The organism is Wolbachia endosymbiont (group A) of Sphaerophoria taeniata, from assembly GCF_947250735.1.
GTDB lineage: Bacteria > Pseudomonadota > Alphaproteobacteria > Rickettsiales > Anaplasmataceae > Wolbachia.
On the sequence record NZ_OX366344.1, the window covers coordinates 1,211,102 to 1,268,772 of the forward strand.

The following is a 57,671-nucleotide window of genomic DNA, read 5'->3' on the forward strand; positions in this document are numbered from 1 at the left end:
TGAACTCAAGCATCACATTTTCTGTTTTCATTAAAGCTATGTACTGCTTTAACAAACTAGATTCTGGTTCCTTTAATATTCTTATTAAATCCTCTTGAGTAAGTGCCTTAAGTTCTACCCTGATCGGTAATCTGCCCTGTAATTCCGGTAAGAGGTCAGATGGTTTAGACTGATGAAAAGCACCAGATGCAATAAATAATATATAGTCTGTTTTTACATGGCCATACTTAGTTGTAACAGTTGTTCCTTCAAGTAGTGGTAACAGATCGCGTTGCACTCCTTCTCTGTTTACTTCACCTTTTACTTCTGTACGCGCTGCAATTTTGTCTATTTCATCCAAAAATACTATACCGTCATTACTAACAAGATCAATGGCTTCTTTGATTATCTTATCTTCATCGATTAGCCTTTCACTTTCTTCATTAATTAATATTTCACGCGCTTCTTTTACCTTCACCGTAATAGTTTTTGTTTTTTTGCTCCCGTTAAACATCTTGCCCACTATTTCTGTTACATTCATCACACCAACTTGCCCACCTGGCATGCCTGGTATATCGAAAGTAGGTAACATACTCTTGCTCTCTCTGACGTTAATAGAAACTTCTCCGTCCTCAAACTCTTTATTCCTCAACCTTTCTCTAAAAATTTTTTTACTCTCTTCGGTTGCATTTTCGCCTACCATAGAGTTTACTATTGTTTTCTCAGCTAAAATTAAAGCCTTGTTAGCTAAGGCTTTACGGGCTTTCTCTTTAACTAAAACTATTGCTGCATCAACTAAATCGCGTATTATCGAATCAACGTCACGTCCAACGTATCCTATTTCAGTAAACTTCGTTGCCTCAATTTTTATGAACGGTGCACCGGCAAGTTTTGCTAAGCGGCGAGCTATTTCAGTTTTACCAACCCCTGTATGACCGATCATCAATATATTCTTAGGTATGATTTCATCACGCAATGGAAATGGAACCTGATTGCGACGCCAACGATTTCTGAGCGCAATAGCAACAGCACGCTTTGCATCATCCTGTCCGATTATGAATCTATCTAATTCTTTAACTATCTTCTGTGGTGGCAGGTCATCTAACAAAACTTGAGTACTGTCATTAACTTGAATATCGCTGTCATTTGAATCAAAACCACTCTTAGTATCTTTATAGAGGTCATTTTTTTCATCATAGTTGTCACTACTACAAGGCCGCCCTTCTGAAAGGGTTATAGGCTGATTGGAAAAATTAGTGCACAAAGTTTTTTGCTTGGAAGACATATCACTCCTCTATCTTTTCAATAACTACATTATGATTTGTATAAACACATATATCGCCAGCTATCTTCATAGCCTTTTTTGCAATCTCTTCTATTGATATTCCTTTAATGTCAATTAAAGCTCTTGCTGCAGATAGAGCAAAATTTCCCCCAGAGCCAATAGCTGCGATTCCATCTTCAGGTTCAAGAACATCACCTGTTCCCGTAATTACTAATGAAATAGATTTATCTGCAACAATCATCATAGCCTCTAATTTTCTTAGATATTTATCCATTCTCCAGTCTTTTGCAAGTTCAACACATGCTCTCATTAATTGCCCTGGGTGCTTGTCAAGTTTAGATTCTAGTCTTTCAAAGAGAGTAAATGCATCGGCTGTTGCTCCAGCAAAACCGGCAATTACAGAATCACCAGAAAGACGCCTAACTTTTTTTGCTCCGGATTTTATAACAGTGTGGCCCAGTGAAACCTGTCCATCACCTATTACTACTACGCTTTTATCTTTTCTAATTGACAGTATAGTAGTTCCATACATTTTATTGTTATCGTGTTGAATCATTTTTCTATTACTTTAAATAAGAATCTCATTATACTTTAATCTTTAGTCAAATTTGCTAAATATGTTTAATTATAGCTTATAATATAATACCTTCCTTATAACATTTAAAGTGTAGATGCAAAACATAATTCACCCAGATTTGGAAAAAAGTATAAATAATTGGTTTGAGGCAAAATTTAACGGCCTTACATTGCCATTTTATAGCTCTATAGATCTTAGAAACTCCAGCTACAAAATTGCCCCAGTGGACGCTAATTTATTTCCTGCAGGGTTCAACAATCTAAGTGAGACATCAAGAGCAACAGCAGCAAAACTAATAAAAAGTTATTTTGAAACAAAACAATATAAAAAGACTCTTATAATACCGGAGAATTACACACGAAATAAAATGTATATAGAAAACGTATTTGTTATAGAGAAAGTACTGCAGCTCGCAGGTTTTGAAACTAGAATTGGCCTCTTTCACAACGAAGCATATAATTTAATAGAACCATATGAAACTATCGTGAAAGAAAACTCTCTGCTAAAGACAACTTCAGGATTTGTGCCTGATGTTATTATACTGAATCGTGATATGACGAGCCACATTCCAGACACGCTAAAAGACGTAAAGCAAGATATAGTACCAAGCCCACTATACGGTTGGCATAGCAGACAGAAATTTAAGTATTTTGAAATCTATCAAGAATTAGCGTCCGAATTTTGTAGCGAATTTAAAATGGACCCATGGCTTATTTCTGTGCTTACAGAAAGCTGTAATGGAGTTGACTTTAATGATGATTCATCACTAGGAGCAGTAGCGACTAAAGTTGACCAAATATTATCTCTAGTGCAAAAAAAATATGAGGAATATGAAATAAAAACACAACCTTACGTTTTTATCAAAGCAAGCAATGGCACATATGGGATGGGCATTATAACAGCAACAAGTGGAGAGGAAATATTAAATCTCAATAAAAAAAAGCGTCATAAAATGAAAAAGATAAAAGAAGGAATAGCAATCAATAGCGTTATTATACAAGAAGGTGTACCAACCATTGACATATTTAAAAGCAGTTCTGCAGAACCGCTGATATACTATATAGGAGATACTCCAACATGTTACTTATACCGATCTAATAGCAGGAAAGATGTATATTCTAGCTTGAATGCCACTGACTGTGAGTTTCATGATGTTAGCCAGGTTGTGGAAGGTAAAATTCTGTCACTTTGGAGTATTGTTGGCAAATTAGCAGTACTAGCGTTGGCAGTAGAAATAAAATCTTTTCACCTCTAACCCTTACATTCCCACAGCGTTGCCATCGGGCAGATCATTATCATCATTACCGGGCTGAATATGGTTATGGCCAGCATTATCAAGTTCAGTGGAAGGATCATCATTGACAGGTTGTTGAAACAATTTGTCAAGCTGAACTGCCAGAAATACTGCACTATATATTATGCTAACTGTTACGCTTAAGTTGAAATTATAGATTATACCATTACCTAAGTTTATTGGTATGGTTGCAGTCTCCATTCTTTTTAATATGAAGTTTAACAAACCTAATGACAAAGTTAATGTGCTGATAATAAGGTCCTTCTTACACTTAGCAGACTTTTCAGGATCCTTATTATCTAAGTATTTTCTCCATGAATAATAGTAGCTTATAGGTTCCGAAATAAACAGAAATAGGATCGTTGATGTTAAGTGAATGTGACTTATTACGTCTGCATTACCCCTAGTAAAAAAATGGATGACTTTCAACATCATCAATGCTTCTATGATGCTGCTTGCAAGATTAGCCGATTTACCCACAACTTTTGCCAGCTCTTTTTTACTCTCAGGGTTTCTGTAATCCTTAATTAGATCCTGTAGAGTAAATGCAGAATGGGCAATATATAGAATAGATGTCGGAAACTTTACTAGTCGAGCAACATTCCGTATAAGAAAGATATTGGATCTATTATTGTCAATGAACTCGCAGCAAAATTGCAGTGAAATCTTACACAATAGGGCTGTTAAACCTGTTGTGATGCAGATTACCTTCCTGAAATCATGATCATAAATATCATGCACCTTTTGTGCGAGTATGTTAGATTTCTTTTTTAGCTTGTTTGGCATGAAATAGTTAACAAAATAATAACTCCCTTTTATTCTATCACATAAAAGCCTTGAAGAAAAGCTCTATAAATCAGGACTTTAAGGGTGATTTATGCATAAATCGGCTAAGCATTTTATAAACAAGGAATCAATACTGAGAGTTGGTACGCGAAAATAATATCCATCCTTGATAATTGCTTTATATTCTATATCAAGTTCAACTAGAGTTTCTGAATGCTCAGAAACAAAAGATATAGGTGATAAAACTACAGGTACACCATCAGCTTTTGTACGTGATAGCTCACTTTCAGTGCTTGGCTCTAGCCATTTTACAGGACCAATCTTACTCTGATAACATATTGACCAATCTAAGTTATTGATAGCTAACTTTTCTACTATTAACTCTACGCTTCTTTCTACCTGTGAAGCGTAAGGGTCGCCTTTTTTAATAACGCTAAGGGGCAAGCTATGAGCTGAAAATAGGACTCTTGGCTTACCAATCCTGCTGGCTAATTTGTAGTACTTGGCTATCAAGTTAGTATGAGCCTCAATAAAGTTTTCATTGTCATAATAATGATGAATTATTTTTGTATTGCATTTTAGGCCATGCTTTTTAGCATTTTTTTGCCAATTTTCGATGGATGACAAAGTTGTGGTAGTTGAATATTGAGGGTATAGTGGCAGCAAAATTACTTCATCAGGATCAAACTGTTTTACACTTTTAACAACTTCGTCAGCAAATGGATGCCAATAGCGCATGCAAATGAATACCTTGTGTACATGGTTTCTATCTTCATTTAATTTTAGTTCTAAAGCATTAGCTTGCATTTTTGTATTCTCCAGAATTGGCGATTTACCTCCGATTTCCTCGTATATTTTTCGTGCAGTATTTTCTCGTTTCGCAGATATAAACTTTGCTAAAAGAAACCGAAAGGGATTCGGTAGATTGATTATTCTCCTGTCATAAAAAAGGTTGAATAAAAAAGGACGGACCGCATTTAGTGAATCAGGCCCGCCAAGATTAAATAAGATAACTGCCTTTTTCACCTACGCACTACTACAACAAGTTACTTCTGGGGTGCCTATAAAATTAGCTACACACTCATCAAATTTAGTTATAGGCACTAAATTTCTTACACTGGCATACAATAAGTGGCCTGATCTCTTCAGGTTACTCTTGGTGGATGTGAAGTTCCAATCGAAAAATGTATCGACAAAAAGACTTGGTACCGTTTCAAGAAGTTCAACAGCAGCTAAAGATAGCATTATACAACTTTGCATGACATTCAGAAGAACCTTGAGGGGAAAAAGTAAACTTTAACGAAAAGAGAGGTGCTACTTGTTTCATCCAGTAGTCGCCCTGAGTTAGGCGAATTATACTCGGTGTGTTTTCTATTTTGATCAAAGATAGGAAATTTTATAGTATCTTTCTTAAATTCCTCGTCTATTTCTTTTCTAATATGGTTAGTGATTTTTTTCATTAACTTCTCACGCAGATGAAAAGTTCTGACAATAAAACATGTGGCAATCATTAAGGCAGCACATAAAAGTGCGCATTGCATGAGGCTCATACTGCCTACCATAGCTGGCAGCGCAAAACAAACAAATGGCACTATGATAGCCATTTCAAGCAATGGAATAGTATTCCTTTTCATTGCAAAGGCAGCACCTTTTTTTAATTCTGTATTATGATGTAAGCTATATTCCAAAAAGCTTAAAAATGCCAAATTAAAAGTCAAAAATCCTTTTGTTCCACAAAAAATTGATGACTTAAGATTATTTGCTAGTTTTTTACGACAGTAACCCATACAATACCTCCTTGATGGTTTATTCTTAACTATAAATAAAAAACTGCTTTTATCAAATCAAAATTTACAATAAAATAAATCTATAAATATACTATTTTATATAAGGAAATAATATGGCAATTGAGAGAACACTTTCGATATTAAAACCTGATGCAGTAAAAAATAATATTACAGGCAAGATAAATTCATACATTGAAAGCTCTGGGCTCAAAATTATAGCACAAAAAATGATGTTACTGACAAAAAAACAAGCAGAGCTGTTTTATGAAATTCATAAAGATAGGTCTTTTTTTGGGGAATTGGTAGAGTTTATGACTTCTGGTCCTGTGATAGTTCAAGTTTTAGTTGGTGAAAATGCAGTAAGTAAATACAGACAAATCATGGGAGCTACCGATCCAAAGCAGGCAGATAAAGGTACAATCAGGGGTGATTTTGCTGATGACATTAGTGAAAATAGAGTTCACGGCTCGGATAGTCTAGAAAATGCTCGTAAGGAGATAGCTTTCTTTTTTGCTGAACGTGAGTTGGTGTAGTCAAATCAGATTTTCCTATATATAACTAAATTTTCTGGATCCTATGTCAAGCATACATCTGTACGAACGTTGTAATTAACAGGTGGCAAATCCAAGTAGCTGACAACATAGAAACGAAAAAATTCCTTGACAAACTCCGCCAGCCCTCTTATCATGGTACTGAAGGTATTCAGTTATCTTCATCTGTGCAGATTAAACAGCAAAAAAAACAACGTACTTGGCGTCTTATTTTTAATTTTTCGCACTATGTGCACCTTATGTCTTCACAACATTTCTAGCTATATAAGCCGAAACGCGCTTACAAAGCGTTTAAGACAGTAGAGAACGCCAATTTGCAGGATTAGAAAGTGACAACTAGCTAACACGGGATTTCTTTTGCCTTTTTTTCTGCTTAGTAAATTTCTTAAATATTTAAACTAAGGTGAGTTGCATTTAAAAGCAGCTAAATTGCAGTGTTTAAGACTTAAAAAACGCCAATACTGAAAATAGACAATGACTAGGGCTTCTTTTGCCTTTTTTTTCGTTTGGTAAATTTCTTAAATATTTATAGCTAAACGACAACCGTCATCCCGCTACTTGTTAGCGGCTGAGATACCGCGGCGGTATGACGGTTCGAGGCAGCATGACGACAAATTCGTCATTCCGCTGCTTGTTAGCGGCTAAGAGATACCGCGAATGAATCGCGGTATGACGGTTCGCGGTGGCATCTCGTCATCCCGCTACTTGTTAGCGGGATCTAGAGATACCGCGGCGTTATGACGTAGAAGCTATACTTTTATACTCACCAACTCAGTTTGCTTGCTTACAAGTAAACTGCAACCCTAAATGTTGGAGCACTGTCGTACACTAAGCGCTGTAATGACAATTTTAGTCGCTTCATACAATACTATAAATAATCAAAGTCATTTTCCCATCGGTCAGTTAATGCTCACATATCATCAAAGTTAGTTATTCTCCATAGCGAAGTCTCTAGCTAGGAACAATGAGCCACAGATTAGTATGGTTTTGATGTTTTGGATAGAGGCTTTTAATATGTGATTTGATATTGCATCGCCAATTGATTCACATTCAACTGCTTTTATTCCTATGTTATTGGCTTTTTCCCTAATCAAATTTGTATTTGTTGCTTTAGGTTCAGACTTAACACAAACCGCACATAGTAGCTTGATATATGGCTTTAAGTGCTCTAAGAACTCTGCCACATTTCTGTTACGAGTAACACCAAAAATTATATAGATACCTTCAGCAAAATTATCTTTTACCCACTGAGATAGCACTCTAGCACCGTCATTATTGTGCGCAACATCTAAAAATAATTGCCAATCTTTCGGTAGTAGGGAAATTAAATTACCCTCTTTTATTAGCTCTAGTCGTGCAGGCCAGTAGGTACGCTGTAAACCTGAAGTGATATCCTCTTCTCCAATATCAAATCCATATTTTCCACTTAAAATACTACATGCTGCAATGGCGTTTCCTGCATTGATTATTTGGTGTTCACCCTTCAGAGATGGCAAAGGAAATTCTATTGATTGAATAGCTGATTGGAAAACCATTTTGTTGTTCTTTTTTTTGCAATTCCATTCAAGACCTCCTCTATATAGAGGAGATTTCTTATTTATTGCATGGAATTCTAGTGTACTCATCACAGACTTTTCTTGTGGTGCTATTACGCAAGGAACATTAGGTTTCATTATTCCAGCCTTTTCACCTGCTATAATTTCTACAGTAGGGCCAAGATATTCTGTATGATCAAGTGCAATGGAAGTAATTATTGTTAAAATCGGACTATCTATAACATTTGTTGCATCAAGTCTTCCGCCCATACCTACTTCAACTAAAGTAATATCGGCTTTATGACGAGAAAAAGCTAAAAAAGCTGCAATAGTTGCAGCTTCAAACAGAGTGATAGGTTGTTCTGCAATCACGGCACGGCATTCTTCTAATAAGCTATATAATTCATTATCGTCGATATAACTGCCTGCAATAACTATTCTTTCATTAAAATTCACCAAATGTGGAGAAGTGTATGCATGGACCTTATACCCTGCTGCTTGCATTATATATCTTATAAATGCTAGTGTTGAGCCTTTCCCGTTAGTCCCAGCTATATGAATTACGGGAGGCATTTTTTTCTCAGGATTGTCCAATTTATTTAGAAAGCTTTTTATGCGATCAAGAGAAAAATCCTTTGGTCTACTACCAAGCGGTTTAGGCCAATGAGGCATATATATCATGGATTGTTATTGCATTTTAATTCAGCTATAACGCTTGCTATGCCATGCGTGTCGATTTTTTCACTAAATTGAGAACGTTGATTAATAGCAATACTTATTCCACTCATTACAACATCACTTATCAAGAAAGAACTGTTATTTTTAGTAACTTTAAAATCAATATTTGTAAATTCTTCATCACCGTAAGAAAATCTTGTACCAATTAAGCAAGTTTCATCGTCAACTGCTTTTGTACTCATTATGATCATTTCACTATCATGCATGTATTTATATAAAATTTTAACGCACAAACGCGTAAGATACACTTCATACTCTCTTAAAAAATCTTCTTTTTCTTTTTGTTTAACTAAAGCCCAATGTTTTCCTATAACGAATTGCGATATTCCTTTGAGGTTAACATTATTCTGAATGACCTCCTGAAGCTTTTCGTGTACATGCCCTAGGTTTTTTCTATTTCCTTTTGTAGATATACCATCCACTTGTTGCTTCATAGTATGCACAAAAATTTTGTGATCTGTACAACTAGTGTAAGCTCTTGAAGAAATTGCAATAAAAACAATAATGATTAAAACTTTAGTAATGTTCATAAGATAAACTATAATACTTAAAATGCAAAATTTAATAAAGATTAAATAATAATCGCTGACTTTAATATACCTATAGACATGCCCTGTGTAAATCATCTATAATTCAAGTAAGGGTCTGTGCTATGCGTTATGAGTTAAGTTAAATTTCCCGAGCGATAATTTCTAGAGAAGGGAATTGCCTCTGCTGGTTTCGTTGAAACTAATATGCGATGCCCACCTTAACTTCAGGTCTCAGGAATCTACTAAGGCTGACGGTAGATACGGATCCTTTTTTGATTGGTACTAAATTTATGCTTCATCAATGCAGAGAACAAGGTACCTTCCTATGTTCGCCTAATGAAGTATTCCAAATTGTAATTGATGTTGAAAGGTATCCTGATTTTGTTCCTTGGTGCAAAGCCGTTTATATAAAAGAAAAAATTGACAACCAAATGGTTGTGGATCTTCTCGCAGTTTTTCATGGAATTAAAGGAAAGTACACATCAGAAGTAACCTTTCTTTCTCCAAGTGGAACAAATGAAGGTTGGATAAAAGCTGTATCATCAAATGGAATATTTAAACATCTATACAATGAATGGCAATTCATTCCCATAGATGAAAATAAAACTATGGTAAAGTTTTATATAGAGTTTAAGTTTAAGTCCAACTCATTTTCCACTTTATTAAACTCAGTATATAAATATACACAGAGTAAAATAATTGCTGCATTTAAAGATAGGGCTGAAAGCCTTGCTAAACAAAAGTTATCTTGACATTATTAATATAAATATGTAATTTTTTTAGTAAGTTAAGTGTTTGTATTGTAATGATTTTCAGACTATTGTTTTTACTAATTCTTATGAGTGTTAATTCTTATGCAGTTGTTAAATCCAGTAACCAACATATTCAAAAAGAAACTAATGAAATAACATCAAAGGAGTTACTATCACTATTACCTGATGATAAATTATTAGGAGATCCAAAAGCACCAATTCTAATGATAGAATATGCTTCATTAACTTGCTATCACTGCTCTCTTTTTCATAAGAATGTTTTTCCTAAAATTAAAGAGAAATATATAGACACAGGTAAGATGTTATATATATTTCGTCATTTTCCTTTGGATTACAGAGGGCTAAAGGCTGCAATGCTAAGTCATTGCTACGAAAAACAAGAAGACTACTTTAATTTTAACAAAGCTGTTTTTAACTCAATAGATTCGTGGAATTACTACAATTTAAGTGATTTGACTTTACTACAAAGAATTGCTGCACTAAGCAACTTAAAGCAAGATGCATTTAACCAATGCATTAATGATAAGAAAATTATGGATAAAATCGTAAATGATAAATCACTGGCAATCAATAAACTTGGTATCACAGCCACTCCAATATTTTTCATCAAGCTTAACGATGATGGTAAGTCATATATAGAGCATAATAAAGTTAAACATGAAGGGTATAAAGAGCTGAAATATCTTACTGATGTGATAGATAAATTATATGGAAAAGCTATAGTGAAGTAATACCACTGTAGCTTACCATATAAAAGACTCTATGCTGAGTCATTGTTTTTCACTACTGTTTGTTGTTTTTTACGCTCAAACTCTCTTTTTTTACTGTGCCAAGTGTAGTAATACATAGCGATTTTATTCTCTATTAATACTATTGTCCCATCATAAAACTGAACCATATCCATAACTTTTCTCTGAGCTTCATTAAAACGTTCTTTATACTTTTCACGATAAGCTGGATTATGTAGTAACATAACCCCTTCATTCTTGTTAGATTTTTTGTTTAACGTTTCAACTTCACTAGCAATAGTATAAGACATATAACCCCCTCTAATTGATTATAAAAATTATATTTTAAAAAGAGAAATGCGCATAAACAATCCCTTTAATTCTAGTATAATAATCGATTGTTTATTATACTAGTTAACCATAGTACGATATATAATAATTTTTGTCACTTAAAATTTTATACTATGAAATAATAACTTAAAATAAATGTTTTTATTATTTTAAACTATATTATTATATTTATAAACTGTGTATGAATTAAGCTTCCCTAATTTATAATATAAAACGTAATGCGTAATAATTTTAGTATAAAATTATCATATATAAGAAATCTATTTGCAAAAGAATATAAAAAAATAGAAGAATATTGTATTCTTGAAAAAAAGCAACATATTCAGATTGGCCCTGAAGAAGGAAAGCTATTAAGTTTATTTATAAAAATCCATAAAATCAAAAGTATTGTTGAGATTGGCACGTTATACGGTTATTCGTCGATTTGCATGGCAAAAGCTCTACTGAAAGAAGGTCATATATATACAATAGAAAATAATCCTCAACACTCAAGAATAGCAAAAAAAAATTTTAGTGCTTTTAATCTAAGTGATAAAATTACTCTAATAGAAGGTGATGCACTGGAAAAAATTAATGAATTATCAGCAAAGGCACCATTTGACATGATATTCATCGATGCTGACAAAAGTAGTTATCCTAAGTATTTAGATTGGGCAGAGTCATACATTAAACAAGATGGGCTAATCGTTGCAGATAACACTCTATTATTTAATACAGTATTTTTAGAATCGCCTCCAAAAGAAGTATCAGAAAAATCATGGCATGCTATGAGGGAGTTTAATAATAGATTATCAGATGAAAAGAAATATTTCTCTATATTGATTCCAACTGATGAAGGAATGACTGTAGCTTTAAAGCTAACATAAGTTAAAAATCAAGGTCAGCGTAATGTTTAGGAGGGGTTAAACCGGAAACTCTCTCTAATAATATCTCACGAAAACAAGGCTTTGATTTAACAATGGAGTACCATTCTTTTAAAATTTTACTTTTTTCCCATGGAAAACTACTTACATAATCCATTACGGAAATATGCGATGCTAAAGCAATATCAGCCAAAGTGAACTTATCAGTTGCAAGCCAAACGTTCTTGTTAATTAAGTGTTCGATGTATTCCATATGGCAAGGCAGGTTATGCTGAGCTGCATGAAGAAATCTAGAGTCAGGGCTGCGGTTAGTAATTACTTTTTCATTCATAATATACTTAGTAACTTCATTGTAAAATTTGTTGTCGAACCAATTGATTAGAGCACGTATTTTAGACTTAATAATAGTGGATGAACCAAGTAATTTGACGTCGCTATTGTAAGTCTCTTCTATATATTCACAAATGGCATTACTATCCGCTATTACAAAGTTATTATCTATTAATACTGGTACTTGCCCAGTTGGATTGATCTCCATAAATTCATTCCGTTTTTCCCACGGATTTTCATACACTAGATCGCAGCCTAATTTTTTTTCTTTTAGAAAAGTTCTAACTTTTCGTGAAAATGGACAAAGAGGAAAATGATATAAAATCATAATATTCCTCTTTTGTTATCCCAGTACCTATAGGTTGTTATTCCAGTGTGTGACACTGAAATCCACATCTTTTTTCTCTGGATCCAAGTTGGGATGACAAGAGAAGAGTATTTTAGGTAACAGTTGTTTAATCCAAAATAATGTTGCAAGAGATCTAACATATAAATTATTAAGGTTAATATAGGATATACCTTGTTAAATAAAAAAAAAAGTATAATATTTTATAAGGTATGCAGGCAAAAACTCTGTAATTTGGTCAGATCAGAAATGAAGCAGCCATATCAGAACCTTTTTGGGTTGCATACCTATTTCATTATTTGTTTTATCCGAGGCTATGAATATAGCATTAAAACATCGTCCTAGTAGCTTCAAAGATCTAGTAGGTCAAGATATATTAGTGCGTGTATTAGAAAATGCTTTTATTTTAAACAAAATCCCACAGTCTATACTGCTCTCTGGTAGTAGTGGAGTTGGTAAAACCACCACTGCAAGGATAATAGCTTTATGTTTGAATTGTTCCCTGGGGCCAATTTTTGAACCTTGCGGATCATGTGAAAATTGTCTAGCAATAAAAAATTCAAGCCATCCAGATGTAATTGAAATCGATGCAGCAAGTCACACTAGCATTGACGATGTTAAAGTAATCCTGGGAGATATTTGCTATTCACCTATAAGCTCTAAATTCAAAGTCTACATTATAGATGAAGTACACATGTTATCCAGCAGTGCATTTAACGCATTACTTAAAACCCTAGAAGAGCCACCCTCTAGTGTAAAATTCATTTTAGCAACTACAGAAATAAAAAAGATACCAATAACTATTATTGCACGTTGTCAAAGATTTGATTTACACAACATTCCTGTAGCTAAAATAGTAGAACGTTTAAATGATGTTGCACAAAAAGAGAGTTATTCCATTGAAAAGGGGGCATTAGAGTTAATTGCACGACATTCTGGAAATTCAATGCGTAACGCCTTGTTTTTGATGAATCAAGCAGTGCTATATAGCAAAGATGGTGCAATATCCACTAAAAATGTGATAGACATACTTGGCCTAGTGGATAAAGATATTATATTCGATCTATTAGGAGCAATATTAGAAGGTGATTTACAGAAAGCTCTATCAGTGTTTGACAAGGCGATAAAAACAGCAAACCCACTTAGTATTTTTGAAGGTCTATTGCAAACAATTCAGTTAGTATGCCGTTTTTTGATTACAAAAGAAATTGATAATGCAGTTACAGAGTATGAAAAGAACAGGATAAAAGATTTAAGTATAAAGAAGTCTTTAATATTTTTTTCGAGATTGTGGAAGGTGTTGCTTAAAGGTATTCAAGATATAAAAACTTCAACATGCAACGATGTTGCTGCTGAAATGATGTTAATTAGCCTCTGTTATCTTTCTGATCTGCCTTCTCCGGAACAAGTGGTCAAAAAAATTCTTTCGCAGAATGCACAGCAGGGAAATACGCATAGTATAGGAAATGAACAGCAACAAAATTATGATTTTGACAAAGTTTTGCAACTATTAAGGCGGAGTAACCAAATTTATCTTTACAAACAACTGTGTAATAATCTACAATTAATAGATTGTAAACCTGGATATTTAAAATTAAAAGCTGTATCTAAGTTGGATAGTAATTTTTGCAATGATTTAAAAAATTACTTAAACCAGTTGACTCAGCAGGAGTGGGTTATTACAGTTGATACGGGTTATATAAATAGGGAAGTGAGTAATTTAAATTATGCACCTGCAGTTAAGGATATACTTGATACATTTAAAGGTGCAAAAGTAGTTAATATAGAAAATAAGGAGTAAGTTGTGGATTTTAGTCAAATAATGAAACAAGCGCAAGAGATGCAAAAAAAGCTTGCAGAAGCTCAAGAAAAATATGTTGGGAAAGAGTTTCAAGGTATTTCTGGTGGTGGCAAAGTTTCTGTATTAGTGGAAGTCATAAAAATAGGTAGCTATAAAGCTAAAAAGGTGAACATAGACTTAGAACTTATGAGAAATGAGGAAAAAGATATAGTAGAGGATTTAGTAACAGCAGCGTTTAATGATGCCGTTAAAAAAGCAGAAGAAGATATGGCAAATGCAACTTCTGATCTTGCAGGTATGATGGGTTTACCACCTGGGTTCAAACTTCCTTTTTGAATTCACTACTGAAGTTTCTTTTAGTGTAAGTATTTCTTTTTTAATATTTCTAACGCCAGTACTTCTTCATATAATGCACCTATAGCTAGCACAGCCCTACGTCATACCGCGGTTCATTCGCGGTATCTCAGCCGCTAACACGTAGCGGAATGACAGCAAGTCCTACGTCATACCGTCACGGTATCTCTAGATCCCGCTAACACGTGGCGGAATGACAGCAGTCCTACGTCATACCGTCACGGTATCTCATCCGCTAACAAGCAGCGGGATGACGAGGTCTTTCGATAGTAAATCTTACCTGTGTTAGCTATACCAAAAAATCAAGAGTAAAAAAGTCGTGTAACTCTATTTATTCATTAATAAAATCTTTGTCTTTTCCCAAAAATTAGTTAAAATGTAGAATATTTTGTGTTATTAAGTTAGCACTTGACTTAACTTTAGTTGTTACTTAGACTGCTAAAGTGGAATTTTAATTTTTTTACGAGGACAATTATGCATTATAAAAAGTTTTTTTCAGCAGCCGCTTTAGCAACGTTGCTAAGTTTATCAAACTCTGCTTTTTCAGATCCTGTTGGTCCAATAAGTGATGAAGAAACTAGCTACTACGTTCGTTTGCAATACAACGGTGAAATTTTACCTCTTTTCACAAAAATTGATGGTGTTACAGGTCTTAAAAAGAAAACTGGAGATACAGCCGACACTACTCATTTGTACAACGCTTCTTTTATAGCCGGTGGTGGTGCATTTGGTTACAAAATGGACGATATCAGAGTTGATGTTGAAGGGATTTATTCATGGCTAAATAAAGATACTAACGTAACTGGAACTGCTGTCCCAGGGGCAGTTGCAGAAAGATTAACAGCAATTTCAGGATTAGTTAACGTTTATTACGATGTAGCGATTGAAGATATGCCTATCACTCCATATGTTGGTGTTGGTGTTGGTGCAGCGTATATTAGCACACCTTTGGCAACTGCTGTGAGTAGTCAAAATGGTAAATTTGCTTTTGCTGGTCAAGCAAGAGCTGGTGTTAGTTACGATGTAACTCCAGAAGTCAAACTTTACGCTGGAGCTCGCTATTTCGGTTCTTATGGTGCTAACTTTGATAAAACTGACAAAGACGGCAAAGGGGAACTCAAAGTTCTTTACAGCACTGTTGGTGCAGAAGCTGGAGTAGCGTTTAATTTCTAGTCTATCTCAATCTTGTTATCCCAGTGGGTTTTTTCTTGTCATTCAAGTAGCATGACACTGGGGTGGCTTTGTTGCATAGCGTTCAGAAAAACTAGTGATTACTGACTAAATTCATTATAAAATGACGATTTAAGGATAAATATGCCACAAAAAATGAGAGTCAGTAACCAAAACGAATATAACAAGTTTTTAGAAAAAAGAGGAAATATTTTTCATGATATCAACGAAGCCATAGAAAATTGGTATGAAATTGGGCCAAAATGCAGGGTGGCAACAATATTTACAGCAACAAAGTGGTAATTTTGATACATATAATAACCCATCTGTTCAGAATAGGTTTGAGACAAACAGTCGGGTTTATAAAATGATATTTGCAACGTAATTGGTATGCCTAAATTTGAAATAGTCGCATAAAATTATTTACTCTGGAAAAAACTTACGTTGCTATGCAACAAAGCCATCCCAGTGTCTGCTGCTTGCATAGCATTTATCTACCAAAACAATGGTAATGCAAGAGACTTTGCTTGGATGTGTGATATAATTTAAATTGTAAGGTCTAAAAAATACTAGCATGAATGAAGTGATAACATTTGGTTGTCGTCTAAATTTTTACGAGAGTGAGTTAATCAAAGAAGCATTAAAAAAAGCAGAAAGAAAAAATGTTGTTGTGGTACATAGCTGTGCAGTGACAAACGAAGCAGAACGCCAAGTAAAGCAAAAAATACGTAAGATCTATAAAAACGACCCAAGTAAAGAAATTATCGTAGTTGGTTGTGCTGTTCAGTTGGATCCAGAAGTTTACAGTAGCATTCCTGGTGTAAGTAAAGTGCTCGGTAATCAAGATAAGCTAAAAGCTGAAAATTACTTACTAAATGACGATAAAATCTTAGTCAGTGATAACCAAGTAAACAAATCAGAACCTGTTCTAATTAATGGATTTGAAGATAAATCAAGGGCATTTATTGAAATTCAAAATGGTTGTAATCATAGCTGCACATTTTGCTCAATTACTGAGGCAAGAGGGAATAATCAATCTGTGCCAATAAACAGTATTATAGAGCAAATTAGGATCTTTGTAGAAAATGGATATCAAGAAGTAGTGTTTACAGGTGTTGATATTACTGACTTTGGTACAGATTTGTTTGCCAAGCCATCACTTGGTTCAATGATTAGGAGAGTTTTAAAAGATATACCAGAGTTGAAGAGGCTAAGACTTTCCTCTATCGATGTTGCTGAAGTTGACGACGAATTAATGGATTTAATAGCTAATGAGTCAAGACTTATGCCTCATTTACATTTGAGTCTACAATCTGGTAATAATTTAATACTAAAGAGAATGAAGCGTCGTCACAACAGAGAACAAGTAATAGAATTTTGTCATAAAATGAAGAGCTTGAGGCCTAATATAGCATTTGGCGCTGATATTATTGCTGGATTTCCAACAGAAACTGATGAAATGTTTCAGGATACAGTTGATTTACTGAAAAAAACAAATATAGTTTACCTACATGCTTTTCCATATTCAGAGCGGAAGAATACACCTGCTGCACGAATGCCACAAGTACCAGAGAATGTGCGTAAAGAACGAGTAAAAAATTTAAGAGAAATGAATAGAGAAATGATGAGTAGCTTTTATCAATCTTTGATAGGCACTGAACAAAGTGTTCTGGTTGAGCAAAATAATGTCGGTAGAACAGAAAATTTTGCATTAGTAAAGCTTGAATCAAAAGCTCAAGCCAAGAGTATTGTGAAAGTTAATGTTAAAGGAGTGGAAAATAATTATCTAATTGGAAATATTCTTTCTTAATTTTTGTACATTAAAGAAATATATGATATAGTAGTTATACTATAAATGATAATTATGGGTTCATTTGTGATAACTAAAATATCTATTACTTTATTTTTGATTTTCATTCCATGTGTCTATTTTTTTATTACTTATATTAGTAATACATACATTGAGCAAGTACAACTCTTAAAACTAGAAACGGACAATAATGAAGATGTAATGCATTCTGAAGAGGTTACTGAGAAAAAAATACTAATAAATGATTTAAAATATCAAGAACTTGAAAGTAGTCCTACTGAACAACCTTCTATTCTCCAAGTAGCTGATCAGAAAAATATGTGGTCACGTATTGCAGATCAAGCTGATAATGAGCAGCCTACAAAAGAAAAATCAAAAAAACTTGATTTTTATGTTAGTGCTAACGGTGGTAAGGTATACCATGATAATTCAGAAACATTTGTAAAGGGTATAAAGGCAATAGGGGAGAGAGTACTAACTTTAGTTGAAAGTCATTATGGTTTTATGATAAAAAATATAGTGGCAAATGAAATTAAAAGCATAAAAGAATTTAATGGTAAAATTGATTTCCAATGGGTTAACAGCATATCTTTAGGTTACTATGCTGGAGAAAATGGCCGAGTTGATTTTGAAGCCATGTATTCTAGAGCCAATATTGAAAATAGTAATTCTCCTCTGGTATTTGATAAATCAGCAAGTATATTTGCGTTTTTGTTAAACTTATATTATAATCCCAGCTTTCAGGATACGCAATTTGCTCCATACATCGGCCTTGGTATAGGACCAACAGTTTTTAGATTAAAAAGAATTAATGGATCACCCCAAAGTTCAATGCCACTTAATGTTCCTTGGTTTGCTTATCAAATAAAGCTTGGTATTAACTATTCAATAATCCCAGAAGTCAAAACCTTTCTCGGCTATCGTTACTTTAGCGTTCCAATACCTGTTGCAGATGACATATCCACTCATAATATTGAAGTTGGTTTGATATTTAATTTTTAGTAGTGATTTAATATATACATAAATTCTTATCTTTTCTATCTAACAAACCAAATGTTGGTACGATTGTTGCTTTTAAAAAAATGACAGTTTCTACTTTTCTAATGTTATTCGCTAGCCTTTTTGACTTCTGATGTAATGTAGCTTTAAAGCTTTGCTTATCTTCTCTATGTTCTATAAGCCCGCCGATTACCATAATTTCACCGCTCTTAATTTTTAACATAGAGTTCATTTCTCTGATTTCAACAATTGGAATGTCGCTATTTAATTTCATTTTACTCTGCTGTGCGATGTACTCTATATCTGGATCTTTAATGTAGCCGTTAATTCTTGATAAAGTTGGATGTATATCCATGAATATTTCACTAGTATCAATGTTAATGCTTGGGTGGATTATTAGCACAACACCTATTGGAACACTATTCATCTTGGTAATTAAGGTCTGATTAGAGTTTCTAGTATCTTTTTGTATATCGGAAGTAAAATAAATATGGTTTTTGGTAAATGAAATCATCGCTTGCTGATTATTTATAGCATGTACTCTAGGGCTTGAAATTACAGTTGAAGCGCCAAATTTGTCTAAATTTTTTACTAAATCTCCTAGATCACTCGCACCAAAGTTCATTGCTAGGTTAATAATGGAGTTATCTTGATTTATTATAGACTTAGTTCCATCGCGTAAGTCATTTAAGTTTATACCAGAAAGATATTTGTCATCTAACACAACTTCAACTATTTTTGCCTCTATCATTACTTGAGAAGACGCTAATTTCTTAACCTTATTAATATATTCTTCAACAGCTTTATGGATATCTTTTCTAGCATTCAAAATAATAACACCAGCTTCTCTGTTGGATGAAAGGAATTCGCCATCATCCACCCCGTTAACATCCATTATTGCATTCAAGCCTTTTTCTAATGAATTCCATAAGTCACTACTGTATTGAGACTTCATAACATTGTTATAGTCCCTATCAGTGTGACTTCCATCACTGTTAGTAATATTGTTACTAATGACGAAACTGCTTTGAGCAGAATGTTGAATATTAATGAAGTCTGCGTAATAATTTTGCGCGTATGGCAAGTCCTGCTCAATTCTAATTACACCATTGCTTGTTGAGTAACGCAATTTGGCGCTATTTGCTATACTCTGAATTACTTCATTTATATTCTTATCTTTTAGCTTTAAAATAATATTACCTGATATTTTTGGGTCTATATCCAAGTTAACGTCAGAAAGTTTTCCTATCTCAATCAGCAAATCTTTTACTGATACTTCTTCACTAACATTAATAGAAATAAGCTGATTACTGATTGTGAGATCGGGAAACTCTATTGGTAAAGGCATAATTTCTGGTATTGCCGGTTCATTAATCTCCAAAGAGGTGTTGTATTGCTGCAACGAATAATCGTGCTCACCTATATCATGATGATCTTCGTTGCCTATATTAGTGAGATGTTGCTTAGTAGGCAGGTGTGTGCAAGAAATAATGAAGAGGAGTATTAAGCATTTAAAAATAGCCATTAGAACAGCATATAGATCTATACTAATAGATTTCTATAAAAATATTAAAAATGTATTTAATTTCGTTTTCATCGAGCAGATAATTGTCATATATTAGCTTGACCTACACTGGCTATAGCTAAACTGACTTAGATTTACCGACGATTTGAAAAACCGTCATCCCGCTACGTGTTAGCGGGATCTAGAGATACCGTGAATAAATCACGGTATGACGGTTCGCGGCGGTATAGTAACTCGTCATTCCGCTACTCGTTAGCGCCGTGGCGGTATAGCTATATATGTTTTTTTGTACGCCCCTCTTGTACTTAAATGTAGAGTAAGTTTTCCAGCATAGCCTTAGTTTTTTTATATATTTTACTTCTTTCTCTATATTTAATAATAGGCTTAAAAATAAATGGTAAGCCTATAATTGTTAAGCTTAGAGCTAGGGTTGAAAGTATACAACAGGCTTTGTGTTTACTATGTAGCTCTTTCAGGTAAAGCATCAAAAATCTACAAAATTTTTTGTAATTTTCTTCGATGTTTTTTTTGCTATGAGCCTTGCTAATGAATATATCTATTGCGGTATGACCGTTATTACACTTAATGTTAAGGTCTGCACCTTTTTCTGTTAAAAGCTGAGCTATATCAAAATAATCCTTTTGAACAGCAAGATGTAGAGGTGCAAAACCTTGTTGCTCACAAATGTTCATATTGGCTCTAACTTCCAATAACATTTTCACAATTTTTGTATGGCCTTTTTTAACTGCCAGTAGCAAGGGAGTTCTGTTACATTTAGTAACAGCATTAATGTTTACCTTAAGCTTCAATAAGAGCTTAACTGTTTTAGTGTTACCATTATGGCTAGCTTTATGCAGCCTGGCGTTGCCATTAAAATCTTGATCATTTGCATCTATTCCTTTTGATACAAGAAATGTTACCATTTTTCTATTATTATGCTCAATAGCGCAATCTAATGCATCAAAACCATGGTTGTTTTTTGTGCAAAAAAACTCTTTAAGTTTAATTTCATCGTTACTTGCTTGCTGTCTTTTTGCAATAAGTTTAACTATTTGCATTTTGTTGTTATACGCTGCTAGGAAAAGCGTAGTGTTATTTTCTGCATCTTTGGCTTCTATATTTGCACCTTTCTTTATCAGATATTCTATAATTTCTGCTCTGCTGTCATAATGTGCAGTGCATTGATAGATAGTTAAAAACAAAGGAGTGCGAAAATTGTTATCTTCACATTCGAGATTTGCTCCGCTATCAATTAAAATTTGGACGCTTTTTTTAGAACCGTATAGTGAAGCTATATGAAGAGGAGTATAGCCCTCTTTAGCGTCTTTTTCATTAATTTTTGCGCCTTTTGTTATCAAAAAATCTATTAATTCCGTGTCATCTTGTAGTGCAGCAAGGTGCAGTGGAGTGAATCCATTTTTATCCTTGGAATTGATTGTCAGTTGATTAACAAAAAGTTTAGCAATTTTCTTGTGTCCATGCATAATGGCGTAATGCAGTGGGTTTCTATTTTCGTTGTCTACGACATTAAAATCAGCTTCGTGCTCTAGCAATGATTTTACTCCAACTAAATCACCTTCTTTTGTGAACTTATGCAAGAGAGTGATTCCACTTGCATCTTTTGAGTTAATATCAAATCCATTTTCTACTAATTGGTTTATATCTTCCTCACGCGCCATATCACTTAAGTCTCTAATTGAACCCTTTTCGCGTTAATAATACTCCTACTTGATTAAGTTTAAATGAATCTGTGAGAAATGGCTAGGATACTATGCATTCTTGCATAACAAACTTTTGGCAGCGCGTTGGATGAAACAAAAAAACCACTTGACAAACTCCTCCAGCCCCCTTATTATGACAGTGAAGCTATTGTATTTGCTTTCGCCAATCTGCAGATTAAAAGGTAAGGATTACTTAATGTATCGGCGTCTTATGTTCAATTTTTTGCAGTATATAGATACTGTATGTCTTTACAAAACTTCATCTACATCTAGATTTTTATCTAAATAAGCTGAACGCGCTTACAAAGCGTTACAAGACATCAAAAAATGCCAATACTCGACAAAGATAGTAAAAGACCAGCTAACTCGGGGATTCTTTGTCTTTTTTTCTGCTTGGTAAATTTCTTAAACATTTGCAGCGTAGGTTAGTTGCAATTAAAAGCAGCTTAATCTCGCTTGTCAAGCGTTTAAAACATAAAAAACGCCAATATTTTAAAGCGGATAATAACCACGGGGCTTCTTTTGCCTTTTTTTTGTTTGGTAAATTCCTTAATATTTATAGCTAACATGAACAAACATTTGAGAGTAACTTCCGCTAGTAGAATGATAATTTAATAATAACTAGATTATCATCATTCGTCAATAGTTTATGACTAAATTAATGTTTATATTAAGATAATACACGACAAGTAATAGCCATAATATTTATAGTTACTTTTCAAGCATGTATTGAAATATCTCATTAGCCATAGCAACATCTTGGCGCGGGGCTTTGCCGTGTTCTATAAACACAGAGATTGCGTAGCGCGGGTTATGGTAGGGACCATAAGCGATAAATAACTTATGACTTTCACCCTTAGAGTTTATCTCTGGTGTACCGGTTTTGCCGGCAATTTGTATGCCGCTTAGCCCTTTTCTATAGTTAGAATTCACCACGTCAAACATAGCTTTTCGAATTATGCTAAAATGCTCATAATCTACATCAATGTCAGGGAAATTTTGCACTGTATTACTCATTTCAATGTGGGGAATTACCTCTTTTCCTGTTGCAATCCTCGCTGCAAGAACTGCAAGCTGCAGTGGTGTTGTAAGCAAATACCCTTGTCCTATAACTAAGTTGATAGTGTCACCTAAATACCACTGCGAATATAGTTTTCGTGCGCGCCAATCTCTATCGGGCAACAATCCCGGAGCTTCTTCCTTAAACGTTCCAATCAGCGACCCACCGCCAATACCAAATTTTCTGGCCATTTCCACCAGAGAGTCTACACTTATTTTTTTTCCTATGTTATAAAAGTAAGTGTTGCATGATAATGCCATTGCCTCATTTAAAGATACATACCCATGGACTTTGCTTTTCAGGCAACGAAATTTCCGCTCACCTATTTTCATATAGCCCTTACACGAGAATTTCTCTTCTGGTGTTATTATCCCGTCTTTTAAACCCGCAAGCGCAACTATTACTTTAAATATTGAACCAGGTGGAATTTGATACGACAATGCACGATTCACAAGTGGTAATGAAGGAGCATTCAAGCTTTCCCAAGTCTCATTTGATAGTCTACTTGCAAAAAGATTATTATCGTAAGAAGGTGAATTATATAGTGCTAAAATTTCTCCGTTACTTACATCAATTACCACTGCGGAGCCTTGGTGATCTTTAAATACCTTTGCGATTTTCTCTTGCAGATTAATATCAATTGTTAGCTGTACATCTTGTCCGTCTTGTTGTGGTATGCTTGATAATTCTTTTATGACGCGTTTTTTAGAATTTATTTCCTGCTCAGATTTTCCTGACTTGCCTTTCAATATATGATCATATGTATATTCAATACCGCTGATTCCTACTTCGTTTATGCCTTGCTGTCTTTTTGTATATCCGATTACATGAGAACATATTGAACCAAACGGGTAATAACGTTTATAAAGAGCAGTTACTTTTGTTTCTGACGATCTTGCTATTTTAGACTCGACTTCTGATAATGTTTGCAAATCGACCTCCTCACCAGAAGTTTTTTGCCCATCAAACAGAACAACATACGAAATTTTGTTTACCGCAAGTTCAGTGCTATTCCTATCTAAAATTTTGCCCCGCTGAGGCATAATAGTAGCGACTCTTATTCTATTACTATTAGATAGTGCTTCGTACTTTTGTCTGTTTCGTATTTGTAAATTATATAACCTATAGCTAAAAATAGCGGAAATGGTAAGCTGAATACCACCTAATATGAATGCTCTGCGGTTAAAGACTTTGTTTTTTGTCCACATAACATTCCTTCAAAACGCACTTTTTCCCCCTCTTTTATTGTTACACTTCTGGCTTTTACCGTATTACAAACCCTTTCCTCCCACTCACTTAAGGTAACAAACTTGTAACCCGATTTTTTTAGTATTTTAATAATATGAGGTAAAGCTTCAATTGTGTTTGATCTGTTATTGTGATCATGAAACAGTATAACTGCCCCATTATGTACATTACTTAAAACTCTTTCAACTAAAGCTTCTGGTTTATCACCTTGCCAATCTAGCGAATCAACTGTCCATAATATCGAATACATATCCAATTTATTAGTATTTTCAATCAGATTATTGTCATGACATCCATATGGCGGGCGAAACCATTTTACATCTTGTTTTATTGCATTTTTAATTGCTGTATTTGTCTTTTCCAATTCTTGCAATTGTTCCTCACTTGAAAGTGATGTCAACTTCCTATGCGACCAAGAGTGATTGCCTAACTCATGACCTGCTTCATGGATTTTCTTTACTATCTCATATGTTTTTTTATTTATACGTTCACCAAGCACAAAAAACGTTGCTTTTGCTTCATAGCTTTCCAGAACATTAATAATATCGTTTACTCTATTGTTGGAAGGCCCATCATCAAACGTAAGCGCAACAAACTTATCGTCGTTATTCAACAATTTTTTTATATTACTTAAATTTCTATATGATAGATCCAGATTACAACTGAGCCCACAGTATGGTAAATTAAAATTACAATCACCACAGAAAGCCGTGCTTGAGTATAGCAAAAGAAAAGTTATTATCCTTATAAACATTTTATAATCAGCAAAGTGATAGGATACTATGCACTTTTTTGCTAAGTTAAGCCATCTTTAATTGCTGTAGCCTTTACTTCATCACTTCTTTAATATATTATATTAACAATTTTATATAATATATTATGATTGCAAATATAAATACCGTTGCGCTTCAGGGAATTAGCACAGTAAATGTCAATGCACAAATTCATATGGCAAATGGTATTCCAGCTTTTAATATTGTTGGATTGCCGGATAAAACTGTTGCGGAATCCAAAGAGCGCATCAGAGCAGCGTTAAATTCAATCAATCTACTACTACCTCCAAAAAGAATTACAGTTAATCTCTCCCCTGCGGATTTGCTGAAAGAAGGTAGTCATTATGACTTGGCTATTGCTATTGGACTACTTGTTGTAATGAATGTGATACCAGTTGAAAAAGTTCAGTCTTATATAATCATGGGTGAACTGGCTCTTGATGGCAGAGTTATTCCAGTTTCAGGAGTGCTGCCAACAGCAATTAATGCAAAAAAGGCAAATAAAGGAGTAATTTGCCCAAGGGGAAATGGAGTAGAGGCTTCATGGGTAAAGAATGTTTCAATTCTAGCTATAGAGAAATTAACTGATATTATCAGACACTTTAAGGGTGAGCAATTAATTCAGCCAGTAATTTTTAATTATAGTGATGCACCCAAAGAAAAAAGATTGGTTCCCGATATGAAGGATATCAAAGGCCAAGTTGTTGCAAAAAGAGCAGCTGAAATTGCAGCAGCAGGTGGGCATAATATGCTTCTTGTTGGCCCTCCTGGTACTGGAAAATCAATGCTTGCTAAGCGCTTTATAGGATTGCTGCCTGATTTGACCGAACAGGAGATGATTGATGTTAATATTATTTCCAGCATAACAAAAACTGGTAATGAAATATTCAAAGTAACTCGTCCCTTTCGTGAACCTCATCATTCATGCTCTATGCCAGCAATGATAGGGGGAGGAAAGAATGCAAAACCTGGAGAAATCACTATGGCTCACAATGGCGTGTTATTCCTTGATGAGCTACCTGAATTTCCAAGACTTGTGCTTGATTCTCTGCGCCAACCACTTGAAGATAGAAAAGTTACCGTTGCAAGGGCAAATGCTCACATAACCTACCCTGCAAATTTTCAACTGATTGCTGCGATGAACCCCTGCAGATGTGGTTACTTGGGGGATGCAAGTAGATCGTGCAACAAAGCTCCAAAGTGTGGCACAGATTATAAAAACAAAATATCAGGACCATTGCTTGATAGAATAGACATATGCATTGAAATGCCAAACGTTAGCATACTCTCTCCTGAAATCTCTGTGGAGGGAGAAAGTACTAAAATCATAAGAGAAAGAGTGATAGCAGCAAGAAAAGTTCAAACTGAGCGTTATAGTAAATTGAATGTTCGTTGTAACGCAGAAGTAAGCGGTGAAGCATTTAATAAATTTACTGAACCAGATCAGGCAGGGTTAGAATTGCTAAAATACGTACTGAAAGAAAATTACATTTCCAATCGAGGCTACACACGCGTATTAAAAGTTGCAAGAACCATTGCAGATCTTGCAAAAAGTGAAGAAGTAAAAAGAGCACACATTGCTGAAGCGCTGAATTACAGAATAAGGATATATTAAAAAATTAGTTTACTTGACAGACAATTTGTTTCATTATATACTGCCCTTAATGAAATTTTAACATTCTATTTAAGGAGTAGAGTTATGGCATTAACAAAATATAATTACGAACAAGAAGATAGTGTTTTTCGCGCTATTTTAGAGGGATATAAAAACCCTGATAATAAACACTGGGGAGTTACAGGTGCTGCTGGTGGGCTTGGTCAGTATATTAAGAATAATAAGTTAAGAACAGCATTATTTCCGCTTGCAGTTGCAAGTGTTGTCTTTACAGCAATGCATATGAAAGCAGGCTTTGTTAGTGCAGCAGAAGCTTCTGGGTTTCTTGCTAAGACTGCCAGCTACTTTGTTGGGACAAATCAAGCAATAGCTGCTTCATTACCTGGATTTATCGGAACAGGTGTTGCTGGTCAGATAGTTGCAGGTGCCATAATGGCAATTGCTGCAGCTGCTGTTCTTTATGGAACATATCAAGTTGCCTCAAAATTAAAAGATGTTGTGGTTGAAGCACGTGAAGGAAAAGGAAAAACTATATAATAACTTCAACAAAACAAAAAGTGATAGGTTTCTGTCCCTTTTTGTAAACATTTTCTATTTTCTATTTTTTTTTGAAGTAATATCATCCAAAAATCTAGTAATTATAAAATAGCACTTATTAGTATAAATATTAAGAATAAGTAAATCCCGTTTACTGTTTACGCCTATAGAAGTGAAAAGTATTTGCATATTATTAAAAAAGCGGTAACTTACTATCAAGTGAATTCGCTAAATTTGAGTAATTTAAATGTCTATTGATCTTAGTCTGCCGGAGTTACCTATATTACACCCAAGGATTACCGTTGTGGGAGTGGGTGGTGCTGGTGGAAATGCTGTGAATAACATGATCCAATCTAATTTGCAAGGAGTGAATTTTGTTGTCGCAAATACCGACGCTCAAGCACTAGAAAAGTCGTTATGTGATAAAAAAATTCAGCTTGGCATTAATTTAACTAAGGGTCTTGGTGCTGGTGCTTTGCCTGATGTTGGGAAAGGTGCAGCAGAAGAATCAATCGATGAAATTATGGAGCATATAAAAGATAGTCATATGCTTTTCATCACAGCAGGAATGGGCGGTGGTACTGGAACCGGTGCAGCACCGGTAATTGCAAAAGCAGCCAGAGAAGCAAGAGCTGCAGTTAAGGATAGAGCGCCAAAAGAAAAAAAGATATTGACTGTTGGAGTTGTAACTAAACCGTTCGGTTTTGAAGGTGTGCGCCGCATGCGCATTGCAGAGCTTGGACTTGAAGAACTGCAAAAATACGTGGATACACTTATTGTCATTCCAAATCAGAATTTATTTAGAATTGCAAATGAAAAAACTACATTTTCTGATGCATTTAAACTTGCTGATAATGTTCTGCATATTGGCATCAGAGGAGTAACTGACTTGATGGTCATGCCAGGGCTTATTAATCTTGACTTCGCTGATATAGAAACAGTAATGAGCGAGATGGGCAAAGCGATGATCGGCACCGGAGAGGCAGAAGGAGAAGATAGAGCAATTAGTGCTGCGGAAGCTGCAATATCCAATCCATTGCTTGACAATGTATCAATGAAAGGTGCGCAAGGAATATTAATTAACATTACTGGTGGCGGAGATATGACTCTGTTTGAAGTTGATGCTGCAACCAATAGAGTGCGTGAAGAAGTAGATGAAAATGCAAATATAATATTTGGTGCTACTTTTGATCAAGCGATGGAGGGAAGAGTTAGAGTTTCTGTTCTTGCAACTGGCATTGATGGTCGCAATAATAAGTCAGAAACTTCACCTATAAGTCAGAGCGAAGACTCAGAGAAAGAGAAATTTAAGTGGCCCTATAGTCACAGTGAAAGTACGCAAGACAAAACACTGGAAACAAAACCAACTGAACAGGTAAGCGAAGGAGCTAAATGGGGCAGCAATGTTTATGATATACCGGCTTATTTAAGAAGAAAAAAATAATGCAACTTTGGCTACTCAAGTCAGAGCCAAGTGAATATTCATGGCAAAAAATGGAAAAGGAGCAGGTAGTTGAGTGGGATGGCGTGCGCAATTATCAAGCTCAAAATTACATGAAAATTATGAAAGTAAGCGATCTTGCGTTTTTTTATCATACAGGTAAAGAGAAAGCAATACTTGGAATCGTTGAAGTATTTAAAGAGTATTATCATATTAATTATCCCAAGTTCGGATTAGTGAATGTAAAGTTTTTGAAACCTTTAAATAACCAAGTAACGTTAAATAATATAAAACAAAACCCACTTTTGAAAAATATGTCTATATTAAAACAACCACGTTTATCAATTGCCCCAGTTTCGGAAATTGAATGGAATGAAGTAATAAGGATGAGTGAATGTTAGAAGTAAATATTCTTGACAAGAAATGGTGCAGCGTTATAGAAAATCCTAAAAATTTTGTATTAGGTGTCATCAATGCTTCTCTAAAAGAATTAAAAATAGACCACTATAAACCAAATATATCAATAGCTCTGGCTGATGATGACTTGCTACATCAACTTAATTTAAAATTTAGAGAAATGGATAAGCCAACTAACGTACTATCATTTCCGTGTGAACAATTGTCTAATGAGTGCGATTTAGGAGACATAGCAATTTCAATAGACACAATAAAAAGAGAATCGCATGAGTATTGTATACCTATTCTTGCTCACATTGCACACATGTTAGTGCATGGATTACTGCATTTACTTGGTCATGATCACCAAAAAAAAGATGAAGAAATTATAATGAAAAATCTAGAAAGAGAAATTTTAGCTTCGCTTGGCTACAATATGTGCGCGATTTAAAAGGAATTTAATAAAAATATAGTAGATGATAATAAAATATGTTATCTACAAAGGGTTTTAGCTATAAACAATAAAAGGTAAGTGATATGGTTCAGTTTTCTTTGCCAAAGAATTCTAAAATTAATCAAAAGGGCAAAATTTATCCTATTCCTGCTAGAGCAAAAAACATCAGAAGATTTCAAATTTACCGTTGGTCTGCTGATGACGAGAAAAACCCTAGAATAGACACATTTTTTATTGATATGGATAGTTGTGGCCCTATGGTACTTGATGCATTAATAAAAATAAAGGATGAAATAGATTCGACTTTAACTTTCAGACGTTCTTGTAGAGAAGGCATATGTGGATCTTGTGCCATGAATATTGACGGAACCAATACTCTTGCATGTACTAGATCTATACACGATATAAAAGGTGATGTAAAAATATATCCATTACCTCACATGTATGTGATAAAGGACCTAGTCTCGGACTTGAGCCAATTTTATGAGCAATACAAATCAATTAAACCTTGGTTACAAGCAGATAAGCCTGCCCTACCAAATAAAGAATACTCTCAATCTCCTGAAGATAGAAAAAAATTAGATGGCTTGTCCGACTGTATATTATGTGCTTGCTGTTCGACTGGTTGCCCAAGCTACTGGTGGAATAGTGATAAATTTTTAGGACCAGCAATACTATTACAAGCCTACAGATGGATTGCTGACAGCCGTGATAATAAGACAGGTGAAAGACTTGATGTTTTAAACGACCCATTCAAGTTGTATCGTTGTCATACAATAATGAATTGCACAAAAACTTGTCCTAAAGGACTTAATCCAGCAAGAGCAATAGCGAAAGTAAAACAGCTCATGGTAGAGAAAGAAGGAGTTTAAGTATCATCTTTTGCATTCTTCGTAAGAGAACAGCAAACCTTCCGAAGCGTAGGGTATTGTTAATACCCTGAATGCTTTTCCATTCGTGAAATGCATCGTATCATCATACGATGCAAATAATTTTTTGAATAACTCATGTCTTTGGTTACTAATAGTTTGAAAATCCTCTTTTTCTAAAAGCTTTTTAGATTCGAAGAGGTAAAGCATAACTTCATGATAAGTTGGGTAAGATGCCAAAAATTTTGGGTCAAATTGAAAGGTTTTTATGAAAGCATTATTATAAAATTTTAGCTTTTGATTCTTACTATATATTACTATAGCAACCGGCAACCTCTCAAGCAAATTTTTCTGTGTAGCTAAATAACTGTTTAATTCAGTATATAATTTCTCTGCATCACTAACATCTTTCCCATACATTACTATGCTACCAGAACCTTGTATTGGAATTTTAACAAAATCGAAAACCTTAGGTTCGTTCTTGTAAGTTACGACATGCCTTCCTGGTTTTGTGCTATGAGCGCTACTGGTAATAGCAAATTTCTTAGAGCCATCTACATATTTATCATAAAACAAATTATAAAATTCTACCTTTCTATTCTTGTTATATTTTAGTATTGGAAATGGTAAAGAGTTGAAAACATTTTTATAGCTCTCCACTTCTTGTGTAAGCTTACTATTTTCTAGCTCAAGTCCGTGAGCTTTTATTTTACAGTCTGAGACATTCCTTATCCATAACAGCACACCAATCACATTGTTAGAATCATCTATTATGCTTCTACCATAACATATGCAATAAACCTCACTGTCTTTTGACTTTAAATCTAGAGTAAAAGATTTATTTATTTCCTTTGCCTCAGCAAAATTTTTAATTAAACTGTCTGATTGCTCAAAAAAATTCACAAACTCATTAAATGAGTAAAAAACAGTATTAAGCAAAATTAGTAAGTTGGGAGAGAACTTTTCTATACGCTTTTTTGCATCCCAAATATAAAACCCATCATTCACAGTATCAATTAAATTATTTATGATAACATTTCGATGTTGTAAGTTCTTAATCTTATTACTAATTTTTAATTTAGAATAAGAGAGAAAGAATAATATTAGAATCAATATTAAAACCACTTCATACAAAAAAAACATAGCACTTCTAAAACAGATGTAAAAACTTGTAACCGCTCAGAATTATGCTGAAGAGTTATATAAGTAAAGATTGCCTAACATCTGAAAGCCCAATCTCTTATAAAGGTTTACAGAAGGTTTCATACAATGTGCTACTATATATTTGCATTCAAGCTGTTTAGCTATCTTTATTCTTTCTAAAACCATTTGGGTACCTATTCCACGATTCCTGTAAATTGGTAAAACTCCATCACTATAAAAACCAGCTACACTGTCTTGAACATAAAGACCGCATGTCCCAATAATTTCACTATTTAGTGTTACAAGAAAAAATCTTAATCTTGAGTTTTTATCATCATAATTTGATAATCCGCGAAAAAATGTGCTGACAATTCCAACTCCATGATAAAAAATTTTAGAAGTGTGTAAATCTAACTGTTCTAAGAGGTCGCTACCATTTACAGCATTTAACCTCAAATTTGGAATAACATCAGCAGGTAAAAAGTAATTTTTCATATTAAGTAAAGCTTTTTTTGGTGTGCTAACGTGTTTTATTTCACACTTTTCTAAAATATCTCTTATTTTCATATGTGAATTTATTACCCATGTTGCTTCTATATCTCTTGTTCTGAGATAATCTAGAGTTTTTTGTATAGAAAGCTCGGTACATTGATCTCCACAGAACACAAAATTAAATAATGACTCCCTAGTACCATTTATTGTAAATGTAACGTTATCAAATTCATCGTGTACTTCCCACTCAGATAAATTCGCTGTGTACAGTATATAATCCTTTAAATTTTGAACAATTAAGCTTGAATAATAAATTTTTTTATCCTGCATACATCAACAATAAACAATAAAAGGCTCCTATAAGAACACAGGCTAAAATTGCAGCTATAATGTCATCTAGCATAACACCTAAAGGACCTTTGGTATTTTTATCGATCAAATTTATAGGCCACGTTTTTATTATATCAAAAAACCTAAAAGAAAAAAAGCACAACAACAATGAAGAGCAATTCATCTCTTGGCTTAACAATATCGAAACTAAAAGTATTGTCAGCAATTGACCAACTACTTCGTCAATTACTACCTCTTTTGGATCACATGAAGTCTTGTAGTGTTTTATATAATTGCCTATAGACCATAGTCCAATCAAAAATAAAAAAAAAATAATTGCTGCACCTAAAATTCTGTCACTCAGTATCACAGGAACAATTGGATAAGAAGCTAAGCTGCCTACGGTACCTGGCATTTTTTTTACTGTGCCAGACAGCCACCATGTTGATATCAATTTATATAAAAATTTCACAATACACCAAAGTACAAAACTAATTTACAAGAACAGAAATAGTATCCTCTATAGAGGCGCTTTCATACAATAATCTATAGACCGCTTCACATATAGGCATTTTTATCTTTAGCTTTCTTGCTAAATTAAATATGGGCTCAGCAGTGCTAAAACCTTCAATCACTGACTTGCCTTCTGACAAAATCTGCTGAACATTAAAGCCATTGTCACTATTACCTATTTTAAACCCAAAAGATAGGTTTCTTGAATTCAAGGATGTGCATGTCATAATTAGGTCACCCAGACATGCCGGTCCAAGTAGTGTATTTATATCCATATTACCGTTACCAACTTTTGCTGAGTATAAAGCCTTAATTTCGCTTACACTTTTCGTAATCAATGCTGCATGAGCATTAAACCCAAGTTTACTACCTAGAACAATCCCACACGCTATAGCAAAAACGTTCTTTAACGCTGCACAAACCTGTATCCCTATAACATCGCTACTAAGTCGTAATTTAACATTTTCTTGCTGTAGTTCTGATACTAGCTTTGAACCCAATATGTTATTTCGGCATGCAAGAACCATTGAATAGGGTAATTTTCTTGCAACTTCTACAGCAAAACTAGGGCCTGAAAAAATAGCAATAGGATTGTTAGGTAAAACTTCATTTACTATTTCACTAGGTAATTTTAATGTAGACTTTTCTATTCCCTTACAAGCTAAAATTATTGCTACATCTTTTTTCAGATTACAATTATGCAATTGCTGACATACCTCCCTCAGAGATTGAGTGGGAACAGCGAGGATTGTTACTGAAGCATTAATTGTGTCTTCAATAGCCAATTTTACTGACACATTATCAGAAATTCGACAACCGGGTAGCTTGTCACTTTCTCTTTTCCCGTTGATTGATTCAAATGTAGTTTCATTGCGAGTCCACAAAATCACATCTTTCTTACTACCTAATGAAATTGCGATTGCTGTACCCCATGCACCAGCACCTAAAATTGATATTGCCACACAATATTCCTGAAAGTATTACTTATACTTTAAAACAGTAGGATAAGTAAATTAAAAATATAACACAGACATATAGAATAGTTAAATATTTATTAACCGAAGTATTCTTTTAATAATAGTAACTTTAATTCAATATTTACTAAAAATATTATTACTACCATGGTATATCTATTATATTTTAGATCTATTTATATAACTTTGGAACAATATATTTATTATTAATTAATAAGTGTAATTTTGATCATTTGTTAATAAAAATTTGATTTATTACTTTCCTTAGTTATATATATTACTAAAATTATAAATTATTTATGGGGTGTAAAATATGCGTATATTATTAATCGAAGATGATCAAGTAAGTGCAAAGACTGTGGTTAATGCCTTAACTTCTGATGGACACTTCTGTGACGTTGTTACTTCTGCACAAGATTATAACAATAATATGGTTTCCTCAAACGGAGATTACTATGACCTAGTTATTTTAGATATACACTTGCCTGGTGATATTGACGGATATGATATATTGTTAAGACTAAGAAGTGCAAAAATCAAAGTTCCTGTCTTAATACTTTCATGTATATCCGCTGTCAATCACAAAGCTAAAGGGCTTGGGTATGGTGCAGATGATTACTTAACCAAGCCATTTCATAAAAGCGAGTTATTAGCTCGAATTAAGGCCATAGTGCGTCGTACTAAAGGCCATCCTGAATCGGTGATAAAGATTGGTAATATAAATATCAATTTTGATCACAGGATTGTTGAGGTGAAAGGTAAAACGGTTCACCTTACTAATAAAGAGTATTCTATGATAGAATTGCTAGCACTGCGTAAAGGAACAGTACTAACAAAAGAAATGTTCTTAAATCATCTTTACAATGGCTTGGATGAACCTTCAGATAACAAGATAGTTGATGTTTTTATGTGCAAATTACGTAAGAAACTTGAAAGTGCAAATGATGGAAAAAGCCACATAGAAACCGTTTGGGGCAGAGGGTATGTTCTGAAAGAGTATATTGATGATGAAGAATATTCTAATGTTAATGTAGGCGAAAGTAGTGATGGCTATCAAGCAGAACAAGTGAAGGACAACGCATGAAATGCCTACACTTAAATATAGCATGGCTTATACCGCACGTATCATGTGACGCCTAGGTGAAATATAAGCCGAGTTCTGTTTATGTAGCTATTTATCTGGAGTAAATGTTACCATTTACCTCATGCGATTTACCCGAGTAGATATGAGAAAAACATAAAATCTACTTCTATTTAATCTTGCTCCTAGTGTTGGTTACTCGACTACCAATGTTGCCATTGCCATGGTGTGCTCTTACCACGCCTTTTCACCCTTACCTAAAATATTTTAGGCGGTAATTTTCTGTAGCCCTATAACTGGAGTTGCCTCCGGCGGGCGTTACCCGTCACTATTTTTCCTTGGAGCCCGGACTTTCCTCTGCTATGTTTATCACACAACAGCAGCTACTTATTTCACCCAGGAATTATACTTTAACATGAAAATCACAAAAGCAAAAGACAATTTCCTAACAGTCTACATATTAAAAACATTCAGACAAATAGCTAAAGGTGATATTCCGGCACATCATCGCTATCCCAAGATAAGCTTTTTTCACTTTTAGACTCCGCTTCAGTTAGTCAAGAGCTTGGTCCACCGCCTGAAGACGATGAGCTACTTCTTGACCTACTACTACTTTCTACCGATATACTGTCTAGCATTGTTTCAGATTGATACGTAGTTTGTATAGATATGTTATTATCACTGCTTGTTCTGCTATGGGTGAAAAAAATTTCTTCATTGCTGCTATTTGAATGCGATTCCAAATCAGCTAATTCTAACACATGAGCAGCATTATAATAACCGTGATATTTCTTAATACATTTATATGCTATAAATCCTATAATTCCAGCAATACCTATTGTTCCAATCAAAGATCCTCCTATCATTCCTGCCCTATTAGACCCTATAGCAAGTTGAGTAGGCTGTGGTGAAGAAGTAGGTTGAGGAAGTAAAGTCGTGGTAAATATAGGAGTTGTTGACTCTTTTGTTCTAGTACTTGGTATACTAAATACTGTTTGTATAGTTTTCTCTGAGTTTATTATTGGCACACTAGTTGACGTTGTAGCAACCGTGGTCACTTGTGAAGTAGTAGTTGTTTTTGCTACTGTTGTTGGCTTCACTGTTACTGTACTTGTTTGAGTCGTTGACTCCGTTGAAGGTTTACTCATTGTAGAAGTAGGTGTAACGGCTTCTGTTGTTGGCTCCACTGTTACTGTACTTGTTTGAGTCGTTGACTCTGTTGAAGGTTTACTTATTGTAGAAGTAGGTGCAACGGTAGTTGATGCTTCTGTTGTTAATTTGGTAGTCTTTACAGTGTCGGTTTCTGTTGTGCTAGTAATTGCAGCAGTCAGCGTTTTCTTAGAAGTCACAACCGTTTCTGTAATAGTTACAGGAGCCACGGTACTACTAGAAATGATATCAGGTGTCAATCGACCATTAATGATATCAACAAAATCACTGAGAGTTTTGATACTACTTGCCGGTATTATTGTTACCTTAGAAGGTTTTTCAAATCTCTGATGATTGAAAATTGCGATGTTTTCTTCACTTATTGCAGTTACAATAAAACTGTCTTGACCATTGTCTTTAACGTACAATTGCTCTATAGAATCTGCAAATTCGCAAATAGTAAAGTTCGATTTTGATCCATTCTTAACAAGACTTGTTAAATGTAACGTTTGTTTATCAGACAACCGGTCTTCTGCAAGAAAGGCAACTAGATCATTGCCTTCAGTTCGCTTTACATACTGCAAAAAGCTTATTTCATATTCTCTGGAAAGAGATAGTGCTTTATTATCTATCTAACATCTCTTACTAAGCAAACATTCATCTTTCTTGCCACTTTTTAGATCCTTAACCACTTTAGCCATATCGAACTTAAAAATATTTGTTCTTACTTCTTGATTTTCAATACTATTTTTTCTCACTTGCGAATAAAGTATCGTATTTTCATCTAGTACTAATTGCCCTGGATTATCAAATTTGAATAATTTTCTTTCTATAAGACCGTTTTTTTCACGCAAAACCTTAAATTTTCCATTTGTGTCTGATTGTAAATACCAAGAAACTAAAGTTTGATCCTTTAAGTTATGAGCAATTACAATAACATTACCATTACCAACTTTTACTGCTTTTGGTTGAAAGTAACTATTGTCTTCATTTGCAAGACTATCTCTATTAATGTTCTTGTATAATTTTACTTTTCCTACGTATTCAACTAAGGGAACATTAATTGAATGCTTGATTTCGTAAGTGTTGAATGTTAAGCCTTTGATGCATTTTTCTTTTTTGTTAATTTCTTCTGTAGGAAAGATAACTCCAACTTTATCTGTTTCAGCTGAATCTTCTATTAATGTGAGAGACAATTGATCTTTGAATTCATTTACTACGCTGACATTTGTACCCCATTCGTATGTTTTTGATTGATATAATGGACTAATAAGTAATTTTACTTTACTGCTCCCATTACCATTATCTTGATAGCTAAGTCCATAAGCGACTCCATCTCCTTCAATCAACCCTACGTTTGCTGGGTTAAAACCTACCGCTTCTTTAACTTCCGGTGTATTTGAGTTGATCCCGAGCAATCTTCCTAATATAGACATAATTTTATTTAAAATATTAATAAAATGCTATTATGATTACTCCTGTGTGTTAATATCAATGAAAATTTTAACTAAAATTAAAAAATTAACGTCTTTATTTTATACTAAAAAGTAAGTATAGGCTCGAAAATGGCTAAGAAGTTTTATAGATGAAAGGAAGGTGGAGTTCTCAAAACCCTATAATCTATATTTAAAGGTAAATTTTTATTCGTTATGTCTTATGCAGATTCCGCTAACAAGTAGCGGAATCTTAAGTTTTGGCTAAATTTCTTTTTTACTCCCTAATAGGGCTTCTGCCTTTAGCTCATCTATAATTGTTTGAACCTCAGGAAGCTCCTTATGTTTTTCGTGATCTGATACATATTCTCCCTTCTTGTTGGAGGCTTTATATTCATGTTCTTGATAAAGTGAGTATAGAAATCCAACTCCAAAGATAACAATTGCTGCAAGTGCCATGTATTCAAGTGGTTTTTGCACTTTTTCTCTTAGATCGAAATATCGAGATAGCAGAATGAGAGCACAAGATCCTATTACTACTGCACCAGAACCAATTTTGTTGTACATGAAATACTTTTCATTGTAACTTTGTTCGTAATTTCTGTAAATAGTTGTGGAATGCTTTTGAAGATTTTCTTTATCTAGTGATGTGAGAAAATTTTTAAATTTCTCTTCACCAGTTTCTTTTATCCATAAATTTAATTGTTTACTCATAGTTTAACCTCATATTAATAAATATAGTTTATTATACACAACATTTATAATAAATGTCAAGGATAGTGTATTTATAAATAATATACTATAATTTCTTAAGCATTTTTTTAAAGTAGTTAGCTGTAGCTAAAATAATTGAGATTTACTAAAACAAACTTATGAAACAATTGAAGTTAGCGCATGATCAGATTTTTTAACTGGATCCTATGGCCAAGCCAAAAGAATTTACAAGTTGGGCAGTATGGGTAGTATGATACTGCAAAATGCTATTTCTCAAAAAACCAACAATTGCAATCATTGGTTCTACAGGTATAATCTGTAAAGTTTACACGAGTCTCATGAATGATAGAAAAAGAAGAGCAGTTTAGTTTTACATCAGAAAACCTTAAGAAAGCGGAAAAGTTTATAGAGATGTATCCCAAAGGTAGAGAAGGTAGTGCTGTCATGCCTTTACTATACCTGGTTCAAGAGCAATGCGGATGGGTTTCTGAATCTGCTATGCGTTATGTTGCTGATATGCTGCATATTCCACATATTCGTGTATATGAAGTGGCAAATTTTTACACCATGTATAATTTAAAACCAGTAGGCAAATATCTAATACAAATTTGTAGAACAACTCCTTGCTGGTTGTGCAATAGTGAAGAAGTTTTAAATACCTTTAAAAAAAAACTTGGAATCAATATCGGTGAGACTACTAAAGATAATTTGTTCACTTTAAAAGAAGTTGAATGCCTAGGTGCATGCGTTAATGCTCCTGTTGTGCAGATCAATAATGACTTCTATGAAAATCTTACTCCTGAGAAAGTAGAAAACATCATAACAGAACTTTCAGGCAAATAGATGAAAGAAGAATTTGCATTCAAGATAATCAAGCAATCAGGTTCTGCAAAAGTTGGAACAATTAAAACTCCAAATGGAAGCGTAGAAACACCAGCTTTTATATTCTGTGCAACAAAAGCTGCAATTAAAGCTGCAGATATCGAGAGAATTAGTGAAGCAGGTACTCAGATAATACTTTCCAACACCTATCACCTAATGCTCCAACCAGGGGAAGATACCGTAGCAAAACTTGGTGGTTTGCACAAGATGATGGGATGGAGTGGACCAATGCTCACTGATTCTGGTGGATACCAGATATTTAGCTTAGGGCACGGATCAGTTTCGGAAGAGATAAAAGGAATAAGAAAAAAACAAAAAACTCTGATCAAAATTAATGAGGATGGGGCAATTTTTCGTTCTTACATTAATGGTAAAACTTATTGCTTGACTCCTGAAAAGTCTATACAAATTCAACAGAAACTAGGTGCAGATTTAGTCTTAGTCTTAGATGAATGTACTCCATTTCACATAAGCAAAGAATACACAGCAAAATCAATGCTCATGAGCCACAAATGGGCTGAACGTTCTTTAAATGAATTTGAAAAAAACAATAATGGCAAGCAGGCACTGTATGGAATTAGTCAAGGCGGAGTATATCAAGATTTACGTAGAGAAAGTTGTAATTTTATTAACGATTTGCCATTTTTTGGTCAAGCAATAGGTGGATCACTTGGTCAAAGTAAAGAGCAGATGTACGATGTAGTTTCTTTCACTATGGACCATCTGAAAAAAGATAGGCCTACTCATTTGCTTGGTATTGGTGGAATTGTGGACATCTTTCGCGGAGTTAGTCTTGGAATTGATACGTTTGATTGCGTGCATCCAACCCGTTTAGCAAGGCATGGTGGTGCGCTTATTAAAGTAAAAAATAGAGATTCTATTTCTTCAAAGTGCAAAGAGCATATTAATTTGCGAAATCAACAATTCGAGCTGGACAATAACCCAATTGAAAGTGACTGCTTATGTTTTACCTGCAGAAAGCATTCAAGAGCTTATATACACCATTTACTGAAAGCTAAAGAGCTCCTGGCTTACACACTCGTTACCATTCATAACGTTTTCTTCATGAATAAGTTAATGGCATCTATAAGGCAGGCAATATTGGATGATAGGCTAGATCAAGAGAAAAATAATTGGATTAGTGAAATACCATTGCACTTTGATTTGGCCTCTCTTTAAGTCTTTTCTTTATGCCGTTGATTTTTACTTCTTGTTATATTTACTTTATTTATCACACTATTAATTAGAAAGGTTATAATAAATAATTAATCTATTAATGTTAGTCTCTACCCGTATGATTTGTAAGGATTAGAGGTGAAGATATGGCTAAAGGAAATAATACCCTATTAATATTTGATTTTGATAACACTATTACTAATGGACACATGCATAATATTTTCTCCGGTAAACACTCCGGGTTCAAAAAAAGTGATTTCAATTCTGGTGCAGAATATGCAGTGAAAGATACTGATATAGGAAATTTTCTAAAGAATACAGGCGGAGTAAAAAATAAGGAGACATTAAAATCTGTGTTGCAATCTGCACTTTCAAATGGAGTGAAAGTTAATATCGCATCGTATACAGGATATTCAGACGCTGTGAGAAGGGTTGTAGAGAATCATTTGGGTTTATCTAAAGAACAAGCAGGCGGTATTTCTGTATTTGGTGGGTTTCCAGGAGATTATGATAATGAGCTTCCAAAAGGTCTCAAAGAACAAAAAAATCAAGTTGGAAAAAATTTACACATCTGTAAGGCAATTGTGGAGTATAAGGATAAACATGGTGAGTTGCCAAAAACTGTCATGCTAGTTGATGATGATGTAAAAAATATTCAAAAGATTAATGAGTTTGTTGCATCAATGAGTAAAAGAGAGGAATGGCTTGAAAAAAATGGGCTGAGTATTGAAGAGATACAAAAAATCAAATTTGAAGGTGCGCGAGTGCCTAAAGAGGATAAAAATGTTGGTTATCTAGAAAGAATACAGGAGTTTGTCAATGCTAACTTAGTGCAAGAACCAATTTATGAAAATTTGAAGAAGGAAGAACCTATATACCAAAATCTTCAAGATATTCAGAGATCATTGTCTGAAACGGTACCAAAAGAACCTATATATCAGAACAATGAAAATCGACCACCATTGCCTCCTAAAAAAAGGAAATCAAGTGATGGTATGGTTGCTGATGGTGAGAATAAAAAACAAGATATTAAGGACATGTCGTCATCCGAAACACACGCAAACCCAACACGCTCAAAACGTCATGCAATGATGCTTGACCCTCAGCAAATAGAATCTATACACCAGAATGCTGAAGAGTTATCACCAGGTAAAAAATACGCACATATTCAAATCGTTTCCTTAGCACAAGAATTCAAGGCAATCAAAGCTTTTTTTAAAGATTGTGCTCAAGAAATAATAGATGCCATTTGCAATTTATTTAAAAGAGAAGTGGCAACAAAAATTGAAGGGCAGGGCTATAATGTAAGTAGTAAGCAAGGAAGTAGTGAAATTACTGTCAAAGGAAGTAAGCCAATAGATGCTTCAAGAATAAACAAAGATATTATTGTCGAGTCCTTAGCTCAAATAATCGAGAAAAAAGAGAAAATCAAAGATCTTAACAATAATTATAAAGATGATCAGCTAGGGCGAGAGATATCGAAATTATTGAACGCTGGTTCGCAAAAGGAAAATATAAACTCAAACTATAATGATGGAGAGCCTATATTCCAGACTCGTGAAGAGGCATCGAATTATCCTCCGCAAAAGAAAGACATAAACTCAAACTCTGTGAGAGGAAACTATAATGATGGAGAGTCTATATTTCAGACCGTTCAAGAAGCACGGAACTATCATCGGCAAAAGAAAGGTATAGACTCAAACCCTGTAAGCAAAAAACCACTTGCACCACCAGTACCTCCTAAAAATTATACGGAAAAAGTTACGCAAAATAGAAATAATAATATTATTGAAAGAGGAGGTCGAAGATTCGTATAATTTCTTGCATATCCGGTTCATGGAACATTGTTTCAACTTACACTTCTTTAATCACTGTGCTAAATTATATTGTAAAGCAGCCAAATCAATATAATAGAATGCGCTAAGCTTTAAGCATAGAAACCACTTTATCGTAACTTGGCAATGATTTAATTTCTCCAATTGCAGCTAGAGTGGTTTTTTCATGCTGAGATAACAATTCTTTTGCTGCTTTTTTTACGTTAGCAGTGGTAACTGCACTAATTTTTTCTATTAATTCATTTTTACTGATGTACCTATTATAGTTACCATAGTAGTGCCCCAATGTTTCAGCGCGTGAGCTAACACTTTCGCGTGACATTAAAATTTGGGATTTTATTCGCTCTTTCACTCTATTTACTTCTTCTTCCCTCAGATTATCTGTAGACAACTTCTTCAACTCTGTCGTCATAGATTTTAAAAGCTTATCTAAGTTACTACTATCTGTGCCAGCAAAAATGGAAAACATCCCTGTATCAGTGTAGCTGGAATTAAATGAATAAACAGAGTAAGCTAATCCCTGCTTTTCCCTTACTTCCTGGAACAGACGTGATGACATTCCGCTCCCTAATATAGAATCAAGCACTTGAAACGTGTGATATTTATCGTCATGGCGAGAAACACTAGGTAGACCAATTAGCAAGTGTACCTGATCTAATTTACGATGTTCTAAATACTCACCACCAGTACAGCTCGCATTTTGGCTTTTTTTCAGCTTTTTAGAATGAATCTTTGAGAGAAAATCTTTGGTTAATGCAATAACTTCTTCATGTTCAACATTTCCTGCAACGGTAAATAGCATATTCTCGCCAAAGTAATGTTCATTTATGTAATTATCTAGATCTCCTCGAGTAAAAGATTTTACAGTATCTTGCGTGCCTAAGATTGACCTGCCAAAAGGTTGATCTTTATAAGCTGCCTCAAAATATTTATCGAAAACAATGTCACTTGGTGAATCATTAGTTTGAAAAATCTCTTGTATTACAACGCCCTTCTCACGTTCCAATTCATCTTCTGGAAATGTTGAATTCATCAATATATCTATTAATATATCAATACCAGTTTTTATGTCTTTCTTGAGGACTTTTGCATAATAGATGGTGCTTTCCCTACCGGTGCTGGCGTTGAAAACCCCACCTATGTCGTCAAAAGCTTTTGCAATTTCAAACGCAGTTCTTGTCTTCGTTCCTTTGAAAGCCATGTGTTCTAGAAAATGGGATATTCCATTTTGATTTGCACTTTCTGCTCTACTGCCAACACCAACTCGTATGCTTAAAGCTACGGAATCAACATCACGCACCTGCTCAGTTATTATGCGCAGACCATTATCTAATTTTGTTACCTGAGGTGTATTCATCTTATGTATTCTTTTTTAAATTTTCTTCTGCAAAATCCCAATTAATCAAATGTTCAAGGAAAACTTTTATGTAGTCAATTCTACGATTTTGACAATCTAAATAATAGGCGTGCTCCCAGACATCCATAGTGAGTAATGGAACTTGGCCATAAATTAATGGCAAATCTGCATTTGGAGTTTTGGTGATTTTGAGCTTTCCTTTTTCGAGCACTAACCATACCCATCCACTACCAAATTGGCTTACTCCATGATTGGCAAATTCCCCACAAAACTTATCAAAACCACCGATATCATCTTGAATTTTTTTTGCCAGAAAACCATCATCTTTAGGTTTACCACCACCATTCTTCTTCATTGAATTCCAATAAAAAGTGTGGTTCCAAACTTGCGCTGCGTTATTAAATATGGGAACTTTATCGCTATTACCATGCACTTTTGTTATTATTTCCTCAATTTTCACATGTTGATAATCTGTATTTTCAACCAGCTCGTTGAGTTTATTTAAATATCCTTTATGGTGCTTATCATAATGAAAATCTAAGGTTTTTGCAGATATGTAAGGCTCTAAAGCTGTTTTATCATATGGCAATTCAGATAAAGTAAAACTCATGACAATCTCCTTATTTTCGACTTACTGGAATGGTATGGTAATATGTGTTTTTGTGCAACATATAATTAATAGCTAAAACATTAGGTATCTATTGCATTATTCTAAATTATACTACAATAATAATTATTATATAAGCCATAGAAACGGATTAAATACAAAAACTTCCTTGACAAACTCCGCCACCTCCCTTATCATGGTACTGAAGGTATTCAGTTATCTTCATCTGTGCAGATTAAACAGCAAAAAAAACAACGTACTTGGCGTCTTATTTTTAATTTTTCGCACTATGTGCACCTTATGTCTTCACAACATTTCTAGGTTTTTACCTACACAAGCTGAAACGCGCTTACAAGTCGTTTAAGACAGTATAGTACGCCAATTTGCAGGATTAGAGAGTGACAACTAGCTAACGCGGGGTTTCTTTTGCCTTTTTTTCTGCTTAGTAAATTTCTTAATGCTTATAATTTAGATTAGTTGCGGCTTAAAAGCAGCTAAATTGCAGTGTTTTAGACTTAAAAAACGCCAAATACTGAAAATAGACAATGACTAGGGCTTCTTTTGCCTTTTTTTTCGTTTGGTAAATTTCTTAATATTTGTGGCTAAAAGAGCCCAAGAGAGGTCAGTGCTCCTTTTTTTGTCATCTCAGCACCTTCTTCTGTCATCCAAGTAGCTAACACTGGGATCTAGCCTTTATTATTTGGTTGAAATTAAGTCTTCTGGATCCCAGTGTCTGGGCACTGGGATGACACTCTTTTGGATGGAAACCAGTGTCAGCCTACTTGGATGCATCCCACCATGTCATTCCAGCGCGTGACGCTGGAATCCAGTTTTCTTTACAAATTCACCAAAAGTGTTTCATTCTATAACGTAAAACCCATACTCACCAAACCCAATGCATTACTTGCAATTAAGTTTCCTGGATCCCAGTGTCTGGGCACTGGGATGACAAGAAGAGGGCACTGGGATGACAGAAGAAGGTACTGCCGTCTTGGATGGAAACCAGTGTCAGCTACTTGGATGACATCTTTCAACATTATATCATGAACAAAATCAACTTTTTAAAATTCATTGAACTGTGCTTTCAAACGGTAGTGCCAGGGTGTGAATATAATGATTATCAATATATAAAAGTCATAGCAGATAGGCTAGAAGCAGCGAGCGTTGGTGAAGTGAGGCGAATAATATTCAATATGCCTCCGCGTTCAATGAAGTCCATGTGCGCTAGTGTTGCGTGGCCCGCATGGATACTGGGAAATCAGCCAACCGCGAGAATAATAGTTGCAAGTTACTCTCGGCTGCTCAGCGAAAAGCACTCGCTTGATACAAGGTGCGTAATGCAATCTGGTTGGTATAAAAAGCTATTTCCAGAAGTAGAACTATCCAAAGATCAGAATACCAAGTACAAATTTCAAACAGTGCAGAGAGGATACAGAATTGCAACGTCCGTTGGAGGAACATTAACCGGTGAAGGTGGAGATTTCATCATCGTGGACGATCCGCTCAGTTCTGCTCAAGCTTTGAGCGAAATGTTTAGAAAGCGTGCCACAAACTGGTTTGATCAGACTCTAGTAACCAGGCTTAACGACAGAAAAAAAGGAGTAATCGTTCTTGTGATGCACAGGCTACATCAGGAAGATTTGACCGTACACCTTCTCTCCAAACCGAAAAACATATGGCATCACATTTGTTTGCCAATGATATCTGAAAATAAGGAGATCATTTATTCAATCAAAAAGCCAGCGCTTCCTGTTCCTGTCGTCCAAGTAACTGCAACCAGGCGGTTGTATAATACAACAGCATCATGCGCTGCACCTGCAATAATATTATATTCAAGAGAAGAAGGTCAGTTGCTATATCCCCTCTATGGCGGAAAAGAAGAAGTTGAGATGATAAAGGTTGAACTTGGGAGCTATGCTTTTGCTGCTCAATATCAACAAAACCCTCTACCACTTTCAAGTGGTATAATTAAACGAGAGTGGCTAAAGCGCTATAGAAATTTTCCTGATAATCTCTCATATGTAACTCAAAGTTGGGACACTGCGGTTTCAATAAGCGATTCTAGCAACTTTAGCGTCTGCACCACCTGGACAAAAGTGGGCAATAAATTCTATTTACTCGATGTATATCGCGCAAAGCTTGAGTATCCAAAACTTAAAGAGCAAGTCCTGTCACTAGCTGCAAGGTGGAAGCCACATGCAATTTTAATCGAAGCAAAAACGAGTGGTCAGCAATTGGTGCAAGAGCTAAAAGCGAACAGTGATTTACCCATTATCGAAATAGTGCCACATAGCGGTAAACTTGCTCGATTCTACCAAATTGTTCCAATAATAGAGACTGGTAAGGTTTTTCTGCCACACCAAGCAGTATGGCTCAACGATTTTGAGTATGAAATTTTAATATTTCCAGAAACCCGCCACGACGATCAAGTAGACAGCACTGTGCAATACCTCCACTGGATGAGAGATAGCAGCTCTCGGGTCGCAGCTATACGGACATTGTGATTTAAGAGACAATAAGAGCGTATTTAAGCTTGATTATTCACTTATTTAAAATAAATATTGATTTCTTATTATAATTATATAGTAATTGAATATATTATTTAAGATTAGAAGTAAAAGTTATGACAACAAATTATCAGCAGTGGCGGGAAATATTAAGTACGGTTAATAGTGATAATAAATTAGATAAAAGTAACGTAATTGAAAAAGTAAAAGAAGAGCTAAAGGCAAATAATGAAGAGGTATTTAAACAGTGGGAAAAGAGTGATTTTTATGTAAATTATAAATTTGAAGTTGGAGATAATGAATTCACATTATTACATTTGACTGCTCAGTGGGTCTATACGGTCTTGACAAAGGCTTTAATAGTAGCAAAAGGGATAGATGTTAATATAAAAGATAAGAATGAAAAGACACCTTTATATTTAGCTGCTGAAAATGGTTATAAAGAGGTAGTAGATGCTCTGTTGGAAAAAGATGGAATCAAGATTAATGAACAAGATAAAGATGGTTGGACTCCTTTACATTTAGCTCTTATAATTGGCCATGTAGACGTGGTAAACTCTCTCATAGAAAACGGTGCGAATGTTAATATAAAAGATGACTATGGAACGTCACCTTCATTTTGGATTATTCTAAGAGATTATGTAGTTACTCCGTCAAAAGCACGTAAAGTCTCTGTTAATATGAAAAATTGTGCTGAACATACTCCAAGAGATTTAGCTAAAGAGGAAAAACAACCTACATCAGCAACTATGAAAGGTTTTTTTGCCGGTAGTGCAACTGCATTATCAGGTGCTATAATAGCGATAGCACTTTCTGCAACCGGAACAGTTAAACAACCTACACTAATAGCAGCGGTTGCAACTGCGGCGCTAGTAGTTGGTGGTGCTACATATGCATTGTTAAAGCCTAGTACTAAAGTTGATGGAGCAGTCTTAACAAATGGACAGAAAGAAGCTGCTCATGCTTCCTTATAGTAGGGTTCCTAGCGCATGATACTGGCCTTTTGGATGGAAACCAGTGTCAGCTACTTGGATGACACCCTCATAAAGTGAAATGAGATCCAGCTAACACGTAGCGTGATGACGAGAAAGGGGCTACTCAGATGACAACAAAGGGGCTACTTGAATGACATCCTTCCTGGTGTGCTCAAATAACAATGTTCGTACAAATACGTGCTAGAGTGAAACCGTTTACTATGTAACATCTCATCATATCACAATGTTCGTACAGTTGTGGCAGAATGACGTAGAAAAACTATTAACTTAAATCTATATTGACATGTCCCATTTTACGCTTATCTCTAACCTCTTTTTTCCCATATATGGTTAAACTAGCTTTTTCGTTGCTCAAATACTTATGAGAATCATATATATCGTTACCTATTATATTTTTCGTCATACAAGGAAAGCGTAATACTACTTCCTGCATAGGTAGCCCGCATATTATCCTAACCAGCTGTTCAAATTGACTAACGTTACATGCATCCAAGCTCCAGTGGCAAGAATTGTGAGGTCTTGGAGCTAGTTCATTAACTAACAATTCGTTATCTTTAGTAACAAAAAATTCAATAGCCAGAATTCCTATTACATCGAGCGCATTTGCTATTTTCTTTGCAGCTCGTTGTACCTCTTGAGTTAATTTGCTATCTATTTTAGCTGGCACTGTTGAAGTATCAAGTATTCCATCAACGTGGTAATTTTCTGCTATAGGAAAAAAAGCTACTTTACCGTTTTTATCTCTTGCAACGACTATTGAAACCTCTTTCAGTAAATCAACACTTGCTTCAAGAATGTACTCTGTATTCCAATCAAAGGAAGCAAATTGCTTCACTTCAGAATCATTCTCAAGCACATATTGCCCTTTTCCATCGTAACCCATTTCTGTTGTTTTCAGCCTTGTTGGATAGCCAAAAGTTCTACTGCTTTTCAGTAGCTCATTATAATTTTGTATACTTTTGTATTCAGCAGTTTTTATACTTAAGCTTCTAATGAAATCTTTCTCTCTAAGCCTATTTTGCGCAATGTGTAACGCTTTTTTACCCGGATAAAAATTTACATCGATATCAATTGCACTACATGGAATATTTTCAGACTCAATAGTGACCAAATCCACACTCTGTGCAAAAGATTCAAGCGCTTTCTTATCAGAGAAATCTGCTATTGTGAAATCATCAGCAACAGAGCAAGCCGGATCGTCCTTAGCACTGGCAAAAACATGTGTTTTTTGTCCAAGTTTTGTTGCAGCGATAGCAGTCATTTTACCTAATTGTCCACCACCTATTATTCCTATTACTTTTTTGCTAAGCGCATCTGGTTCGTTCATACTATAAATTGATATTTCCTAATTAAAGTATACTTGAAAAATCTATGAAAAAAGTATATAATTAAAATACTATCTTTTTATCATGAATATTCTATAATGATAGAGTACACACTAACTACCAACTTTGTTGAAGTTACAGTTTTACCAATTTATATTGAAGAGCAATCCATTCCTTATGAAAATTGCTATATATGGATGTATAACGTTAAGATAAAAAACAAAAGCCAATCAACTATTCAATTATTAAGTCGTCATTGGCAAATAATAGATTATAAGGGAAAAATAAATGAAATTGCCGGAGTTGGTGTTATCGGAGAACAACCTGTGATAAAATCTGGAGAGGTATTTAAATACACAAGTGGAACATACTTAAATGCACCGTCAGGAATAATGCAGGGTAAGTATGAATTTCTGAATGAAGAAAGCATAAAAATTTTTGAGGTTATGATACCACCCTTTTCTTTGGATAGTCCATACGTCAAAACTAGACCCCATTAACTATCAAAATAGTTTATTTGTAACCGTTCACTGTTAGACTGCATTCTGTGATTTTTAGCAAAACATGATCTTTCATTTGAGCTTTCTTCAATTTAAAATAAATACAGAAAATTGCTGCCTATAGCTAAACTGACTTAGATTTACCGACAATTTGAAAAACCGTCATTCCGCTACTAGTTAGCGCCGTGGCGGCATGACGATAACCTCGTCATCCCGCTACTTGTTAGCGGGATCTATGCTAAGAGATACCGCGGCAGCATAGCTATAGCTATCTTCAAAAATATGGTTGAATAATTGTTAATAATAGTGTATAATTATTAATATTTTCAAGCATTTTTGCCATGGCTCTTTCAAAATTTCTCGATCCTCGCAATGATTTGTGTTTCAAAAAAATCTTTGGAACGGAAAAAAATAAGAATATCCTGATCCACTTTTTGAACGATATTTTAGGGTTTACTGAGATAAATGCAATACAAGAAGTTGAGTTTCTTAGCACTATTATGGATCCCGAAGTTGCCTCTGATAAACAAAGTATTGTTGATGTTCTCTGCAAGGATTCTCACGGAAATAGATATATAGCAGAAATGCAGCTCGCTAGAGACAAGGGCTTCGAAAAACGCGCTCAATTATATGCCGCTAAAGCCTACTCAAGACAATTAGATAAATCTGGCAACTACATTGATTTAAAGAAAGTCTTCTTTATTGCTATATCAAATTGTAACTTACTTCCTGAAGAAGTTGATTATATTTCTACTCACAATATACGTGATATAAAAACTAACGGCCATTACTTAAAAGATTTTCAATTTATCTTTATAGAATTGCCCAAATTTTCAAAAAGTAAAGTAGAGCAGTTAGAAAGTATAGTAGAAAGGTGGTGTTTCTTTTTTAAATACGCAGAAGAAACAACAGAAGAGGACTTAAAAGAGATAGCAGAAAAAGCGCCAATAATAAAGCTAGCATATGATGAATTAGACAAGTTTCGTTGGAACGAAAAAGATTTAGTAGCTTACGAAGAAAGAATAATGGATCTACGGAAAGAAGAAGCCATTCTTGAATACAGACTTGATCTTGCTGAAGAGAAAGGTATACAAAAAGGTATAGAGAAAGGAAAAATTGAAGGGAAAATTGAAGTCGCAAAAGCAATGCTGGCTAATAATGTTGATGTCAACACTATTGTCAAGTTTACTGGCCTTTCTATTAGTGAGATTGAAGAATTAAGTGGAAATCTGTGAACGGTTACGTTTATTTTTTATCCTTATCATCAAGTGTAAATAAGGTTATTGTAGAGATTAAGCCTATTATAACTATTATCAACGAAAATGGGGCAGCTTCTCTATAGCGCTCATCGCTTACAAGTTCATATATTCTAGTTGATATAGTTTCAAAACTAAATGGTCTTATAATGAGTGTTGCTGTGAGCTCCTTGATAGTATCCATAAATACGAGCAAAAATCCCGATAATATACTCTTCTTGATGAGAGGGATATGAACATTCAAACATGTGGAAATAGGCCCATGACCCATGGTATATGCAGTCCACTCAATTTCATTTGGTGTTTTTTTGAGCCCTGATTCTACCGCCTTGAAAGATATAGCAAAAAAACGAAATAAATATGAGTAAACTAATGCGCCAATAGTTCCTACCAAGCTAATTTCCACAATATATTGAGTAATGAAAGAAGATATTCTGCTTAAAAATATTATTATGCTAATTGCGATAATTGCATTTGGAATTGCGTAGCCTAAAGAAATGAGACGTGCTACATTATTGATTACCTTACTTTTACGCGCCGTATATCCAATCATTATTGCAATGCTAATTGAGATTAATGCGGTGATAAATGATAAACTAACGCTATTTGCTATTATATTATAGAACCTTGCTTCGTATATGAAAAACCCCTTCTCTATGCTCCAATATATGAGCGGAATCATTGGCAAAATAAAACCTATTAATATCGGCAATACACACATAAGATAAGCAAAGATCAATGGTATAGTGCCACTTACACTCCGTTTGTTGTGATAATCTGCATTAGCGTTGATTGAAGAGTAAGATATTCCTTTTTTTTGTAGTTTCTTTTCGATAGCTATTAGTGTTGCAACGAAAATCAATTCTGCAACTGCTAAAACAGTAGTTGAATATTTATCATGCAGTAAAAACCAGGTGCGATATATTCCTGTCGTAAAAGTATCGATAGCAAGAAACTGTGGTGTGCCGAAATCCGTAATTACCTCCATTAGTACCAAGGACAACCCAGCTATAATTGATGGACGTATGGAAGGTATGATGACAGAAAACAGGCTCTGTAATGAGGAGAACCCAAGTGTTGACGCAATAGTGACTGAGTTACTAACATTCTTTAGACTTGAGCGGACTAGCATATAAACGTATGGATATAAACTAAATCCCATTACTAATATTCCACCACCTAGGGATTTTATTTCAGGAAACCAATAGTCACCTTTGCTCCACTCTAAAATGTCTCTTAATGAGCTCTGCACCGGACCTGAAAATTCTAGTGTATTTACATAGACGAACGCTACTATATATCCAGGAAGCGATATCGGAAAGAACAAAGCAATCTCAAAAATTTTACTTCCAGGAAATGAAAAAAATGTGGTGAGCCATGCTGGAATCACTCCAAATATGAAGGATATCCCCCCCACTCCTATCATCAAAATTAGCGTACTCAGTATATATTCAGGGAAAAGTGTGCTGATTACCCATCCAGAATTTGCTGATTCTGTAAATAGAATCGATATTAACGATAGTATAGGACAGACGAATAATATACTTACTAAAAATAAGAATATATTTTTAAATACTCTCAAAAACATTAATTTGGATCTATATTTGATATTAAAATGTTATATGTAAAAACTGAAGATATCCAGTAATTAACAGCCGTACTATTGAATATCTTTATAATTTTGTATATCATGTTTTTAGTTGATAAGTGAATAATCATGAGCTTCGTCATTGCAACTTTCTATCACTTTGTAGAACTCTCTAATTATTATGACATGAAAGACGAAATAAAAACTGCATGCGACAACATTGAATTAAAGGGTACTATACTCCTTGCAGAAGAGGGTATTAATGCAACCGTATCTGGTGAAAGAAACGCGATTGATAAAATATTCGATTTTCTACGTTCTGATTATAGGCTAAGGGACCTTACATGGAAAGAGAGTGCAGCAAAATATCAACCATTTAGCAAGATGAAGGTAAAATTAAAAAGAGAGATTGTGAATCTTGGTGTAGGCAATCTTGATATTTCCCTTAAGGGTAAATATGTTGATCCAGAGCATTGGGATGATTTTACTTCTCAACCTGACGTTTTAGTAATAGATACACGAAATGAGTATGAAGTGAAATTAGGCAAGTTTAAAAATGCAATCAATCCACATACTCAGCGTTTTCGCGATTTTCCTGAGTGGGCAAAGTCTTTCTCTGAGAGTAAAGACCTGAAAGTAGCTATGTACTGCACTGGTGGGATTAGATGCGAAAAATCAACAGCGTACATGAAAAATCTTGGATTTAACAATGTATACCACCTGAAAGGCGGCATTCTTTCTTACCTTGAAAAAACTTATAATAAAAATGGTAATTGGGAAGGTGAGTGTTTTGTTTTTGATGATAGAATTACTGTTGATAACTCACTTACTCCAAGCAACACAATAAAATGTATATTCTGCTCAAATCAAGTTTCAACGGACAAGCTGAAGTCAGTTCCACGTGGCCAAGTGGTTTGTTTCAACTGTAAACTTTAGTGTTATAGCTATAATAAATAAAACATCATGCCGCTGCAGTTGTATGCACGTTGTGATTTGAGAGCAACCTCTACTAGAAAGGGTGTCATGCCAGTGCCCAGACACTGGCATCCAGGTTCTTTTTTTCTAGATTACAGCGTCGCGCGCTGGAATGACAATAAAGAGCATATGGTTATGCAAGAAGTCTATTTCTTACCCTTAATCAACTCTAAAGCCTTCTTCAAATCCATGCTTTCAATATCTGCATTCTTACCCAAAGCAACGTTTGTTCTATCGCATTTTATATAGAACCCGTACCTGCCTTTGCAGATAAAGATTTCTTTTCCTTTTTCATTAACCCCGAGAGATTTTAACTCTTTGCGTGGACTGTTTGCAATAATTTGTACAGCTTCGCTCAATTCTGTATTCAGCACCTCTTTAGAGCTTTTTTTAAGAGAAAAATATCTAACATCATAAAAAATATAGTACCCAAATCGTCCAAGGCCTATTTTTATTTCCTTTCCGGTCTCAGGGTGTTCTCCGATTACTTTTGGCAAGGAAAGTAACTGAGTAGCGGTATTCAGATCAATATCATTAACATTTAGATCCTTTGGTATGGAAACTGTTTTTTTCTTTTTGGACTCACTATTAAACTCAAGGTAAAGCCCAAAAGGGCCTTTTTTGATTACCACCTCTTGGCCTGTTATATCATCTACACCTAAACTTTTTGGATATTCTAAATTGTCATTACTATCTGTAATTTCTTTTGTATGGTTGCATTCAGGATAGTTAGAGCATCCAAGGAACACTCCTGCTCGCCCAAAGTTCAATTTTAATATACCATCAGAGCAAGCAGGGCATTTCTTACCTATTTCTTCTTTTCCTTCCTCTGAACAAAACCAATTAACTACCAAATCGTGAATGCCGCTGAAAACTTCATCATGTGTCATTTGCTTGACAGAATTTACATGACCAAAAAATGGCACCCAAAAGTGGCTCAATTCTTTTTTCCAATCTGCATGTCCATTTGAGATTAAATCAAGCTTCTCTTCCATTTGTGCTGTGAAGTCATACTCTACACAACGCTGAAAAAAAGTTTCTAAAAATATGGTAACGATCTTACCACGACTGCTTGGAATAAATCTTTTATTATCCAGTGTAACATACTCACGATCCTGCAATACCGAAATAATTGTCGCATAAGTTGATGGACGGCCTATACCGATTTCCTCCATTTTTTTAACGATACTTGCTTCACTATAACGAGGTGGTGGTTGAGTGAAATGCTGTTTTGGCTCAACTGAAATCAGCTTACACGCTTCCCCTTCCTTCATGGCAGGTAGCAGGCCTTCATTTTCGGCTTCCATGTTATCTTGATAGACTTTATAAAAACCATCAAAGAATATACTTGATCCACTTGCTCGCAGAATCACTTTCTGATCAGTAGAACTAATTTCAACTACCACTTGATCAAGAATCGCCGATTCCATTTGACTTGCAATGGTTCTTTTCCAGATTAAATCGTACAATTTAAATTGCTCTGGCGTTAAGTAATCCTTAATACTACCCGGCGTTCTATTGATATCAGTTGGACGAATTGCTTCATGTGCTTCTTGAGCATTTTTGACCTTTTTTACATATTTACGAGGAGACTGTGGTAAATATTTATCACCATATAACGACTTAATTGACCCTCTAATTGAGTTTATAGCCTCATCTGCAATATGAAACCCATCTGTACGCATGTAAGTTATCAACCCTACAGTTTCACCACCAATATCGATACCTTCATATAAATTTTGCGCTATGCGCATAACATTTTTCACATTAAAATACAGCTTATTCACTGCATCTTGCTGTAGAGTAGAGGTAATAAATGGAGGAAGCGGATTTCTCTTAACTTGCTTGCGTTCTACTGTGCTTACAGCATATTGCCTTGATTCAATCTCCCTGACTAAGTTCTTTGCTTCTTCTTCATTTTTAATATCAAATTTTTCTAGCTTCTTATTGTCATAGTGACTCAGCATAGCAAAAAAAGCCTCATCTTTGCTATTTTGTATTTCTGCCTTTATGCTCCAATACTCCTGTGTTATAAACTTACTGATTTCATCTTCTCGTTCGCATATAAGCTTTAATGCAACAGATTGAACTCGCCCCGCAGATTTGCTTCCCGACAATTTTGTCCACAGCAGCGGTGACAAGCTAAATCCAACTAGATAATCCAAAGCTCTGCGTGTTTGCTGTGCGCGCACTAAGTCCATATTAATTTCACGTGGATTCTTTATTGCTTCTTGAACTGCTCTCTTTGTTATCTCATTAAAGACTACTCTATAAATGTTGTTTTCATTACTGATTGCTTTCTTTTCTTTTAATGTCTCTATCACATGCCAAGCCATTGCTTCCCCTTCTCTGTCTGGGTCTGTTGCAAGATATATATCTGATGCTTTACTCGCTGCTTTTACTAACTCTTTTATATACTTTTCTGCTTTTTCAATGGTTTCATACTTTATAGCAAAATCATTATCCGGATCGACAGAACCGTTTTTTGCTGGAAGATCCCTCACATGTCCAAAGGATGCAGCTACTTTGAACTCTTTACTTAAATATTTGCCTATTGTCTTTGCTTTCGCAGGTGATTCAACTATTAATAATGCCATATTGTTAATTATTTTAGTATTTAAAGATAATATGTTGAGAAATATACGATGAAAAGTAAAAAAATATTTTAATAGGTCTTGTGAATTTTACAGAGTAGGTTGTTCATGGTTTCCAGAAAACCCTTGGACCTTGCTATTTTCAAGTGAATTTGAAGGTCTATTACAATAGTATATGATTGCAGCAGCAACCAGACAACAAGCTCCAACTGCTATTCCCACTGCTATAGGCTAACCCAAGAAAGGTTTACCTGAAGGATAGAATAGGTTATAATGGCATATTAAAGAGATGAAAAATGCCAAGCCCATATAGTGAAGACCTCAGAGAACGAGTTCTCAAAGCAGTTGATGAAAAAACAATGACGATAAAAAGAATTAGTGAAATATTTAAACTGAATATAAAAACAATATATTTATAGAGGAAAAGGAAAAAAGAAACAGGAAACATAAAGCCATCTTCAGGCTATCAAAAGGTGACTGAGCCTCACCGGTGGCAGAATCTGGGTCACGAGGTCTTCTTCCTACACTCCATGTAAGAGCAGACAGTGCCTCAAAAGAACTGCCACCTATCCACTCTGAGAAGTTATTATCTTCTCTTGCTTTCAACCAAGCAATACTTATTCATATCATCTGAGTAAGGTCAGTTTGTAAAACTTAATTTGTACGCTTCCTAGTAATTCTGATATAGTTACTTTAGTTAAAGTCTATAAAAGTTTATAAATGGCAACCTTAAGTGTAAGAGAAGCTTTATGCACAGCGATCAGAGAAGAAATGCAAAACGACCCTGACGTGTTGATCATCGGTGAAGAAGTTGCAGAGTATGATGGTGCCTATAAAGTAACAAAAGGATTACTGAAAGAGTTTGGAGAAAATAGAGTGGTTGATACGCCTATTACCGAACATGGATTTGCTGGCCTTGCTGTTGGAGCAGCATTCGCTGGATTAAAGCCAATTGTCGAATTTATGACTTTTAATTTTTCTATGCAGGCTATCGACCAAATCGTGAATTCTGCAGCAAAAACAAATTATATGTCAGGTGGACAACTTGGATGCCCCATAGTATTTCGTGGGCCAAATGGTGCTGCAGCAAGAGTTGCTGCACAACACTCTCAATGCTTTGCATCTTGGTATTCGCATATACCGGGATTAAAAGTGATAGCACCTTACTTTGCCTCCGATTGCAGAGGTCTGCTTAAAGCTGCAATTCGTGACCTGAGTCCGGTAATATTTCTAGAAAACGAAATAGCTTACGGACATGAACATGAACTTTCTGACTCTGAACTGTCAAATAAAGATTATCTACTTGAGATAGGCAAGGCTGCTGTTATACGGGAAGGAAAGGATGTAACTATCACTGCTTTCTCACTGAAATTAATGGATGCTTTAAACGCAGCAGATTTACTTTCAGGTGAAGGTATAGAAGCTGAAGTTATTGACCTCAGAACCTTAAGACCACTTGACACTCAAACTGTTATTAACTCTATTCAGAAGACTAATAGGTTAGTTAGTGTAGAAGAAGGATGGCCATTTGCAGGAATAGGAGCAGAGCTGTCAGCCGTTGTTATGGAACAAGGATTTGACTACCTTGATGCTCCAGTTATGCGCGTAACTGGCAAGGACATCCCCTTACCTTACGCTGCAAATCTAGAAAAAAAAGCATTACCACAAGTGGAAGATATAGTTGAAGCCGTGCATCAGGTCTGCTTTAGAAAAAAATAACCCTATTGGTTCTTTTTTGTGTCTCCTGTTCCACATTGGTCCATCAAGGAAGTATTTCCAGTGCTGCCTATACCACCCATCACTTTTGTCACAATAGTTTTAGCACCGAAAAATACAGCACAAAATATACCGAGTGCAAAAAGAGCTGGCCATGGCATTCTACCAAATATCGCAAGCAAAGCTGCACCTATTATCACTACGGTCATAAGCGGTCCGCCTATTCCCCAAACGTAGCCAATAATATTACATATTACTTGAGCAGTTGTATCAGCATTAGTGTCAGCGGCAGCACTCCCAACA

Annotated in this window: 55 protein-coding genes, 3 other RNA genes and 2 pseudogenes (2 of these 60 running past the window's edge); 32 read left to right on the forward strand and 28 right to left on the reverse strand. The window is 34.8% G+C overall.

Annotated elements, in window-relative coordinates; translation table 11 throughout:
• Positions 1-1,264: the 5' portion of an ATP-dependent protease ATPase subunit HslU gene (gene hslU, locus OOK84_RS05950; RefSeq protein WP_264731578.1), read on the reverse strand. Its footprint begins 227 nt before the window's first position; only the first 1,264 of its 1,491 coding nucleotides appear in the window; its start codon is at positions 1,262-1,264; the stop codon falls past the left edge of the window.
• 1 nt (position 1,265) lies between these two features.
• Positions 1,266-1,820 (reverse strand): ATP-dependent protease subunit HslV, encoded by a 555-nt coding sequence (gene hslV, locus OOK84_RS05955; RefSeq protein ID WP_096617344.1) that lies wholly within the window; start codon positions 1,818-1,820, stop codon positions 1,266-1,268.
• 115 nt (positions 1,821-1,935) lie between these two features.
• Between hslV and gshA the strand changes: the two genes are divergently transcribed.
• Positions 1,936-3,096, forward strand: a complete 1,161-nt coding sequence (gene gshA, locus OOK84_RS05960) for a glutamate--cysteine ligase (RefSeq protein WP_264731581.1) — start codon at positions 1,936-1,938, stop codon at positions 3,094-3,096.
• Between the two features lie 3 nt (positions 3,097-3,099).
• Here the strand turns inward: gshA and OOK84_RS05965 are convergent, their stop codons facing one another.
• The 3 genes and pseudogenes from OOK84_RS05965 to OOK84_RS05980 form a co-directional block, all read right to left on the reverse strand.
• Positions 3,100-3,921, reverse strand: a complete 822-nt coding sequence (locus tag OOK84_RS05965) for a hypothetical protein (protein WP_264731583.1) — start codon at positions 3,919-3,921, stop codon at positions 3,100-3,102.
• A 78-nt stretch (positions 3,922-3,999) separates the two neighbouring features.
• Positions 4,000-4,947, reverse strand: a complete 948-nt coding sequence (gene hemH, locus OOK84_RS05970; protein WP_253309227.1) for a ferrochelatase — start codon at positions 4,945-4,947, stop codon at positions 4,000-4,002.
• A pseudogene (locus OOK84_RS05980) lies at positions 4,948-5,708 on the reverse strand (hypothetical protein).
• Positions 5,709-5,821: 113 nt separating this feature from the next.
• On the opposite strand from OOK84_RS05980, the gene ndk reads away from it, so the two are divergent.
• Positions 5,822-6,241, forward strand: a complete 420-nt coding sequence (gene ndk / locus OOK84_RS05985; protein ID WP_253309229.1) for a nucleoside-diphosphate kinase — start codon at positions 5,822-5,824, stop codon at positions 6,239-6,241.
• 944 nt (positions 6,242-7,185) lie between these two features.
• Here ndk and OOK84_RS05990 read toward each other — a convergent pair.
• Together OOK84_RS05990 and OOK84_RS05995 are read right to left on the reverse strand one after the other, a co-directional pair.
• Positions 7,186-8,475, reverse strand: coding sequence for a bifunctional folylpolyglutamate synthase/dihydrofolate synthase (locus OOK84_RS05990; protein WP_264731590.1), 1,290 nt, complete (start codon positions 8,473-8,475; stop codon positions 7,186-7,188).
• Positions 8,472-9,062, reverse strand: a complete 591-nt coding sequence (locus OOK84_RS05995; RefSeq protein WP_253309232.1) for an MlaC/ttg2D family ABC transporter substrate-binding protein — start codon at positions 9,060-9,062, stop codon at positions 8,472-8,474. The genes OOK84_RS05990 and OOK84_RS05995 overlap by 4 nt, the downstream gene beginning before the upstream one ends.
• A gap of 109 nt (positions 9,063-9,171) precedes the next feature.
• Between OOK84_RS05995 and ssrS the strand changes: the two genes are divergently transcribed.
• From ssrS to OOK84_RS06010, 3 genes are all read left to right on the forward strand, one after another.
• Positions 9,172-9,333, forward strand: a non-coding RNA gene (ssrS, locus tag OOK84_RS06000) — 6S RNA.
• A gap of 19 nt (positions 9,334-9,352) precedes the next feature.
• Positions 9,353-9,814: a type II toxin-antitoxin system RatA family toxin gene (locus tag OOK84_RS06005; protein WP_253309233.1), complete on the forward strand. Its 462-nt coding sequence runs from the start codon at positions 9,353-9,355 to the stop codon at positions 9,812-9,814.
• A 53-nt stretch (positions 9,815-9,867) separates the two neighbouring features.
• Complete coding sequence (locus OOK84_RS06010) at positions 9,868-10,566, forward strand: DsbA family protein (protein WP_253309234.1); 699 nt, start codon at positions 9,868-9,870, stop codon at positions 10,564-10,566.
• Between the two features lie 29 nt (positions 10,567-10,595).
• Here the strand turns inward: OOK84_RS06010 and OOK84_RS06015 are convergent, their stop codons facing one another.
• Positions 10,596-10,874 carry a DUF2671 domain-containing protein gene (locus OOK84_RS06015; protein WP_253309235.1) on the reverse strand — a complete coding sequence of 93 codons (279 nt, stop codon included), beginning with the start codon at positions 10,872-10,874 and terminating at the stop codon, positions 10,596-10,598.
• Positions 10,875-11,132: 258 nt separating this feature from the next.
• Here OOK84_RS06015 and OOK84_RS06020 point away from each other — a divergent pair, with 258 nt between their 5' ends.
• On the forward strand, positions 11,133-11,780 hold the full coding sequence (locus OOK84_RS06020; RefSeq protein WP_264731592.1) for an O-methyltransferase: 648 nt from the start codon (positions 11,133-11,135) through the stop codon (positions 11,778-11,780).
• Between the two features lies 1 nt (position 11,781).
• On the opposite strand, the gene OOK84_RS06025 is transcribed toward OOK84_RS06020, so the two are convergent.
• Complete coding sequence (locus OOK84_RS06025; protein WP_064125276.1) at positions 11,782-12,435, reverse strand: glutathione S-transferase family protein; 654 nt, start codon at positions 12,433-12,435, stop codon at positions 11,782-11,784.
• A 219-nt stretch (positions 12,436-12,654) separates the two neighbouring features.
• Between OOK84_RS06025 and ffs the strand changes: the two genes are divergently transcribed.
• The 7 genes and pseudogenes from ffs to OOK84_RS06060 all read left to right on the forward strand — a co-directional run bounded on the left by ffs (position 12,655) and on the right by OOK84_RS06060 (position 18,590).
• Positions 12,655-12,754, forward strand: an RNA gene (ffs, locus tag OOK84_RS06030) — signal recognition particle sRNA small type.
• Positions 12,755-12,769: 15 nt separating this feature from the next.
• Entirely contained in the window at positions 12,770-14,254 is a 1,485-nt protein-coding gene (dnaX, locus tag OOK84_RS06035; RefSeq protein WP_264731594.1) for a DNA polymerase III subunit gamma/tau, read from the forward strand.
• A gap of 21 nt (positions 14,255-14,275) precedes the next feature.
• Entirely contained in the window at positions 14,276-14,590 is a 315-nt protein-coding gene (locus OOK84_RS06040) for a YbaB/EbfC family nucleoid-associated protein (RefSeq protein WP_064125278.1), read from the forward strand.
• A 492-nt stretch (positions 14,591-15,082) separates the two neighbouring features.
• On the forward strand, positions 15,083-15,781 hold the full coding sequence (locus OOK84_RS06045; RefSeq protein WP_264731596.1) for a P44/Msp2 family outer membrane protein: 699 nt from the start codon (positions 15,083-15,085) through the stop codon (positions 15,779-15,781).
• Positions 15,782-15,922: 141 nt separating this feature from the next.
• Positions 15,923-16,146: pseudogene (locus OOK84_RS06050) on the forward strand (transposase); the annotation flags it as partial.
• A 206-nt stretch (positions 16,147-16,352) separates the two neighbouring features.
• Positions 16,353-17,588, forward strand: coding sequence for a tRNA (N(6)-L-threonylcarbamoyladenosine(37)-C(2))-methylthiotransferase MtaB (mtaB, locus tag OOK84_RS06055; RefSeq protein WP_253309241.1), 1,236 nt, complete (start codon positions 16,353-16,355; stop codon positions 17,586-17,588).
• Positions 17,589-17,654: 66 nt separating this feature from the next.
• Positions 17,655-18,590: a P44/Msp2 family outer membrane protein gene (locus tag OOK84_RS06060; protein ID WP_264731598.1), complete on the forward strand. Its 936-nt coding sequence runs from the start codon at positions 17,655-17,657 to the stop codon at positions 18,588-18,590.
• Positions 18,591-18,597: 7 nt separating this feature from the next.
• Here OOK84_RS06060 and OOK84_RS06065 read toward each other — a convergent pair whose 3' ends face one another.
• From OOK84_RS06065 to OOK84_RS06080, 4 genes are all read right to left on the reverse strand, one after another.
• Complete coding sequence (locus OOK84_RS06065) at positions 18,598-20,112, reverse strand: type II secretion system protein GspD (RefSeq protein ID WP_264731600.1); 1,515 nt, start codon at positions 20,110-20,112, stop codon at positions 18,598-18,600.
• A gap of 305 nt (positions 20,113-20,417) precedes the next feature.
• The gene (locus OOK84_RS06070) at positions 20,418-21,791 is read right to left on the reverse strand and encodes an ankyrin repeat domain-containing protein (protein WP_264731602.1); all 1,374 of its coding nucleotides are present in this window, start codon (positions 21,789-21,791) and stop codon (positions 20,418-20,420) included.
• A gap of 753 nt (positions 21,792-22,544) precedes the next feature.
• Positions 22,545-24,101, reverse strand: a complete 1,557-nt coding sequence (locus OOK84_RS06075) for a penicillin-binding transpeptidase domain-containing protein (protein ID WP_264731604.1) — start codon at positions 24,099-24,101, stop codon at positions 22,545-22,547.
• Positions 24,056-24,895 (reverse strand): polysaccharide deacetylase family protein, encoded by an 840-nt coding sequence (locus tag OOK84_RS06080; RefSeq protein WP_319803083.1) that lies wholly within the window; start codon positions 24,893-24,895, stop codon positions 24,056-24,058. Before OOK84_RS06080 ends, OOK84_RS06075 begins: the two co-directional genes overlap by 46 nt.
• A gap of 125 nt (positions 24,896-25,020) precedes the next feature.
• Between OOK84_RS06080 and OOK84_RS06085 the strand changes: the two genes are divergently transcribed.
• The 6 genes from OOK84_RS06085 (at position 25,021) to OOK84_RS06110 (ending at position 30,229) form a co-directional block, all read left to right on the forward strand.
• Positions 25,021-26,529, forward strand: a complete 1,509-nt coding sequence (locus OOK84_RS06085) for a YifB family Mg chelatase-like AAA ATPase (protein ID WP_264731608.1) — start codon at positions 25,021-25,023, stop codon at positions 26,527-26,529.
• An 84-nt stretch (positions 26,530-26,613) separates the two neighbouring features.
• A complete protein-coding gene (locus OOK84_RS06090; RefSeq protein ID WP_264731610.1) occupies positions 26,614-27,066 on the forward strand; it encodes a hypothetical protein in 453 nt (150 codons plus the stop codon).
• A gap of 247 nt (positions 27,067-27,313) precedes the next feature.
• Positions 27,314-28,510, forward strand: coding sequence for a cell division protein FtsZ (gene ftsZ, locus OOK84_RS06095; RefSeq protein WP_264731612.1), 1,197 nt, complete (start codon positions 27,314-27,316; stop codon positions 28,508-28,510).
• The gene (locus tag OOK84_RS06100) at positions 28,510-28,908 is read left to right on the forward strand and encodes an EVE domain-containing protein (RefSeq protein ID WP_264731614.1); all 399 of its coding nucleotides are present in this window, start codon (positions 28,510-28,512) and stop codon (positions 28,906-28,908) included. Before ftsZ ends, OOK84_RS06100 begins: the two co-directional genes overlap by 1 nt.
• The gene (ybeY, locus tag OOK84_RS06105) at positions 28,902-29,354 is read left to right on the forward strand and encodes an rRNA maturation RNase YbeY (protein ID WP_264731615.1); all 453 of its coding nucleotides are present in this window, start codon (positions 28,902-28,904) and stop codon (positions 29,352-29,354) included. The genes OOK84_RS06100 and ybeY overlap by 7 nt, the downstream gene beginning before the upstream one ends.
• Before the next feature lie 86 nt (positions 29,355-29,440).
• Entirely contained in the window at positions 29,441-30,229 is a 789-nt protein-coding gene (locus tag OOK84_RS06110) for a succinate dehydrogenase iron-sulfur subunit (RefSeq protein WP_253309311.1), read from the forward strand.
• 3 nt (positions 30,230-30,232) lie between these two features.
• Here the strand turns inward: OOK84_RS06110 and OOK84_RS06115 are convergent, their stop codons facing one another.
• From OOK84_RS06115 to OOK84_RS06130, 4 genes are read right to left on the reverse strand one after another with little or no spacing between them, the layout of a single operon-like run.
• Complete coding sequence (locus OOK84_RS06115; protein WP_264731617.1) at positions 30,233-31,369, reverse strand: hypothetical protein; 1,137 nt, start codon at positions 31,367-31,369, stop codon at positions 30,233-30,235.
• 42 nt (positions 31,370-31,411) lie between these two features.
• The gene (locus OOK84_RS06120; RefSeq protein WP_253309312.1) at positions 31,412-32,191 is read right to left on the reverse strand and encodes a GNAT family N-acetyltransferase; all 780 of its coding nucleotides are present in this window, start codon (positions 32,189-32,191) and stop codon (positions 31,412-31,414) included.
• Positions 32,181-32,663, reverse strand: a complete 483-nt coding sequence (locus OOK84_RS06125; protein ID WP_264731620.1) for a phosphatidylglycerophosphatase A family protein — start codon at positions 32,661-32,663, stop codon at positions 32,181-32,183. The genes OOK84_RS06120 and OOK84_RS06125 overlap by 11 nt, the downstream gene beginning before the upstream one ends.
• A gap of 19 nt (positions 32,664-32,682) precedes the next feature.
• Positions 32,683-33,666 (reverse strand): NAD(P)H-dependent glycerol-3-phosphate dehydrogenase, encoded by a 984-nt coding sequence (locus OOK84_RS06130; RefSeq protein ID WP_264731622.1) that lies wholly within the window; start codon positions 33,664-33,666, stop codon positions 32,683-32,685.
• A gap of 325 nt (positions 33,667-33,991) precedes the next feature.
• Here OOK84_RS06130 and OOK84_RS06135 point away from each other — a divergent pair, with 325 nt between their 5' ends.
• Positions 33,992-34,762, forward strand: a complete 771-nt coding sequence (locus tag OOK84_RS06135; RefSeq protein WP_096616586.1) for a response regulator transcription factor — start codon at positions 33,992-33,994, stop codon at positions 34,760-34,762.
• 49 nt (positions 34,763-34,811) lie between these two features.
• On the opposite strand, the gene rnpB is transcribed toward OOK84_RS06135, so the two are convergent.
• The 4 genes from rnpB to OOK84_RS06155 all read right to left on the reverse strand — a co-directional run bounded on the left by rnpB (position 34,812) and on the right by OOK84_RS06155 (position 38,055).
• Positions 34,812-35,158: RNase P RNA component class A (gene rnpB / locus OOK84_RS06140), an RNA gene on the reverse strand.
• A gap of 158 nt (positions 35,159-35,316) precedes the next feature.
• Entirely contained in the window at positions 35,317-36,492 is a 1,176-nt protein-coding gene (locus OOK84_RS06145; RefSeq protein WP_264731623.1) for a hypothetical protein, read from the reverse strand.
• Between the two features lie 48 nt (positions 36,493-36,540).
• Positions 36,541-37,344 carry a hypothetical protein gene (locus tag OOK84_RS06150; protein WP_264731625.1) on the reverse strand — a complete coding sequence of 268 codons (804 nt, stop codon included), beginning with the start codon at positions 37,342-37,344 and terminating at the stop codon, positions 36,541-36,543.
• 261 nt (positions 37,345-37,605) lie between these two features.
• On the reverse strand, positions 37,606-38,055 hold the full coding sequence (locus OOK84_RS06155; RefSeq protein ID WP_264731627.1) for a hypothetical protein: 450 nt from the start codon (positions 38,053-38,055) through the stop codon (positions 37,606-37,608).
• Positions 38,056-38,397: 342 nt separating this feature from the next.
• Between OOK84_RS06155 and nuoE the strand changes: the two genes are divergently transcribed.
• The 3 genes from nuoE (at position 38,398) to OOK84_RS06170 (ending at position 41,930) form a co-directional block, all read left to right on the forward strand.
• Positions 38,398-38,898 (forward strand): NADH-quinone oxidoreductase subunit NuoE, encoded by a 501-nt coding sequence (nuoE, locus tag OOK84_RS06160; RefSeq protein WP_264731629.1) that lies wholly within the window; start codon positions 38,398-38,400, stop codon positions 38,896-38,898.
• Entirely contained in the window at positions 38,899-40,116 is a 1,218-nt protein-coding gene (gene tgt / locus OOK84_RS06165; RefSeq protein ID WP_264731631.1) for a tRNA guanosine(34) transglycosylase Tgt, read from the forward strand.
• A 143-nt stretch (positions 40,117-40,259) separates the two neighbouring features.
• A complete protein-coding gene (locus OOK84_RS06170) occupies positions 40,260-41,930 on the forward strand; it encodes a hypothetical protein (RefSeq protein ID WP_264731633.1) in 1,671 nt (556 codons plus the stop codon).
• Between the two features lie 103 nt (positions 41,931-42,033).
• Here the strand turns inward: OOK84_RS06170 and OOK84_RS06175 are convergent, their stop codons facing one another.
• Positions 42,034-43,305: a M16 family metallopeptidase gene (locus OOK84_RS06175; RefSeq protein ID WP_264731634.1), complete on the reverse strand. Its 1,272-nt coding sequence runs from the start codon at positions 43,303-43,305 to the stop codon at positions 42,034-42,036.
• A 1-nt stretch (position 43,306) separates the two neighbouring features.
• Positions 43,307-43,915, reverse strand: a complete 609-nt coding sequence (locus tag OOK84_RS06180) for a superoxide dismutase (RefSeq protein ID WP_264731636.1) — start codon at positions 43,913-43,915, stop codon at positions 43,307-43,309.
• Positions 43,916-44,641: 726 nt separating this feature from the next.
• Between OOK84_RS06180 and OOK84_RS06185 the strand changes: the two genes are divergently transcribed.
• The 3 genes from OOK84_RS06185 (at position 44,642) to OOK84_RS06195 (ending at position 47,393) form a co-directional block, all read left to right on the forward strand.
• The gene (locus OOK84_RS06185) at positions 44,642-44,959 is read left to right on the forward strand and encodes a hypothetical protein (protein WP_264731638.1); all 318 of its coding nucleotides are present in this window, start codon (positions 44,642-44,644) and stop codon (positions 44,957-44,959) included.
• Positions 44,956-46,416 (forward strand): phage terminase large subunit, encoded by a 1,461-nt coding sequence (terL, locus tag OOK84_RS06190; RefSeq protein WP_264732593.1) that lies wholly within the window; start codon positions 44,956-44,958, stop codon positions 46,414-46,416. Before OOK84_RS06185 ends, terL begins: the two co-directional genes overlap by 4 nt.
• 119 nt (positions 46,417-46,535) lie before the next feature.
• Positions 46,536-47,393, forward strand: coding sequence for an ankyrin repeat domain-containing protein (locus OOK84_RS06195; RefSeq protein ID WP_264731640.1), 858 nt, complete (start codon positions 46,536-46,538; stop codon positions 47,391-47,393).
• A 283-nt stretch (positions 47,394-47,676) separates the two neighbouring features.
• Here the strand turns inward: OOK84_RS06195 and OOK84_RS06200 are convergent, their stop codons facing one another.
• Positions 47,677-48,741: a 5-(carboxyamino)imidazole ribonucleotide synthase gene (locus OOK84_RS06200; protein ID WP_264731642.1), complete on the reverse strand. Its 1,065-nt coding sequence runs from the start codon at positions 48,739-48,741 to the stop codon at positions 47,677-47,679.
• 96 nt (positions 48,742-48,837) lie between these two features.
• On the opposite strand from OOK84_RS06200, the gene apaG reads away from it, so the two are divergent.
• Together apaG and OOK84_RS06210 are read left to right on the forward strand one after the other, a co-directional pair.
• Positions 48,838-49,239 carry a Co2+/Mg2+ efflux protein ApaG gene (gene apaG / locus OOK84_RS06205; RefSeq protein ID WP_253307374.1) on the forward strand — a complete coding sequence of 134 codons (402 nt, stop codon included), beginning with the start codon at positions 48,838-48,840 and terminating at the stop codon, positions 49,237-49,239.
• 341 nt (positions 49,240-49,580) lie between these two features.
• Positions 49,581-50,474, forward strand: a complete 894-nt coding sequence (locus OOK84_RS06210) for an Rpn family recombination-promoting nuclease/putative transposase (protein WP_264731013.1) — start codon at positions 49,581-49,583, stop codon at positions 50,472-50,474.
• A 10-nt stretch (positions 50,475-50,484) separates the two neighbouring features.
• On the opposite strand, the gene OOK84_RS06215 is transcribed toward OOK84_RS06210, so the two are convergent.
• Complete coding sequence (locus tag OOK84_RS06215) at positions 50,485-52,083, reverse strand: ABC transporter permease (RefSeq protein ID WP_264731644.1); 1,599 nt, start codon at positions 52,081-52,083, stop codon at positions 50,485-50,487.
• Between the two features lie 129 nt (positions 52,084-52,212).
• Between OOK84_RS06215 and trhO the strand changes: the two genes are divergently transcribed.
• Positions 52,213-53,019, forward strand: a complete 807-nt coding sequence (gene trhO, locus OOK84_RS06220) for an oxygen-dependent tRNA uridine(34) hydroxylase TrhO (RefSeq protein WP_264731646.1) — start codon at positions 52,213-52,215, stop codon at positions 53,017-53,019.
• A 185-nt stretch (positions 53,020-53,204) separates the two neighbouring features.
• Here the strand turns inward: trhO and topA are convergent, their stop codons facing one another.
• Both topA and OOK84_RS06880 read right to left on the reverse strand, forming a co-directional pair.
• Positions 53,205-55,655, reverse strand: coding sequence for a type I DNA topoisomerase (topA, locus tag OOK84_RS06225; RefSeq protein ID WP_264731648.1), 2,451 nt, complete (start codon positions 55,653-55,655; stop codon positions 53,205-53,207).
• Between the two features lie 87 nt (positions 55,656-55,742).
• Entirely contained in the window at positions 55,743-55,874 is a 132-nt protein-coding gene (locus OOK84_RS06880) for a TomO hydrophobic C-terminal domain-containing protein (protein ID WP_434732572.1), read from the reverse strand.
• A 74-nt stretch (positions 55,875-55,948) separates the two neighbouring features.
• On the opposite strand from OOK84_RS06880, the gene OOK84_RS06230 reads away from it, so the two are divergent.
• The 3 genes from OOK84_RS06230 (at position 55,949) to OOK84_RS06240 (ending at position 57,371) form a co-directional block, all read left to right on the forward strand.
• Positions 55,949-56,071: a hypothetical protein gene (locus tag OOK84_RS06230; RefSeq protein WP_264687946.1), complete on the forward strand. Its 123-nt coding sequence runs from the start codon at positions 55,949-55,951 to the stop codon at positions 56,069-56,071.
• 71 nt (positions 56,072-56,142) lie between these two features.
• Entirely contained in the window at positions 56,143-56,286 is a 144-nt protein-coding gene (locus OOK84_RS06235; protein ID WP_264731650.1) for a hypothetical protein, read from the forward strand.
• 86 nt (positions 56,287-56,372) lie between these two features.
• Positions 56,373-57,371, forward strand: coding sequence for a pyruvate dehydrogenase complex E1 component subunit beta (locus tag OOK84_RS06240; protein WP_264731652.1), 999 nt, complete (start codon positions 56,373-56,375; stop codon positions 57,369-57,371).
• 2 nt (positions 57,372-57,373) lie between these two features.
• On the opposite strand, the gene OOK84_RS06245 is transcribed toward OOK84_RS06240, so the two are convergent.
• Positions 57,374-57,671 carry the 3' portion of a TrbC/VirB2 family protein gene (locus tag OOK84_RS06245; RefSeq protein ID WP_264731653.1) on the reverse strand. The gene runs 59 nt beyond the window's last position, so the window shows 298 of its 357 coding nt (coding positions 60-357); the start codon falls outside the window, past its right edge — the gene reads right to left on this strand; its stop codon occupies positions 57,374-57,376.

Bases quoted from the DNA above. Each gene is read 5' to 3' on its own strand.
- hslV (WP_096617344.1), bottom strand. From the start codon at position 1,820: ATGATTCAACACGATAACAATAAAATGTATGGAACTACTATACTGTCA.
- gshA (WP_264731581.1), top strand. From the start codon at position 1,936: ATGCAAAACATAATTCACCCAGATTTGGAAAAAAGTATAAATAATTGG.
- OOK84_RS05965 (WP_264731583.1), bottom strand. From the start codon at position 3,921: ATGCCAAACAAGCTAAAAAAGAAATCTAACATACTCGCACAAAAGGTG.
- ndk (WP_253309229.1), top strand. From the start codon at position 5,822: ATGGCAATTGAGAGAACACTTTCGATATTAAAACCTGATGCAGTAAAA.
- OOK84_RS05990 (WP_264731590.1), bottom strand. From the start codon at position 8,475: ATGATATATATGCCTCATTGGCCTAAACCGCTTGGTAGTAGACCAAAG.
- OOK84_RS05995 (WP_253309232.1), bottom strand. From the start codon at position 9,062: ATGAACATTACTAAAGTTTTAATCATTATTGTTTTTATTGCAATTTCT.
- OOK84_RS06005 (WP_253309233.1), top strand. From the start codon at position 9,353: ATGCTTCATCAATGCAGAGAACAAGGTACCTTCCTATGTTCGCCTAAT.
- OOK84_RS06010 (WP_253309234.1), top strand. From the start codon at position 9,868: ATGATTTTCAGACTATTGTTTTTACTAATTCTTATGAGTGTTAATTCT.
- OOK84_RS06015 (WP_253309235.1), bottom strand. From the start codon at position 10,874: ATGTCTTATACTATTGCTAGTGAAGTTGAAACGTTAAACAAAAAATCT.
- OOK84_RS06020 (WP_264731592.1), top strand. From the start codon at position 11,133: ATGCGTAATAATTTTAGTATAAAATTATCATATATAAGAAATCTATTT.
- OOK84_RS06025 (WP_064125276.1), bottom strand. From the start codon at position 12,435: ATGATTTTATATCATTTTCCTCTTTGTCCATTTTCACGAAAAGTTAGA.
- dnaX (WP_264731594.1), top strand. From the start codon at position 12,770: ATGAATATAGCATTAAAACATCGTCCTAGTAGCTTCAAAGATCTAGTA.
- OOK84_RS06040 (WP_064125278.1), top strand. From the start codon at position 14,276: ATGAAACAAGCGCAAGAGATGCAAAAAAAGCTTGCAGAAGCTCAAGAA.
- OOK84_RS06045 (WP_264731596.1), top strand. From the start codon at position 15,083: ATGCATTATAAAAAGTTTTTTTCAGCAGCCGCTTTAGCAACGTTGCTA.
- mtaB (WP_253309241.1), top strand. From the start codon at position 16,353: ATGAATGAAGTGATAACATTTGGTTGTCGTCTAAATTTTTACGAGAGT.
- OOK84_RS06065 (WP_264731600.1), bottom strand. From the start codon at position 20,112: ATGGCTATTTTTAAATGCTTAATACTCCTCTTCATTATTTCTTGCACA.
- OOK84_RS06070 (WP_264731602.1), bottom strand. From the start codon at position 21,791: ATGGCGCGTGAGGAAGATATAAACCAATTAGTAGAAAATGGATTTGAT.
- OOK84_RS06075 (WP_264731604.1), bottom strand. From the start codon at position 24,101: ATGTGGACAAAAAACAAAGTCTTTAACCGCAGAGCATTCATATTAGGT.
- OOK84_RS06080 (WP_319803083.1), bottom strand. From the start codon at position 24,895: ATGTTTATAAGGATAATAACTTTTCTTTTGCTATACTCAAGCACGGCT.
- OOK84_RS06085 (WP_264731608.1), top strand. From the start codon at position 25,021: ATGATTGCAAATATAAATACCGTTGCGCTTCAGGGAATTAGCACAGTA.
- OOK84_RS06090 (WP_264731610.1), top strand. From the start codon at position 26,614: ATGGCATTAACAAAATATAATTACGAACAAGAAGATAGTGTTTTTCGC.
- ftsZ (WP_264731612.1), top strand. From the start codon at position 27,314: ATGTCTATTGATCTTAGTCTGCCGGAGTTACCTATATTACACCCAAGG.
- OOK84_RS06100 (WP_264731614.1), top strand. From the start codon at position 28,510: ATGCAACTTTGGCTACTCAAGTCAGAGCCAAGTGAATATTCATGGCAA.
- ybeY (WP_264731615.1), top strand. From the start codon at position 28,902: ATGTTAGAAGTAAATATTCTTGACAAGAAATGGTGCAGCGTTATAGAA.
- OOK84_RS06110 (WP_253309311.1), top strand. From the start codon at position 29,441: ATGGTTCAGTTTTCTTTGCCAAAGAATTCTAAAATTAATCAAAAGGGC.
- OOK84_RS06115 (WP_264731617.1), bottom strand. From the start codon at position 31,369: ATGTTTTTTTTGTATGAAGTGGTTTTAATATTGATTCTAATATTATTC.
- OOK84_RS06120 (WP_253309312.1), bottom strand. From the start codon at position 32,191: ATGCAGGATAAAAAAATTTATTATTCAAGCTTAATTGTTCAAAATTTA.
- OOK84_RS06135 (WP_096616586.1), top strand. From the start codon at position 33,992: ATGCGTATATTATTAATCGAAGATGATCAAGTAAGTGCAAAGACTGTG.
- OOK84_RS06150 (WP_264731625.1), bottom strand. From the start codon at position 37,344: ATGTCTATATTAGGAAGATTGCTCGGGATCAACTCAAATACACCGGAA.
- OOK84_RS06155 (WP_264731627.1), bottom strand. From the start codon at position 38,055: ATGAGTAAACAATTAAATTTATGGATAAAAGAAACTGGTGAAGAGAAA.
- nuoE (WP_264731629.1), top strand. From the start codon at position 38,398: ATGATAGAAAAAGAAGAGCAGTTTAGTTTTACATCAGAAAACCTTAAG.
- tgt (WP_264731631.1), top strand. From the start codon at position 38,899: ATGAAAGAAGAATTTGCATTCAAGATAATCAAGCAATCAGGTTCTGCA.
- OOK84_RS06170 (WP_264731633.1), top strand. From the start codon at position 40,260: ATGGCTAAAGGAAATAATACCCTATTAATATTTGATTTTGATAACACT.
- OOK84_RS06175 (WP_264731634.1), bottom strand. From the start codon at position 43,305: ATGAATACACCTCAGGTAACAAAATTAGATAATGGTCTGCGCATAATA.
- OOK84_RS06180 (WP_264731636.1), bottom strand. From the start codon at position 43,915: ATGAGTTTTACTTTATCTGAATTGCCATATGATAAAACAGCTTTAGAG.
- terL (WP_264732593.1), top strand. From the start codon at position 44,956: ATGAACAAAATCAACTTTTTAAAATTCATTGAACTGTGCTTTCAAACG.
- OOK84_RS06195 (WP_264731640.1), top strand. From the start codon at position 46,536: ATGACAACAAATTATCAGCAGTGGCGGGAAATATTAAGTACGGTTAAT.
- OOK84_RS06200 (WP_264731642.1), bottom strand. From the start codon at position 48,741: ATGAACGAACCAGATGCGCTTAGCAAAAAAGTAATAGGAATAATAGGT.
- apaG (WP_253307374.1), top strand. From the start codon at position 48,838: ATGATAGAGTACACACTAACTACCAACTTTGTTGAAGTTACAGTTTTA.
- OOK84_RS06210 (WP_264731013.1), top strand. From the start codon at position 49,581: ATGGCTCTTTCAAAATTTCTCGATCCTCGCAATGATTTGTGTTTCAAA.
- OOK84_RS06215 (WP_264731644.1), bottom strand. From the start codon at position 52,083: ATGTTTTTGAGAGTATTTAAAAATATATTCTTATTTTTAGTAAGTATA.
- trhO (WP_264731646.1), top strand. From the start codon at position 52,213: ATGAGCTTCGTCATTGCAACTTTCTATCACTTTGTAGAACTCTCTAAT.
- topA (WP_264731648.1), bottom strand. From the start codon at position 55,655: ATGGCATTATTAATAGTTGAATCACCTGCGAAAGCAAAGACAATAGGC.
- OOK84_RS06230 (WP_264687946.1), top strand. From the start codon at position 55,949: ATGCCAAGCCCATATAGTGAAGACCTCAGAGAACGAGTTCTCAAAGCA.
- OOK84_RS06240 (WP_264731652.1), top strand. From the start codon at position 56,373: ATGGCAACCTTAAGTGTAAGAGAAGCTTTATGCACAGCGATCAGAGAA.